The 57,671-nt window shown below is 37.2% G+C and carries 51 protein-coding genes (2 of these 51 running past the window's edge); 33 read left to right on the top strand and 18 right to left on the bottom strand.

The features are described 5' to 3' along the window. Positions 1-321 carry the 3' end of a glycerophosphodiester phosphodiesterase family protein gene (locus AC0L3W_RS11705; RefSeq protein WP_290039484.1) on the top strand. It extends 387 nt beyond the left edge of the window, so 321 of the gene's 708 nt are visible here — the last part of the coding sequence; its start codon lies off the left edge, out of view; its stop codon occupies positions 319-321. Between the two features lie 19 nt (positions 322-340). Continuing rightward, positions 341-1,066, top strand: a complete 726-nt coding sequence (locus AC0L3W_RS11710; protein ID WP_409438818.1) for a DeoR/GlpR family DNA-binding transcription regulator — start codon at positions 341-343, stop codon at positions 1,064-1,066. 20 nt (positions 1,067-1,086) lie between these two features. On the opposite strand, the gene AC0L3W_RS11715 is transcribed toward AC0L3W_RS11710, so the two are convergent. The 5 genes from AC0L3W_RS11715 to AC0L3W_RS11735 all read right to left on the bottom strand — a co-directional run bounded on the left by AC0L3W_RS11715 (position 1,087) and on the right by AC0L3W_RS11735 (position 5,582). Beyond that, positions 1,087-1,695, bottom strand: coding sequence for a MarC family protein (locus AC0L3W_RS11715; protein WP_290039486.1), 609 nt, complete (start codon positions 1,693-1,695; stop codon positions 1,087-1,089). 279 nt (positions 1,696-1,974) lie between these two features. Next, complete coding sequence (locus tag AC0L3W_RS11720; protein ID WP_290039487.1) at positions 1,975-2,472, bottom strand: universal stress protein; 498 nt, start codon at positions 2,470-2,472, stop codon at positions 1,975-1,977. A 57-nt stretch (positions 2,473-2,529) separates the two neighbouring features. Beyond that, positions 2,530-3,873, bottom strand: coding sequence for a TRAP transporter large permease (locus AC0L3W_RS11725; protein WP_290039488.1), 1,344 nt, complete (start codon positions 3,871-3,873; stop codon positions 2,530-2,532). Next, complete coding sequence (locus AC0L3W_RS11730; protein WP_409438817.1) at positions 3,870-4,466, bottom strand: TRAP transporter small permease; 597 nt, start codon at positions 4,464-4,466, stop codon at positions 3,870-3,872. Before AC0L3W_RS11730 ends, AC0L3W_RS11725 begins: the two co-directional genes overlap by 4 nt. Before the next feature lie 114 nt (positions 4,467-4,580). After that, positions 4,581-5,582, bottom strand: coding sequence for a TRAP transporter substrate-binding protein (locus tag AC0L3W_RS11735; protein ID WP_290039490.1), 1,002 nt, complete (start codon positions 5,580-5,582; stop codon positions 4,581-4,583). Positions 5,583-6,297: 715 nt separating this feature from the next. Here AC0L3W_RS11735 and pdxR point away from each other — a divergent pair. The 6 genes from pdxR to AC0L3W_RS11765 all read left to right on the top strand — a co-directional run bounded on the left by pdxR (position 6,298) and on the right by AC0L3W_RS11765 (position 12,787). After that, positions 6,298-7,812 carry a MocR-like pyridoxine biosynthesis transcription factor PdxR gene (pdxR, locus tag AC0L3W_RS11740; RefSeq protein WP_290039491.1) on the top strand — a complete coding sequence of 505 codons (1,515 nt, stop codon included), beginning with the start codon at positions 6,298-6,300 and terminating at the stop codon, positions 7,810-7,812. Positions 7,813-8,268: 456 nt separating this feature from the next. After that, complete coding sequence (locus tag AC0L3W_RS11745; RefSeq protein WP_409438816.1) at positions 8,269-8,979, top strand: siderophore ferric iron reductase; 711 nt, start codon at positions 8,269-8,271, stop codon at positions 8,977-8,979. Positions 8,980-8,989: 10 nt separating this feature from the next. Continuing rightward, positions 8,990-9,817: an ABC transporter ATP-binding protein gene (locus AC0L3W_RS11750; protein WP_290039493.1), complete on the top strand. Its 828-nt coding sequence runs from the start codon at positions 8,990-8,992 to the stop codon at positions 9,815-9,817. Then, positions 9,814-10,812 (top strand): FecCD family ABC transporter permease, encoded by a 999-nt coding sequence (locus AC0L3W_RS11755; protein ID WP_409438815.1) that lies wholly within the window; start codon positions 9,814-9,816, stop codon positions 10,810-10,812. Before AC0L3W_RS11750 ends, AC0L3W_RS11755 begins: the two co-directional genes overlap by 4 nt. Beyond that, positions 10,812-11,846 (top strand): FecCD family ABC transporter permease, encoded by a 1,035-nt coding sequence (locus AC0L3W_RS11760; RefSeq protein WP_409438814.1) that lies wholly within the window; start codon positions 10,812-10,814, stop codon positions 11,844-11,846. Before AC0L3W_RS11755 ends, AC0L3W_RS11760 begins: the two co-directional genes overlap by 1 nt. A 14-nt stretch (positions 11,847-11,860) precedes the next feature. Beyond that, positions 11,861-12,787, top strand: a complete 927-nt coding sequence (locus AC0L3W_RS11765) for an ABC transporter substrate-binding protein (protein ID WP_409438813.1) — start codon at positions 11,861-11,863, stop codon at positions 12,785-12,787. Between the two features lie 58 nt (positions 12,788-12,845). On the opposite strand, the gene AC0L3W_RS11770 is transcribed toward AC0L3W_RS11765, so the two are convergent. Both AC0L3W_RS11770 and kduD read right to left on the bottom strand, forming a co-directional pair. Further along, a complete protein-coding gene (locus AC0L3W_RS11770; RefSeq protein WP_409438812.1) occupies positions 12,846-13,379 on the bottom strand; it encodes a YgjV family protein in 534 nt (177 codons plus the stop codon). 26 nt (positions 13,380-13,405) lie between these two features. Beyond that, positions 13,406-14,167 carry a 2-dehydro-3-deoxy-D-gluconate 5-dehydrogenase KduD gene (gene kduD, locus AC0L3W_RS11775; protein ID WP_290039498.1) on the bottom strand — a complete coding sequence of 254 codons (762 nt, stop codon included), beginning with the start codon at positions 14,165-14,167 and terminating at the stop codon, positions 13,406-13,408. 217 nt (positions 14,168-14,384) lie between these two features. On the opposite strand from kduD, the gene AC0L3W_RS11780 reads away from it, so the two are divergent. Next, positions 14,385-14,714, top strand: a complete 330-nt coding sequence (locus tag AC0L3W_RS11780; RefSeq protein ID WP_290039499.1) for a hypothetical protein — start codon at positions 14,385-14,387, stop codon at positions 14,712-14,714. 55 nt (positions 14,715-14,769) lie between these two features. Here AC0L3W_RS11780 and AC0L3W_RS11785 read toward each other — a convergent pair whose 3' ends face one another. Further along, on the bottom strand, positions 14,770-15,624 hold the full coding sequence (locus AC0L3W_RS11785) for a universal stress protein (protein ID WP_409438811.1): 855 nt from the start codon (positions 15,622-15,624) through the stop codon (positions 14,770-14,772). Positions 15,625-15,777: 153 nt separating this feature from the next. On the opposite strand from AC0L3W_RS11785, the gene AC0L3W_RS11790 reads away from it, so the two are divergent. Beyond that, positions 15,778-16,935 (top strand): cation:proton antiporter, encoded by a 1,158-nt coding sequence (locus tag AC0L3W_RS11790; RefSeq protein WP_409438810.1) that lies wholly within the window; start codon positions 15,778-15,780, stop codon positions 16,933-16,935. Between the two features lie 57 nt (positions 16,936-16,992). On the opposite strand, the gene AC0L3W_RS11795 is transcribed toward AC0L3W_RS11790, so the two are convergent. Continuing rightward, positions 16,993-17,961, bottom strand: a complete 969-nt coding sequence (locus tag AC0L3W_RS11795) for a magnesium transporter CorA family protein (protein WP_290039502.1) — start codon at positions 17,959-17,961, stop codon at positions 16,993-16,995. Between the two features lie 262 nt (positions 17,962-18,223). Here AC0L3W_RS11795 and AC0L3W_RS11800 point away from each other — a divergent pair, with 262 nt between their 5' ends. The 3 genes from AC0L3W_RS11800 to AC0L3W_RS11810 all read left to right on the top strand — a co-directional run bounded on the left by AC0L3W_RS11800 (position 18,224) and on the right by AC0L3W_RS11810 (position 21,470). Next, positions 18,224-19,084 carry a mechanosensitive ion channel family protein gene (locus tag AC0L3W_RS11800; RefSeq protein WP_290039503.1) on the top strand — a complete coding sequence of 287 codons (861 nt, stop codon included), beginning with the start codon at positions 18,224-18,226 and terminating at the stop codon, positions 19,082-19,084. A 104-nt stretch (positions 19,085-19,188) separates the two neighbouring features. After that, the gene (locus AC0L3W_RS11805) at positions 19,189-20,058 is read left to right on the top strand and encodes a mechanosensitive ion channel family protein (RefSeq protein WP_290039504.1); all 870 of its coding nucleotides are present in this window, start codon (positions 19,189-19,191) and stop codon (positions 20,056-20,058) included. 62 nt (positions 20,059-20,120) lie between these two features. Further along, positions 20,121-21,470: a magnesium transporter gene (locus AC0L3W_RS11810; protein ID WP_409438809.1), complete on the top strand. Its 1,350-nt coding sequence runs from the start codon at positions 20,121-20,123 to the stop codon at positions 21,468-21,470. Between the two features lie 235 nt (positions 21,471-21,705). Here AC0L3W_RS11810 and AC0L3W_RS11815 read toward each other — a convergent pair whose 3' ends face one another. Next, the gene (locus tag AC0L3W_RS11815; RefSeq protein ID WP_290039506.1) at positions 21,706-22,554 is read right to left on the bottom strand and encodes a LysR family transcriptional regulator; all 849 of its coding nucleotides are present in this window, start codon (positions 22,552-22,554) and stop codon (positions 21,706-21,708) included. Positions 22,555-22,791: 237 nt separating this feature from the next. Here AC0L3W_RS11815 and rimK point away from each other — a divergent pair, with 237 nt between their 5' ends. The 3 genes from rimK to AC0L3W_RS11830 are packed head-to-tail and all read left to right on the top strand — an operon-like array spanning position 22,792 to position 25,184. Beyond that, on the top strand, positions 22,792-23,697 hold the full coding sequence (rimK, locus tag AC0L3W_RS11820) for a 30S ribosomal protein S6--L-glutamate ligase (RefSeq protein ID WP_290039507.1): 906 nt from the start codon (positions 22,792-22,794) through the stop codon (positions 23,695-23,697). 4 nt (positions 23,698-23,701) lie between these two features. Next, positions 23,702-24,748 (top strand): succinylglutamate desuccinylase/aspartoacylase family protein, encoded by a 1,047-nt coding sequence (locus AC0L3W_RS11825; protein ID WP_290039508.1) that lies wholly within the window; start codon positions 23,702-23,704, stop codon positions 24,746-24,748. 1 nt (position 24,749) lies between these two features. Then, positions 24,750-25,184, top strand: coding sequence for an ATP-dependent zinc protease family protein (locus AC0L3W_RS11830; RefSeq protein WP_290039509.1), 435 nt, complete (start codon positions 24,750-24,752; stop codon positions 25,182-25,184). 48 nt (positions 25,185-25,232) lie between these two features. On the opposite strand, the gene AC0L3W_RS11835 is transcribed toward AC0L3W_RS11830, so the two are convergent. Further along, complete coding sequence (locus AC0L3W_RS11835) at positions 25,233-25,712, bottom strand: cytochrome b562 (protein WP_290039511.1); 480 nt, start codon at positions 25,710-25,712, stop codon at positions 25,233-25,235. Positions 25,713-26,676: 964 nt separating this feature from the next. Here AC0L3W_RS11835 and AC0L3W_RS11840 point away from each other — a divergent pair. From AC0L3W_RS11840 to AC0L3W_RS11850, 3 genes are all read left to right on the top strand, one after another. Continuing rightward, positions 26,677-27,603: a tripartite tricarboxylate transporter substrate binding protein gene (locus AC0L3W_RS11840; RefSeq protein ID WP_290039512.1), complete on the top strand. Its 927-nt coding sequence runs from the start codon at positions 26,677-26,679 to the stop codon at positions 27,601-27,603. Positions 27,604-27,667: 64 nt separating this feature from the next. After that, the gene (locus AC0L3W_RS11845; protein ID WP_290039513.1) at positions 27,668-28,117 is read left to right on the top strand and encodes a tripartite tricarboxylate transporter TctB family protein; all 450 of its coding nucleotides are present in this window, start codon (positions 27,668-27,670) and stop codon (positions 28,115-28,117) included. Positions 28,118-28,126: 9 nt separating this feature from the next. After that, a complete protein-coding gene (locus AC0L3W_RS11850; protein WP_290039514.1) occupies positions 28,127-29,614 on the top strand; it encodes a tripartite tricarboxylate transporter permease in 1,488 nt (495 codons plus the stop codon). Positions 29,615-29,714: 100 nt separating this feature from the next. Here the strand turns inward: AC0L3W_RS11850 and AC0L3W_RS11855 are convergent, their stop codons facing one another. After that, positions 29,715-30,905 carry a potassium/proton antiporter gene (locus tag AC0L3W_RS11855; RefSeq protein WP_290039515.1) on the bottom strand — a complete coding sequence of 397 codons (1,191 nt, stop codon included), beginning with the start codon at positions 30,903-30,905 and terminating at the stop codon, positions 29,715-29,717. Between the two features lie 401 nt (positions 30,906-31,306). Between AC0L3W_RS11855 and AC0L3W_RS11860 the strand changes: the two genes are divergently transcribed. Beyond that, the gene (locus AC0L3W_RS11860) at positions 31,307-32,425 is read left to right on the top strand and encodes an FIST signal transduction protein (RefSeq protein ID WP_290039516.1); all 1,119 of its coding nucleotides are present in this window, start codon (positions 31,307-31,309) and stop codon (positions 32,423-32,425) included. A 15-nt stretch (positions 32,426-32,440) separates the two neighbouring features. Beyond that, positions 32,441-34,258: a putative bifunctional diguanylate cyclase/phosphodiesterase gene (locus tag AC0L3W_RS11865; protein WP_409438808.1), complete on the top strand. Its 1,818-nt coding sequence runs from the start codon at positions 32,441-32,443 to the stop codon at positions 34,256-34,258. Positions 34,259-34,313: 55 nt separating this feature from the next. On the opposite strand, the gene AC0L3W_RS11870 is transcribed toward AC0L3W_RS11865, so the two are convergent. The 4 genes from AC0L3W_RS11870 to AC0L3W_RS11885 form a co-directional block, all read right to left on the bottom strand. After that, positions 34,314-37,373, bottom strand: coding sequence for a chemotaxis protein CheB (locus AC0L3W_RS11870; RefSeq protein ID WP_409438807.1), 3,060 nt, complete (start codon positions 37,371-37,373; stop codon positions 34,314-34,316). Between the two features lie 74 nt (positions 37,374-37,447). After that, complete coding sequence (locus AC0L3W_RS11875; protein WP_409438806.1) at positions 37,448-40,033, bottom strand: EAL domain-containing protein; 2,586 nt, start codon at positions 40,031-40,033, stop codon at positions 37,448-37,450. 79 nt (positions 40,034-40,112) lie between these two features. Then, the gene (locus AC0L3W_RS11880) at positions 40,113-40,532 is read right to left on the bottom strand and encodes a response regulator (protein WP_290039520.1); all 420 of its coding nucleotides are present in this window, start codon (positions 40,530-40,532) and stop codon (positions 40,113-40,115) included. A gap of 29 nt (positions 40,533-40,561) precedes the next feature. Continuing rightward, a complete protein-coding gene (locus tag AC0L3W_RS11885; protein WP_409438805.1) occupies positions 40,562-42,463 on the bottom strand; it encodes a sensor histidine kinase in 1,902 nt (633 codons plus the stop codon). Between the two features lie 476 nt (positions 42,464-42,939). Between AC0L3W_RS11885 and hpxO the strand changes: the two genes are divergently transcribed. Beyond that, entirely contained in the window at positions 42,940-44,094 is a 1,155-nt protein-coding gene (gene hpxO, locus AC0L3W_RS11890) for an FAD-dependent urate hydroxylase HpxO (RefSeq protein WP_409438804.1), read from the top strand. A 246-nt stretch (positions 44,095-44,340) separates the two neighbouring features. Beyond that, positions 44,341-44,970: a TetR family transcriptional regulator C-terminal domain-containing protein gene (locus AC0L3W_RS11895; protein ID WP_409438803.1), complete on the top strand. Its 630-nt coding sequence runs from the start codon at positions 44,341-44,343 to the stop codon at positions 44,968-44,970. 184 nt (positions 44,971-45,154) lie between these two features. Here the strand turns inward: AC0L3W_RS11895 and AC0L3W_RS11900 are convergent, their stop codons facing one another. Then, positions 45,155-46,219, bottom strand: coding sequence for an OmpA family protein (locus tag AC0L3W_RS11900; RefSeq protein WP_290039524.1), 1,065 nt, complete (start codon positions 46,217-46,219; stop codon positions 45,155-45,157). A 633-nt stretch (positions 46,220-46,852) separates the two neighbouring features. After that, entirely contained in the window at positions 46,853-48,373 is a 1,521-nt protein-coding gene (locus tag AC0L3W_RS11905; protein WP_290039525.1) for a carbon-nitrogen hydrolase family protein, read from the bottom strand. Positions 48,374-48,744: 371 nt separating this feature from the next. On the opposite strand from AC0L3W_RS11905, the gene AC0L3W_RS11910 reads away from it, so the two are divergent. From AC0L3W_RS11910 to AC0L3W_RS11955, 10 genes are all read left to right on the top strand, one after another. Continuing rightward, entirely contained in the window at positions 48,745-49,536 is a 792-nt protein-coding gene (locus tag AC0L3W_RS11910; protein ID WP_290039526.1) for a transporter substrate-binding domain-containing protein, read from the top strand. A gap of 13 nt (positions 49,537-49,549) precedes the next feature. Beyond that, positions 49,550-50,218, top strand: a complete 669-nt coding sequence (locus AC0L3W_RS11915) for an amino acid ABC transporter permease (RefSeq protein ID WP_409438802.1) — start codon at positions 49,550-49,552, stop codon at positions 50,216-50,218. A gap of 12 nt (positions 50,219-50,230) precedes the next feature. Continuing rightward, a complete protein-coding gene (locus AC0L3W_RS11920) occupies positions 50,231-50,881 on the top strand; it encodes an amino acid ABC transporter permease (RefSeq protein WP_290039528.1) in 651 nt (216 codons plus the stop codon). Next, the gene (locus AC0L3W_RS11925) at positions 50,868-51,596 is read left to right on the top strand and encodes an amino acid ABC transporter ATP-binding protein (RefSeq protein WP_409438801.1); all 729 of its coding nucleotides are present in this window, start codon (positions 50,868-50,870) and stop codon (positions 51,594-51,596) included. Before AC0L3W_RS11920 ends, AC0L3W_RS11925 begins: the two co-directional genes overlap by 14 nt. A gap of 3 nt (positions 51,597-51,599) precedes the next feature. Continuing rightward, entirely contained in the window at positions 51,600-52,418 is an 819-nt protein-coding gene (locus tag AC0L3W_RS11930; protein WP_409438800.1) for a MurR/RpiR family transcriptional regulator, read from the top strand. Between the two features lie 98 nt (positions 52,419-52,516). Then, positions 52,517-53,515, top strand: coding sequence for a bile acid:sodium symporter family protein (locus AC0L3W_RS11935; protein WP_409438799.1), 999 nt, complete (start codon positions 52,517-52,519; stop codon positions 53,513-53,515). A gap of 12 nt (positions 53,516-53,527) precedes the next feature. Then, positions 53,528-54,724 carry an amidase gene (locus AC0L3W_RS11940; protein ID WP_409438798.1) on the top strand — a complete coding sequence of 399 codons (1,197 nt, stop codon included), beginning with the start codon at positions 53,528-53,530 and terminating at the stop codon, positions 54,722-54,724. Next, positions 54,724-56,301: a gamma-glutamyltransferase family protein gene (locus tag AC0L3W_RS11945; RefSeq protein WP_409438797.1), complete on the top strand. Its 1,578-nt coding sequence runs from the start codon at positions 54,724-54,726 to the stop codon at positions 56,299-56,301. Before AC0L3W_RS11940 ends, AC0L3W_RS11945 begins: the two co-directional genes overlap by 1 nt. Then, positions 56,291-57,523 carry a pyridoxal-phosphate-dependent aminotransferase family protein gene (locus AC0L3W_RS11950; protein ID WP_409438796.1) on the top strand — a complete coding sequence of 411 codons (1,233 nt, stop codon included), beginning with the start codon at positions 56,291-56,293 and terminating at the stop codon, positions 57,521-57,523. The genes AC0L3W_RS11945 and AC0L3W_RS11950 overlap by 11 nt, the downstream gene beginning before the upstream one ends. A gap of 17 nt (positions 57,524-57,540) precedes the next feature. Then, positions 57,541-57,671, top strand: partial view of an allantoate amidohydrolase gene (locus tag AC0L3W_RS11955; protein WP_409438795.1) — the 5' end (the start) only. It continues 1,102 nt past the right edge of the window; 131 of the gene's 1,233 nt are visible here — the first part of the coding sequence; the start codon lies at positions 57,541-57,543; its stop codon lies off the right edge, out of view.

The following is a 57,671-nucleotide window of genomic DNA, read 5'->3' on the forward strand; positions in this document are numbered from 1 at the left end:
GCCAGTAAAGTCACTACTGGACAATTAGTGTTCTCAAGTTTTCAACATCAAGCTTTATTATTATTAAAACGTCTTAAACCAAGTATTCGTCGCTCTCAGTTATGGGAAAAAATTCCTGATAATGCCTTAAAAATGCTAGAAGATATCTATGCCTTCAGTGTCAATTGTGATTACCGTTTTTTAAAAAAAGAACAAGCCATTAAAATCAAACAGGCGGGCTATCAAATACATTGTTATACGATTAATGATCCAGCATTAATTGAGCCACTAAGGCCCTTACATGTGGATAATATTATTACCGACTGGCCGCAACGCTTTTAAGTATGAGGTGAGCATCAAGATGAGTATCGAATTATCAGATAGGCAACGTCATATTTTATCTTTAATAACACAACAAGATTATTGTTCCATTGAACAACTCTCAGCTGACTTTTCAATCACTAAACAAACTGTCAGACGCGATATTAATACCTTATGCGATTTAGGATTAGCACGCCGTCATCATGGTGGAGTGAGCGTTCCTGCCTCCTTAGAAAATAGTAGCTATGTTGCACGTAAAACGTCTTTCACAGATGCCAAACAAAAAATTGCAGCACAAGTTGCACAACAAATCCCTAATGGCAGCACTTTATTCTTAGGGATTGGCACCACGATTTCTGCTATCGCAGAACAACTCGGAGGCCATCAAAAATTACGCGTGATCACGAATAACTTTGAAGCTGCGTCCATCTTATCTCACTATGATCATATTGAAACATGGATTGCTGGAGGTCGTTTACGCAACGGAGATAGGGATATTGTTGGAGAAAGTAGCCATGATTTTTTCCAACAGTTTATTGCAGATATTGGCATTATTAGTTGTGCTGCGATTACTACTTTAGACAGTACAACACATAAACCTGTCGATTGGTGTTTAGAGCATGAACTACAAGAAGCAAAGGTAAGCCAAGCAATCATCAACAACAGCTTGCAAACGTGGTTAGTGGCTCATGGTACCAAATGGCATCGACAGGCAAATACTAAAGTTGCCCCCTTAGATAGCTTTAATCAAGTATTTAAGGGGTGAATAAAGTCACTTAAATTTATTTAAAATGTAGGTAATAAAACACGAGTAGCATCAATGAACATCTGCACCGACATCATTAATAGCAACATGCCCATTAAACGCTCTAAGGCTTTTAAGCCCTTATCTTTTAAAATTTTGTAAAGCTGTGGTGAGCATAACAAGACAAGTACAGCGAACACCCAAGCCAATAATAATGCTGTAAATAGCCCACCGGTATGTTCCGCGTTAGTTTTCGCCAATACCAATAAAGTCGCCAATGCACCGGGGCCGGCAATCATTGGAATAGCAATCGGTACTACCAAAGGCTCATCGCCTTTACTGGTTGCAAATAGGTCACCACCACTAGGGTTAGGAAAAATCATTTTTAAGGCGATCACAAAGAAAATAATACCACCAGCCAAGCTAATTGCAGGCGTTTCTAAATGAAACAGGCTTAAGAATTGCTCTCCAAAAAACAGGAAAATAATCAAAATAACCAAGCCAATCAACATTTCTCGAATAATAATTTTAGAGTGTCTTTTTTTATCTATATTTTTTAGAATACTTAATAACAAAGGCACACTGCCAAATGGATCCAATATAAAGAACAATAAAACAGCCGTTGAAAAGATTGAGAATGTATTTTCCATAAGCAGACACCTTACCTGGTAAAAAGCGAAACAATAATAATAAATAAGTAATCTAATTTTTGCACAAAAAATGGCTTAATTTAAAAGGTAAGCAGGGGTAAATAGTGGATATCTTTACAACACTTACAGCCCCAAATCAGCTATTTTGACAAACAAAAGAGACCCGTTAATGAGTGTGATTGGTATGGGCATTATATTTTTTTAAACGTTGGCGGCAAGGTAGGATTTAAATAAAAAGCCAAGTTAATCAAATAACTTGGCTTTAAGCTAAATTGAAGGTTATCGTTTACGTTCTTTCAGTGGCACCACTAAAACAGGGATACGTGAACGCGCTAGTACATTCCTTGCAACACTACCCAAGAACGTCTCTACAAAACCTTTTTCATGGGTCCCCATTACAATTAAATCCACTTCACGTTCTCGTGAATTTTTTAGAATGGCTTCCATAGGAAAAGATTCAATAATATTAATCGATTTAATTTGCTTTCTCACAGCAAGATCTTCTGGGTCTGTCACTTGCGCCCAAAAGTCCTCCTGTTTTGTCGCCAATTTGGCTTTTGCTTGACGTTTACGAGACCCTAACATTTCAGCGCGTTGTACCGAGTCCATCACATAACTTTCTAAGGCAATTCTCGCATCACTGGAAAGCTTTTCTACTACGTGTAATACATGTATTTCAGCCCCCGTTTTTTTTGCTAAAAATGCAGCATATTTAAAGCACTCATTAGAACCCTGTGATAAGTCGGTACAGTATAGAATTTTATCAAATTGAAACATAATCTATCCCTTTATTGTTAACCTGCTTTAGTTGTCTGAAGCAGGTTATTAAACAATCTAATATCCTAGTAGTCTTGGCATGGTCAACGCGATTTGCGGTATATACGCAATAATAATCACCATGATTGTAGACACAAATGCAAACGGCAATGCTTTCGCAGTTACTTCTTCTAAAGGTGTATCGGAGATACCTGAAGCAACAAATAAGTTCTCACCCAATGGCGGCGTTGAAAAACCAATCGACAAGCTACATACCATCACAATACCAAAGTGCACAGGGTCAATCCCTAGCGTGTAGGCAACAGGCAACAATACCGGCGTTAAAATCATAATCGCCGCAAGCGTTTCCATGAACATCCCCACAAATAACAAGAAAGCAATAATCAATAACCAAATTAAGTATAGGTTATCAGTTAAACTTAACATTGATTCAGCCACAATCCCTGGTATTTGGTTTTCTACTAAGATACGACCAAAGGCGGTAGCAGTAAATAGAATTAATAATACTCGACCTGATAACCAAGTTGTTGTTTCTAAAGAGTGAATAAGATCTTTCATCTTCAACTCTTTATGGATAAATATCCCCACAAAAAGTGTGTAGAAAATAGCAATAATTGCTGATTCAGTCGGAGTAAAGAACCCCGAGTAAATACCGCCTAGAATCACTAATGGTGCTAAGATAGACCAAATGCCTGAACGTGCTGCTTTACCAATTTGCGCAATCGACCAACCTTCGCCGCTACCTTTAAAGCCGTAGCGACGACACTGAATGTAGTTAAGTGTCATTAAACCTACAGACATCACCACTCCTGGTAAGAAGCCAGCAATAAACATTTTTGGAATAGAGATACTTTGGAACTCGCCGTGTTTTGCAATCGCATCTAATGGCACAACTAACCCCAAGGCTGAAATACCAAAGATAACCATTGGAATAGAAGGCGGAATAACAATCCCTAGTCCACCCGATGATGCAGTCACCGCAGAGGCATAGCCTTTATCATAACCACGATTCACCATCGCAGGGATCATTAGCATACCAACTGCGGCTGTCGTCGCTGGACCTGAACCTGAAATAGCACCAAAAAACATACACGCTAAAATAGCAGCAGCAGACATACCACCAGTGACAGGACCTGCAAAGCTTTCAGCTAGAGTCACTAATCGTTTAGATATCCCAGATGCTTCCATCAATGCGCCAGCTAATATAAACGCGGGTAATGCCATTAATGGAAATGACCCCACCGAGTTAAAGGCAATTTGTACAAATTTAATTGGATTTTCATCTAGGTAGAAAAATGATGCCAAAGCAGCAATACCTAATGACACCATCACAGGTGCGCCCAGAATTAATAAGGCTAAGAAGGATCCAAATAGGACCATTACTATGGATGCTTCACTCATAGGTTATTCTCCATCTTCCCTGTGTGTTTTTTGTTTTCTACATCATTAGCTGTAGATTCTTCTTGCATGTCGTGATTCATTAATTCGTTCATCTCTTGCGATTCAGGATCAATTACCTCAACACCTTTAATATATTTTAAGTAGTTAACTTGTAAGATACGGATAGTCATTAACACAAATGCGATTGGTAGAATTAAGTAGATATATTTCATTGGAATACCTAGCGTTTGAGACTTCCAAAACAGATTCATTCTGTTGAAAACAAAGTCATAACTTAGGTAGATAAAATAACTATTAAAACTTACCCACAGTAGATCTGAAGCTAACTCAAAAAAGGTTCGGAGTTTTTGTGGCAGCCATTTGTAGTGAAAAGTAACGCGGTTATGCGCTGACAGTTTTGCTGCATAACTTGCCCCCAGAAAAACGAACCATACAAATAGGTAAACGGATAGCTCCTCACTCCAAGTAATGGAATGGCCAAAAAGTTCGCGGGAGAGAATTTGAGCAAAAAGCAAAGTAACAAAGGTTACCAGTAATGCTCTACATAGATAACTTTCTAAGTTATCGAATATTTTAAAAATTATTTTCATCATTGTGTCCCTGTTCCCTTGAGAGAGAGCAGCACCTTGCTCTTAAAATAGGTTGTTATGCTGTTGTGCCTGCACCAATAAAAAGGGAGTGTTTCCACCCCCTTTTCAAACTATCTTTTAGATTTTCTCACGACCTAATAGGCTCAGTAATTCATTAATTTTATCTTTACCGCCTACTTGCTCGTAAAACTCAGGCCATACACCTGCTTGTGCTTTTTTAACCCACTCTGCTTCATCTTCTAACTGGTCAATTTCCATACCGTATTTAGAAACTAGCTCTTCTTTGATGCTGCCTTCTTTCTCTTTAATCCAAGAAAGGCTGTATTCAGTCGCTTCTTTACCAGCTTCTAAGATTGCTTGCTGCACTTCTTTAGATTGGTCTTGGAAAAGAGACTCAGACATAATTAAAGGCTCAAGAGAAAATAGGTAATGAGTCTCCGTTAGATATTTTTGAATTTCAGCAAATTTCATAGAGTAAATCGCTGCATAAGGTGTTTCTTGGCCATCAACAACTTGTTGTTGTAATGCAGTAAATGTTTCAGACCATGCTACTGGTGTTGGATTCACACCAAATGATTGATAAGTTTTAATAATCAGATCACTTTTTGGTACACGAATGAACAACCCTTTCAAATCATCTAAGTTTTTCACTGGACGTTTTGAGTTAGTTAACATTCTGAAACCTGAGTAGCTCCAAGCAAGGATACGAACATTTGCTTGTTGTAATGTTGTTTCTGTTAAACGCTTTTCAATATCACTGTTAATCACTTTTTCTGCTTGATCAATATCTTCAAATATATATGGAAGAGAAAGTAGACCTACAGAAGGGCTGAATGGTGCTAAGTTGTTAGCTGCGATGATAGACATATCTAAAGTACCTAGTGCCACATCATTGACTGTCGCCTGTTCAGAGCCTAACTGCCCATTAACAAATAACGTAGTGTTAAATTTGTCATTAGTTTTTTCAGCTAAGACTTCAGTGAATTTGATGCCTAATGCTTCTTGAGCACTACCACCACCATCACCAACAGCCATTTTCCATGTTGCTGATAACGCACTGGTTGATAACACTAGACCTGCAGTCAGTGAAAGGGCTTTAATAAGTTTCGTTTTTTGCATTTCCATTACCTCATTTTTTATGATGATTTTTTCGCACTAGATATAAGCGCGAGAATCCTAATTGAATCTAAAAAAGACCTTTTCCAGATCCATATGCAGCATACGAGCTAACATACTTACTTTTATGGCATAACCTGTTATGCCAACATTATCATTATCCAATTGTTACTTATTTAGGTTATATTTATTAATCACAATACAGATTAACAAACAAAAACAAATAATAAAAACAACTAGTTAATAAAATATTTCATCGTAATACGATTATTGTACGAACATGATTCGAGAGTCCCTAAGGGAACAATTGCATAGCTTATTGAGCAACAAAGCAACTCTCTAAAAACATAAAATAGAATATTAATACTAGGTTATTTCCCATTATTTAAAATATAATTAACTTCGTATCTATTTAACTTAAACCTTGCAAACGTTTGTAACCATTTGCTGAACATTCCCATTTTTCTGACGCCACCATGAATCGCTTTTTATTATTTTTGTATGATGTTCATGATCTGCTTTCCTTATTTAAACTACACTTCGACAAAATTAGTTACAGAGCCAATTTTTGAAATTAATGGGCCACAAGTTAAATTTTGACACCATACCGTGATAAATCTTGGCTTAGAAATTGCCTATCTATAAGGTGGTGAGTTGCATTGAAAACCAGTAACATTTTTCACCAAACAATTTGCTCGAATTTTATACAGGTGACGTAATGGTTGATTTTTTAATAAATATTGAATTGCATCAAAATAGTACTTATCAGCAACAGATCCGTGAAAAATTAGTCGAGTTAATTGAACAAGATACCTTTGGTGACAAAGCCTTACCATCGGGTAGAAAGATGGCACAGTTATTAAAGGTATCACGTAATACAGTAGTATTAGTTTATGAAAGCTTGGTCGATGAAGGTTATTTAGTTGCACGGAAACGCAGTGGATTCTTTGTTCATCCTGACCTACTTATGGTGCAACGTCTCACCAATTCGGTGCAAAAAGACCCTGAAGGATTACAACGCACAGCACGTCAACCCGACTGGTCTAAACGAATGTTGAAACAACCCAGTCGATTATCCACATTAAATAAAGATGAAAATTGGTTAAAATACCCTTATCCATTTATTTATGGCCACATCGATGTTAATGAATTTCCACTTTATCAATGGCGAGAATGTTCGCGTATTGCAGAAAGTAAAGGCAAACTCCATGAATGGGTAGAAGGTTATATCGATATGGATGACCCTCAACTGGTCTCACAAATACGCCAACAAATTCTCTCTAAACGTGGTATCACAGCCAAATCAGATGAAATACTGATCACTTTAGGCACACAAAACTCACTGTTTTTATTAACCAACTTATTAGCCGATCAATCAGTCACCTTTGGTGTTGAAAACCCTGGCTATGCGAACTTGCGTCATATCATCTCCCTGTGTGATAGCCCAATGAAAGCACTTGATATTGATAATGCGGGCTTACAGCTGGGTAAACAATTAAAAGGCTGTGATTATGTGTTCACAACCCCAAGTCACCAATACCCAACTACGGTGACTATGAATGTAGAGCGTCGCAAAGGCTTATTAGAGCAGGCCTGTAAAGATGATTTCATCGTGATTGAAGATGACTACGAGAGTGAAGTTAACTTCATTGAACAACCATTACCTGCATTAAAAAGCTTTGACCAAGATGGTCGCGTTATTTATGTAGGCAGTTTATCTAAATCTTTAACACCCGGCATTCGTATTGGCTATTTAGTAGCAGATAGCTCATTAGTTAATGAGTTACGTAAACTACGCGCTTTACATTACCGCCATCCACCCTCTAATAACCAACGTATCGCGGCACTCTTTATCAGCCAAGGTTATTATGATAGCCATGTTAGACGTATGCGTCGTACCTTTGAAAAGCGATGGTTATTAATGGAACAAGGTGTAAAAAAATATCTCAGCACCTGTAAAATACATGCCACCCCTGGTAGTTTTTGCTTTTGGATTGCCTTGCCTATTAATGTCTCTAGCCATGATTTACGAGATAAAGCCGCGCAACATGGAATATTAATAGAATCAGGTGATACGCTATTTATGCAAAAAGATGCCCCTAAGAATTATATTCGGTTAGGTTTTTCTGCCATGAACAGTGATAAAATTTTGCCTGGCTTAGAAATTTTAGGTGGCCTCATCACTGAGTTAAGCCATGGTTTTATCGAACCTTTACAAAAACGTGTTGTGTAAAATGAATTAACTTAAAATAGTATCGCTCTAATAATACCAATTACATTAAATAAGTGTTCTCAATTTTGCGAAGGAAAAATCACTTAGTTTAAAGCGTTAGTTGAGCCTTTCGAAGATTAACTTCGTTAATTAGTATGATTGGTACAATATCCCATATTAAACTAATCACCGCCTTGGTGATTAGTGACAAACTTATTACTCCCCCTATCATCTGATATCACCAATAATATTATGATGTGAATTTCGACACTGTTTGCTTGTCGATTGTTGCAATCAAAAAATAGCTCATATATCATCCAACAAGATAACGATAACTATTATCAAAATGATAATTGCTTTGTCTCTGAGGCATACCTAAACCGTACGTTCAGTTCAATCATCTATACTAATTAATAGGCGTATTTACCCTTAACCATTATGTCTAATCTAGCTAAAAAACCAGATTCACTCACCTCCATGTTTAACTTATGCAAGCAAGTTATCCCCTATTTAGATGGTAAGTTTGAAGATGTAGATTCATCATTGTTAATGACGCTTGAAGATGACCAGTGGCTTAAGGGAAATCATTATGACCAAGCTACTATCCGTGCATTACAAAATGATTTAAAACATCACCTCCCTAATGCAGGTAATGCTTACTACCAAGCTAGAACTTGGCATCTATTATGTTGGCAACCCATCTATATCGCTTTTATCAGTATCTATGGGCTACAAAAATTACCAGATTTTTCCTGTTTTAAACAACAACGTCAGCACAATGCAATTATTGGCTATGTATTCCAAAATAATACAATGTTAGCAGGCGATATAAAGCAATTGATCGTACAAGCAGGATCACAACTTGCCCCTTTGATTGAACATTACCGAATACAGCTTGATCACATTGAGCGCTGTCGTCCAGGTTATGCCCATCGTTTTGTTGCCGATTTAATTTTTGGTAATTTACTGAAAGTAAAAGAATTAATAACAGGTTTTAATGATCAAGATATTTTATTACATGCTCAGCTCTGGGTTGATGCCATGGGCTTGCCCAACAAGTTATTGGATTCGTTAAAACCTCGACATGATAAGACTATCGACTTCATCAGAAGCAGTTGCTGCCTTGCTGATAAGATAAATGAAAACCTCTGTGCAGATTGCCCAAAAGTACATAAAAATAAACAATAAGATTCTAATCATGAGTTTAACCAATCAACAAACTGCTTTACCTATTAGCCTAACCACCCATGACCTAGTTGTGGGCTATTCAATGCCTGTTGTTAAAGGCGTTGATTTAACTATTCAACCAGGAAAAATTAGCATATTAATAGGCTCTAATGGATGTGGAAAATCAACCCTATTAAAATGTTTAGCCCGTGTACTCCCTCCCATTAGTGGTCAAGTATTGTTAAATGGCAAAGCCATTCATCAGCAACCAGCTAAAAAAGTGGCTAAAATGATGGCCTTATTGCCACAAGGGCCAATCGCACCAGAAGGTTTATCGGTTAAAGAGTTAGTCTCACAGGGGCGTTACCCACACCAAAGCTTTTTAAAGCAATGGAGTAAAGAGGATGAGCAAGCGGTTGAACAAGCAATGCAGCAAGCAAATGTTGAAATGCTAGCAGACCGTTCTATTGCTGATTTATCAGGTGGTCAACGACAACGATGTTGGATTGCTATGGTATTAGCACAACAGACAGATATTATTTTATTAGATGAGCCAACCACTTACTTAGACTTAAAAGTACAAGTTGACCTATTAAACTTACTCAGCGACTTAGCCCACCAGCATCAACGTACCCTAGTTATTGTGTTACACGAACTTAATTTAGCCGCCACCTATGCTGACCATTTAATCATGATGAAAGAAGGTAAGGTATATGCACAAGGTACACCTGATCAAGTATTTAATGCTGATAACCTGCAAGCTGTATTTGGATTAACCGCGAAGGTCATGAAAGATCCCGACAGTGATGCTTTACTGTGCATTCCAATGACTCAACAATCTTCTCAGGTAGCATCATGACTCGTTCAAAATGGCTAAGCTGGTCAGGCATAGTGATCATGCTAGGTTTATTATTGTTTGCATTCATCTGGCATTTATCGATTGGTACCAAAATCATCCCCATCGATGAATTGATACAATCTTTTTATGCTTACAACCAAGATAATTTTAATCACCTGATTATTCAAGAGCTACGATTACCTAGAGCATTAATCGCAATCTGTGTTGGTGCTTGTTTAGCGGTTTCTGGTGCATTAATGCAAGGCGTTACACGCAACCCTTTAGCAGATCCAGGACTACTAGGCATGCTCACCGGAGCTGCATTAGGGGTAGTCTATTGGTCGACTTTCGTCAGTAGCGCTTCTTTAGTTTGGCTACCTTTAGTTGCTGCTATAGGTGCTTTAATCAGTGCAATCATTGTATGGAGTATCGCATCACGTGTTACAGGTGGTATTACCCCCTTAAGTTTAATTTTGTCTGGTTCTGCTTTTACCGCTTTTACTGGGGCGTTATTAGCTATACACCATCTGCTAGACCAACACACCTTTGAAGAAATGCGCACTTGGTTGGTAGGCTCATTGCTAGCTAGTAACTTAGCAACCCTCTACTGGTGCTTACCTTGGATTATCATAGGTTTGGTTGCTGCCATTATGCTTGCTCCAAGTGTGACTGCTTTATCTATGGGAGAGGAGGTCGCCACAGGGTTAGGAATTAATATTCCCCGTCGTAAATGGCAGTTATTGACTTGCGTTGTTATCTTAACATCTGTATCCGTTGCCTTAGCTGGGCCTCTCGGTTTTATTGGCTTAGTTATCCCGCATGTGGTCCGGTTCTGGGTTGGTGCAGATTATCGTTGGATTATTCCTTACTGTATTTTACTCGGTGCGGTATACCTATTATTTGTTGATACCCTAGCTCGTTGGTTAATTCAACCACATGAAATAGCGACAGGATTAATCACGATCTTGATTGGTGCACCATTATTTATTTGGTTAGTGAAAGTGAGGGTTCGTTAATGCATTTCACTTTACGCTTATTTAATCAAGCCATCTCATTACGCATTAACGGCTACGCTTTGTTATGCTCAGCCTTTTTATTTTCTCTGCTTTTAGCTACTTTTATATTTGCTACAACACAAGGAAGTTACCCTCTTTCATTACATGATAGCGTGATGAGTTTACTAGGACAGCAACAGTCAGTAATCGATCCACAAACCGACGTTATTATATGGGAGTTTCGTTTACCAAGAAGTTTAGTTGCTATATTGAGTGGTGCCCTATTCGCTTTATCAGGTGCATTATTACAAAATATGACACGTAACCCACTTTCTGACCCAAGCTTAGTTGGGATCAGCCAAGGTGCGGCCTTAGCCGTTGTGACATTGACTATTTTATTCCCTAATTATATTGATGACTGGCGTGAGATTGCTGCCTTTTTAGGGGCTGTCAGCATTACTATTGTTATTCAACTATTGCGAGGTAATGGCCACCCTCTTAAATTCATTTTATTAGGAGTAGGTGTTGCAGCCTTTATCAGCGCTATCATTTCTAGTTTACTCACCTACGGTGACTTGCCCTCTGCAATGGCAGCACTATCCTGGTTAGCTGGCAGTACACATAATAGTAACTGGCACGATGTCAATATGCTATGTATGGCTTTTATCTTGATCATATCTCTAACACTGTACCAAGCGAGAATGATGTCAGTGATCAGCTTAGGTGATGAAGTTGCCATTGGGTTAGGCATTAATCTGAAGGCCATCATGCTCATTCAGCTTACCATTTCCGTGGCAGCAGCTGCAGTTGCAACAGCTGTCGTAGGACCATTAGGATTTATTGGGTTGTTAGCACCGCATTTAGCTCGCAAATTAGTACGTTGCGGTCCTGTAAATCATCTATTTTTAACTGCATTAGTTGGCGCTATTTTAGTGTTAGCTGCGGATATTATTGGTAAAAATTTATTTGCACCAACACAACTGGCTGCAGGGTCAGTCACCGCATTAATTGGCGCGCCTTTATTCGCTTACTTATTAATGACGAAAAAAACATAATCTAAGGAATTGTTATGAAATGGATAGTAGGATTAATCGCTTTATGTCTCAGCATCAATGCTTTGGCTTTTTCTGTCACATTAACACATCAATATGGCACATTAACCATTGATAAAAAGCCATTAAAAGTCGTTTCTGTAGGGCAAGTTGACCATGATGATATTTTATCTTTTGGCGTTAAGCCGATCGCAATACGTGATTGGTATGGTAACCAACCTTACGGTGTGTGGCCATGGGCACAATCAGCACTAGGTAATGCTAAACCTGTGCTACTTGATCCTAGGATAATAGATTACGAAACAATAGCAGCGCTAAAACCCGACCTCATCATAGGCGTGTCTGCCGCTTTAGATGAAAAGGAGTACCAAAAGCTAAATTCAATTGCACCGACACTCGCAGGTCCTAGTGATTATGAAAAATGGACCATTCCTTGGGATGTTCGACATTTAATGATTGGAAAAGCACTAGGCTTTGAAGCCGTGGCTAAACAACATGTCACCTCATTACAGCAAAAACTACAAGAAGTTAAATCACAACATCCCGAATTTGAGGGAAAAACGGCAGCTGTTGCTTTTTATTATAATAAACAGCCCGGTGCTTATGCCAGCAAAGATCTTCGCTCTCAATTCTTAATGAGTTTAGGCTTTATTATCCCTGAAGAAATTGACCAAATTGCTGGTGATGCTTTTTATGCTTCATTCAGTGAAGAGCGATTAGATCTTTTAAATAATGATATTGTTGTTTGGCTAGCCTCAGAGGAAGCGGTCGAAAGTGCTAGCACAGCTATCTTCCGAGAACGTATGCCTTTCTATAAAGACCATAAAGAATACTTTACAGGCGATCTTGTGGGAGGAGCTTTCTCTTTCTTCAGCTATTTATCAATCCAATATTTAATAGATGAGATGGTACCGGAATTGGCTAAAGTAACTGCTTCAGATTAATGGTTAATGGTTAATGGTTAATGGTTAATGGTTAAAAATAGGGTATGAGCTGTGTCACTTAATGCCCTATCACACTTTCTTCAACTTTAGCCATTTGTCGGTTATCCCTTACTAAACGTATAATGGTACTTAGATTTACCGTTATTAATGTTGCCTCTAATAATGTACCTCCAATAGACCCAACTAAAATATTATTAATTAACCAACATACGGCCCCAATTAAAAAGGCAATGCGCATTTTAATCCCTTTTAAAACAAACACAGCATAAGTACCAATACTCATGCCTAGCATAGGCCATAGATCCCAAATGCTGTCAGCAAAATAGATAGCACTACTAAGCCCTATTACAATAAACAATAAAGCGACAACAAGAGAAGAAACGTAAATAGCTGTTACAGTTCTAAACGCAGATAATAAAGCACTTAATGCAGAAACAATCGAGCCTAATAACAAATAATGTACAAGGTGATTTAAGTTAAACACCACCATCATAATTTTTAACTTTTTATCGTCCTTTTGGAAAAATGTACACACTCCAAGTAAAAAGCTCAGAAAGCCTAATAACTGTGCGAAAAATAACTGGTCGTTCATAAATTGAGTACTCTCATTAAAGTCAGTTAACGCGCTAACCAACCACCATCCACCGCGATCGTGTAACCATGCATATAACTAGCAGCTTCTGACGCTAGAAAAACACAGGGTCCAGCAACATCAACGGGTTTTCCCCAACGTTGTGCAGGGATCCGCGCTAAAATAGCTTCATTTCGTTCCAAATCTTCTCTTAATGCAGTCGTATTATTGGTTTCCATGTAACCCGGAGCAATGCTATTTACATTAATATTATGCGCAGCCCACTCATTAGCCATTGCACGAGTCAATCCCATTAACGCACTTTTAGAAGCGGTATAAGACGGTACTCTAATGCCTCCTTGAAAAGATAACATGGAAGCAATATTAATAATTTTTCCGCCATCACCTTGCTTAATAAACTGTTTTGCCACCATTTGAGACATAAAAAATGCAGTTTTAGCATTTACATCCATAACGTCATCCCAATCTTTTTCAGTAAAATCGATGGCATCCTCTCGACGAATGATGCCCGCGTTATTGACTAAAATATCAATGCGCCCATATTCTTTGATGGTTTGTTCAATAAGAGAAGGAATTTGTGCCTGCTTTAGCAGATCTGCCCTAAGGTCAAGAAAACGATGACCATTAGCTTGCATTTTTTTCATCGTTTCAGAGGGAGCGCTGCGATTAACACCAACAATATGGGATCCAGCTTCGGCGAGAGCGAGCGCTATCGCCTGACCCAATCCGGTGTTACAACCGGTTACTAGCGCAACTTTCCCTGTTAATTTAAAGGAATCAAGAATCATTGTAAGCCCCTTAACATTCGCACAGATAAATATAAATATCGTCAACAGATTCAGTTAAGCAATACCATGATTGCTTTGAACGGTGAAAAAGATGAGAAACGATATAATTACTATATGATGCATTAACGTTAACACCAACTAGTCCTCATCACACTAATTAAGTGTTTCCAAAAAAGATTAAACAACCCACTTTTATCCCAAGCTATCAGGTTAGATCATGAATAAATCATTAAAAGCAGCGTTACTCTCAGCACTTATATATCCCGGTGTCGGCCATCTTTCTTTAAAGCGCTATATTTCTGCACTAGTGTTTATCATTGGATTTTCAATTCCCATGATATTACTATTCAAGAAAATAATGGAAAAGGCTAACCAAGTTGTCGCCCAAATTGAACATGGCCAAATAGGTATGGATGTATCGTCCCTTTCAAATGCGCTAAACACTTCAGCAGCAGGAAGTATGCAAATGTTAGATGTCTATTCTTATCTTATGTTGGCAGTGTGGCTCATTGCACTGCTGGATATTTACCGAGTGAGGAATCATTAACAAAGGAGGTGACACCAAAGCAATCTTTGTATTCTTTGGTGTCATTGACTGGTCGTTATTTTTTCAATAATAATAGATCACAAGGCAACTCATTTAAGAGTGCCGTTGTAGTACTACCAACCCAGAGTTGCTCTAACTTGTTACGAGTCACTAACCCCATCACTAAAATATGACAGCTATTTTTATTAATATATGTCGCTAATACCTCTTCAGGCACACCCTCTAATAAAACACACTGGTTTGTAGCAATTCGGTGCTTTTTAGCAAAATCCATCAAACCTTGTTTATGTTGGGATAGCACCTTACTTTTATACTGGCTTAGTACCGAAGTCACATAATAACAATGTGCTACCATCCAACTTGCTTTTAACGACTTAGCCCAACGTTCAGCCAATGCAACAATATTCGCATCAAGTGCACCCAAGCGAGCATGCTCGTGAAGTGGATCAACGGCAGCCACAATACTTAAGGGTTGATGCCAAGCCTGCTTACTTAATAATAGTAACGGCGCGTTAATCGCGGTGAGACGTTGAAAAATAGAGTGTCGCTGGGCGACTGCATTATCTTCGATAACCACTAAACTCTGTGGGTCATTCGCTATCTCTGCATTTAAAACCGATAGATAATCGGTGGATTTATTGATGCTAACCTCCACATCAATAGCATTCATCGCGAAGAATTTAACTAATTGTGCTTTTTTTAACTCAATTTTTGCCATTATTTCATCAGATAATATTTCTTTCTCTGCAAATAAATGCCAATATCCGCGCCCCTTTAATTGTGCACTTGCATCAATGATGATTTTCAGTGTTTTTTGGTTGGGCAGGATCAGATGAACCATCTTATCCAATGACTTAGTTTGGTAAAAAAAGCGACTGTCGATAAACCAAATAAATTGTTCTTTTATCATTTATAAATTCACATGAATTAGGGGTTAATCGAGTATATTGTACTATTCTCACCATTACAATTTGCGCGTTATACAATGCCTAAAACAACTAATTAGCTTTAATATAGTTAATTAAAATATAGGCATAACGCCTAACATGACTAAAGAGTTGTTATGCACTTAGATCCTTTTATGCCACAAATGGTTAGTATCATTTTTATAGTGTTGGCTTTAGGTTTTATCCTAAAGTTATTTCACCAACCACATGTTGTTGCTTACTTGATAGTGGGCATTATTATTGGTCCATGGGGACTTTCATTAATTACCGACACCGAGAACATTGCTCGCTTAGGCGCTGCTGGTGTGGTATTTCTATTGTTTTTTGTTGGTATGGAAACCGACCCCAAAAAGTTAGTAGAAAACTGGAAACTGGCGATTTTTGGTACCCTTTTTCAAATTATTCTTAGCGTAACCTTTGTTTGGGTTTTAGGATTATTTTTCCACTGGGGTATCGAACGTATTATTCTTATTGGCTTTGTAATCAGTTTGAGTAGCACCGCTATTGTGATCAAGCTATTACAAGATACCAACACCTTAGACTCCAAAGTCGGACAAGGTGCATTAGCAATTCTATTAGCTCAAGACCTAGCAATTATTCCAATGCTAATCATTATTGGTTTATACCAGACCGATGCTGTTGAGAGTGCTCATGTAGGCAGACAAGTTATCGGCTCTATCGCTGCAGCCGCTTTATTGGCCTTTATTATTATCAAAAAAGAGGTACATATTCCACTGTCTAAGTGGTTAAAGCATGACCATGAGTTACAGTTGTTTGCAGGGTTAGGTATTTGCTTTGGTTTATCCATGTTAACCGCGTGGTTTGAACTTTCTACTGCGTTAGGAGCATTCCTTGGTGGTATGTTGATCGGAGCAGCAAAAGAAACGCAATGGGTGCATCATAACTTAAATTCTTTAAAGGTCTTGTTTGTCGCGCTATTCTTTATCTCTGTAGGCATGATGTTGGACTTGGATTTCTTAATATCCAACTGGTTACAGGTGGCCTCTTTAGTAATTGCAGCATTGTTAATTAATACTTTTATTAATGCGGGTATTTTGAAGATGTCTGACTTTTCATGGAAAGAAAGTATCTATACAGGTGCGCTGTTATCGCAAATTGGTGAGTTTAGCTTTGTATTAGCAGCCGTTGGAAAACAATCTAATATAATCAATGCTTACGGTTACCAATTAGCGATCTGTGTTATTGCATTATCGCTATTGATTAGCCCGCTGTGGTTAACTTCGTGTAAAAAAATAATCGGTTATAAAGTGTAAAACAAGATAAAAGATGCCCTAAATACAAGGCATCTATTATCAATTAACGATGGTTGTTTATAACCATCGTTTCTTCTTAAAGAGTAGAACTAAACTAATAGAAATAAAGCTCATAAAACCGAGTAGATAGAAATAACCATTAGCTACTTTCAACTCTGGAATATATTCAAAATTCATCCCATATAAACCGGCTAAAAAACCCAATGGAATAAAGATAGCCGTGATAACCGTTAATACTCGCATCGTGGCATTCAATTGGTGTGAAGTTACTGATAAATAGCCATTCACTAAGTCGCTGCAAATATCGTAATGCATTTGCGATAAGCTTAATAAACGCTCGATACGTTCATGGACATCAGTAACAGTATGCAAATCAGCTTGATTGATAATTGGCGTCTCATCAGTCACTAATATTTTTAATTCGCTACCAATATTACTATGATAATTAAAAGTACGTTTTAGCTTAGTTAACCGCGATTGATACAGGGTGATCTCTTGCATCATTTTATCGTCGCCACCGAGTTGAAACTTATCCTCAATAGACTCTAACTTTTCTTCAAATTCAAATAGTTTTTGCAGATAAATACCACAGCTATAATGGAAAATACGCAATGCTAAAGTGATAGGGCTTTTTGATAAATACTTCTTCCCTTCTTCGCTAAATAACTTGTCGATAGACATCGATGTTTTACGATGAGAAGTGATCACTATATTAGTGCCAACGAACATACTTATTTGTAAATGCTCAAAGACTAAATCATCACCTGGGTGATAAATACCTCGATACAGCATGAAGATATAGTTATCAAACAATTCAATTTTAGGTGGATGACGATCTCGTTGCGCATCGCTGATCGCCAAGGAATGACAACCTAACTCTTTCAACAAACTTTTTTCTTGAGCCTGATCGTGACCGTCAAAATCTATCCAGATTTGATAACTTGGATTTTGTTGCCATAACTCAATTAAAGACTGATCGCCATAAGTACACGATTTATCTGATTTTAATAACATACATCTGATCATAATATTTCTCTTTCTAGATGATTTAATACTAACAAAGTTGAGGTTAAGCTAGGTTTTACTTTTAGTCACCTTTTATTATTCAGCTAACCTCAATACAAACTGACTGTATTAGCAATCCGTTATTTTCCACTAGAAAAGCGATGTCTCTTGCAGGAGTAAAAAAATAAGCCAATATTTTAATACAATATCAATACCTTAAGTTTGAAATGAACTAAACTAGCGAGACTTGTTGTGAACAATACCAAGCCTAGAGGAGCACTTAATGGACTTATCACAAATTAACAATATTTTATCCTACAAGCTAATCACCGTATCTGGTCAAGCGATTACTGTGACACATCTGTTGTTGATCCCTGTGGTGATCTTAATCGGTATCGTTTTAACGCGTTGGATTGCTAAATTAATTACCAAGCGCCTTATTTCTAAAAAAGTCGATCCCAATGTGATTCACCTGTTAATGCGTGTTTTCTATATCATTGCCATGGCTATTTTATTAGTTACGACTTTAGAGCTGATTAATGTGCCAATTACTGCTTTTGCCTTTCTCTCTGGCGCGATTGCTATTGGCGTTGGTTTTGGGGCTCAGAATATTATTAACAATTTCATTAGTGGTTGGATATTAATGTGGGAGCGCCCTATTCGCATCGGAGACTTTTTGGAGGTTGAAGATGCTAAAGGTGTAGTAGAGGAGATCAATACCCGTTCAACCCGTATTAAACGCGTTGATGGCGTTCATTTACTGATCCCTAATAGTAAACTATTAGAAAATACCGTGGTCAATTGGACATTAATTGATAGTTTAGTGAGATCCTCGGTAAAAGTCGGTGTTGCCTATGGCTCACCAGCTAGAAAAGTTGCAGACCTTATTGCCCAAGCAACGACAGAACAAACTAAAATAGTAGAGCATCCAGCGCCCGTAGTGACCTTCGAAGACTTTGGTGATAATGCCTTAATGTTTGAAGTGACCTTTTGGTTGGACTCTAGCGCGGAAGGTGGTTTACGGGTAATGCGTAGCAATATTCGATTCCGCTTAGAGGAATTATTTGAAGAGCACAATATTTGTGTTGCTTATCCGCAACGTGATTTACATATTGATGGTTCATTAACGATCAACAAACAATAAGTAAAAGCGAGTACTCATTAAATTAATGATTAATTAATGAGATTAAAGTAAGTTATTGTTAAAATTAATAAAATAGAAAGTTATTAACACAGGTAATACTAATTATGTTTGAAAAACTACAGTCAATAGATCTCTCAAGCAACACTTTTTTTCAAGCGTTAATGAATAATAATACGGTACTCACTATCATCTTAATTTTAGTGTTAGTAACCTGTAAAATTTACCTTTTAAAAGTAGTAGAAAAAAAAGGTAAAAATAATAAACGTTTAAAAATCAATATTGTAAATAATACTATTACAATACTCATCTTCATTGGTATTTTTAATATCTGGGCTGAAGAGTTTCATAAATTTGCTATCTCCATTGCCGCTTTTGTGGTTGCCATCGTGATCGCGACCAGAGAATTTATTCAATGCTTTATTGGTTTTTTATATATTGTATCGAGCCGCCCTTTTCGAATTGGCGACTGGATACAAGTAGGTGATTATTACGGTGAAGTACACTCTATTGATTGGGCAAAATTAACCCTCTTAGAGGTCAATAGTGATTCTTACGAGTACACTGGTAAAACCTTATATGTGCCTAACAGCAAATTAATCACTTCTTCCATTAAAAACTTAAACTTTTTAAAACGTTACGCGATGCACCATTTCACAATTACCAGAGACGGCAGTGTTAATCCTTTTGTGTTTTTAGATATTTTATACGAAAAAGCACATGGTTATTGCGCCGATTTTAATGATGTTGCTATACGTTATAACCAACTCATTGAAAACCGTTTGGATGTTCATATAGCAGGCCCTGAACCGCACATCCAAGTCGCAACTTCAGATATTGGTGATACACAACTTATTTTCACTATTTTTTGCCCTACTGAACGCGCACTCGAGATAGAACAATCATTGACAGCTGACTTCATGAAATTGTGGTTTGAACAGCAACAAATGAATAATAAAAGCGATCATTCAAATTAAGTGATAGCAGCAAACAATGCTGTTTTATACTGCCCACGATAACCTCAATAATAACAGGAGGCATGATGTCATTAGATTTATTACCTGATTATATCGATAAAATTAATCATCATTTTGAAGCCGAAGAAGATATACAGTCGCTGGTAACAGAGATCTACGAGCAACTGTCTGATGAGCAAATTGCCATTTTATTAGAGTCATTTCCACTTAAATTAAGACTTAATTTATGGGAAGCGCTGAGCGATGAAGCACAGCAAAATATCTTTATCGTCATGAAACATGAGTCTAGAGAACTTTTACTCAATACTTTAGAAGATGAGCAATGTTTTCCATTGTTAACCAAGTTAGACGCGGTACATCTATTAGAACTTTCTGAAAGTTTAAATGACCGGTTTATTGACTACGCTGTTAGCAACATGAACGCTAAACAACGTAGTTTATATAAAAAATCATGTGATTATGCGCTAGATGAAGTGGGTCACTGGCAAAACTTTACAGAGATTCAAATACCACAACGTTTAAAACTGTCGGCTGTCAAAAAAGTATGTAGTAAAAAATTACCGACCTTTACTGAAGTAATATATATAGTCGATGATAATGCAGTATTGGTAGGAGAAATTGCACTCAATGCTATCTTCAAAGCACAAAGCGACCAAGAATATCAGGACGCCATTGAGAAGAATATTGAGTACATATTAAGCAATGAGAATATTGCGGACGCTTCTGAAAAACTCATTGATTTAGACCGTTCAGCTTTACCTGTAATCGATGAAAACCGGTGTTTAACAGGTCGTTTGGATTTACCAACAGCTTACCGTTATAAAGAACAAATATTAGAAGCACAATTAAATCAATCTGGTGGTCTAGTTGAAGAGGAAGACCTATTTAGCAACGTATGGCAAAGCTCAAAGAATCGAGCTGTATGGTTAGGTATTAACTTAGTCACTGCCTTTTTAGCATCATGGTTTATTGGCTTATTTGAAGCCACTATTCAGCAGGTGGTTGCTTTAGCTGTATTAATGCCAGTGGTGGCTTCTATGGGAGGAATTTCTGGGAGTCAAACCATCACCCTAATTATTCGCGGTTTAGCTTTAGGGCAAATTAATGATGCCAATAAGAAAAGCATCATAGCAAAAGAGCTGAAAGTAGGCGCTATAAATGGCATATTATGGGCCTTTGTGATCGGTGCTATTACCTTTGTCTGGTTCGATAACCCATTACTATCGTTAACTATTTTTATCTCTATTTTGGGTAATATCGTAATTGCGTCTTTATCTGGTGTGTGGGTACCTTGGATATTGAATAAATTCAATATTGACCCTGCCTTATCAGGTTCAGTGGTATTAACAACCGTCACCGATATTTTTGGATTTATTGTTTTCTTAGGTTTGGGAAGTCTTTTATTACTCTAATTTTCTTTAGGGGCATACTTCATAGTGCCCTTTCTTTTTAGTCTTTATCATTTAACCTCAGCCATGATTAAAAAATTAAAATCAAATGGTTAGATAACTCATTAGACAGTGCTGTAATTTTGCGTAATTAAGGAGAATGATTGAGGAAATAACGGGTTATTGAAAAGTAATTTAACGCATAAATCCATATAAATAGCAGTGTTGCTCCACTTTTCTTATCCAGTATTGGGATTATTTACGTTCTCACATGTGGGAATAGTTGTAAAACTTGCTCTATCATTTCTATTTTTTGATTATTCGCCAAGTAATTGGCATAAATATCACGACGAAATACTGGCGCATCATCAACTAAAAATAGTTGATTACTCTTTAAGTATTCAAAAGTAATTTGTCTTGGTAAGTAAGCAGAACCACCGGCATCTAAAATAAAGTTTAAAGCAATTCTCGGTTGACTCATAAAATGTTTCGCTTCTGGTGTATCTGGAAACTCGCGCAAATACTGTGCCGCAATTGATTCTCCATAGTCCACCATAATAAAGTCCTGTAATTGCACTTGGTTATATACATAATCAGGATTAGTTGTAACTAAGTGCAGTGGTACAGTTGCTACTTTTTCAGAAATAATCTCACCGACAAAAGTTGGCTCAAACAAGAAACCAATATCCACCACTCTATTCAACAAACTCTTACGTAACTCCGGTGCATTGTAAGTGTTAGTTAATAAGCTCACCTCATCAATATTTAAATGAATTTTTTGTAGCCAGTTCTGTAACACAATATCCCAAATAGTACTTTTTGCCCCTACTACTAACTGCATTGAATGTTGTGCGCTGATACCCACGTCTTGCTTGGTTTTTTGCCACATCAAAATCAATTCATTTGCATGCTTAATGAGTCTATGACCTTCCGGTGTTAACTTTAAATTTCTATTACTTCTGTCAAATAATAGTACCCCTAAATCATCTTCTAATAACTTAATTCGAGCACTAACAGCAGATTGAGTGATAAATAGATTTTCTGATGCGATACGAAAATGTAATGAGCGACTAACTTCTAAAAATGTTTTTAATAACTCTATTTTCATACACTCACCACTAATCAAAATTTTTAATCAAAGACCACAAAACAATTAATTTTATTATATAGCGTTTTGTTTATACACTCCACGCACTTAATCTGAGTGACCATTAAATACACTAAAAATAGTCAATATGGCTAGTATGCAGTTATCTGCAAGAGTTCCTATTTTGCTCAGATTTATAACCTTTTATGCGAACACTATCGCAACATAATCTGTGAAATATCACATAGGAATTAACTCATGAAAATTGCCATCTTATCTAGAAATCCAAACTTATACTCTACTCGTCGTTTAAAAGAAGCTGGTGAAGCACAAGGCCATCAAGTTGATATCATCGACACATTACATTGTTACATGGATATTACTAGTAGCCGCCCTACGGTACGCTATCATGGTGAAGAGCTACCGCAATACGATGCTATTATCCCACGTATTGGTGCATCGGTGACTTTCTATGGAACCGCTGTTGCTCGCCAATTTGAGATGATGGGCACTTTTAATATTAATGAATCAGTGGCAATCAGCCGCTCTCGTGACAAATTACGTTCAATGCAATTATTATCGCGAAAAGGTATCGGCATGCCACGTACAGGCTTTGCTAATAAACCAGATAATATTAAAGACTTAATTAAAAACGTTGGTGGCGCGCCAGTGGTAATTAAACTGCTTGAAGGCACACAGGGAATAGGTGTTGTATTAGCAGATACAGCTAAAGCAGCAGAAAGTATTATCGAAGCATTTATGGGACTAAAAGCGAATATTTTAGTCCAAGAGTTTATTAAAGAAGCTGGCGGTGCAGACATTCGTTGTTTGGTAATAGGCGGACGCGTTGTAGCGGCAATGAAACGCCAAGGGGCAGAGGGTGAATTCCGCTCTAATTTACATCGTGGTGGCTCAGCAGTGGTGGTCAAACTATCCAAAGAAGAACGTGAGACAGCCGTTAATGCCGCTAAGATAATGGGTCTGAATTTCTGTGGTGTTGACCTATTACGTTCAGAAAACGGACCAATGGTAATGGAGGTTAACTCTTCTCCTGGTTTAGAAGGTATTGAAAAAGCAACGGGCATGAACATCGCGGGCATGGTTTTCGATTTTCTTGAAAAAAGCCCAAAAACAACAACCAATAAAACACGTGGTCGAGGTTAATTAGATGAAAACATTACGCATTGGCGAGTTTGATATTTTACCGGGTACACAATGTAAAATTGAATTACCCGTTGCCAAGTTATATACAGATGCTGAAGTATCATTGCCTGTACAAATTATCCGTGGAGCTAAAGATGGCCCCACTATTTTTATTAGTGCAGCTGTACATGGTGATGAGTTAAACGGTATTGAAATTATTCGTCGTTTAATTAATAAACCTAATTTTAAAATAATCCGCGGCACTGTAATTGCAGTGCCTATGGTGAATGTTTATGGTGTTGTGAATCAAAGCCGTTATATGCCAGATCGACGCGATTTAAATCGCTGCTTTCCAGGGTCAGCAAAGGGCTCATTAGCGGCGCGTGTCGCACACATATTTTTAACACAAATAGTGCAACATTGTGACTATGGAATTGATTTACATACGGGGGCAATCCACCGCTCTAACTTGCCACAAATCCGTGGTGACATGAACGACCCTGAAACTAAAACATTAGCACAAATATTTGCATGCCCAGTGGTATTACACTCTAATGTAGTAGATGGTTCATTACGTGAATCTGCTGTGGACAATGGTACTAAAGTACTTTTATACGAAGCAGGTGAAGCATTGCGCTTTGATGATTTCTCAATTAATGCCGGTATTAAAGGCATCGAGAATGTGTTGCGCCACCTAAAAATGATGCGTCAAATAACCTCAAAACGTAAGTTAAAAGAACCTTATATTGCCAATAGCAGCGGCTGGTTACGTGCCAATGCCAGTGGTGTTGTTAAACATTTAGTTGAACTAGGTGACCGCGTAACAAGTGGCGATAAACTAGCAGAAATCGGCAGCCCTTATGGTGAAATTTTAGGGGTCGTTAAAGCAACTCGCTCTGGTATTTTAATTGGCCAACAAAATATACCACTAGTGCAAGAAGGTGAAGCTATGTTCCATATTGCATACTTTAAAGAAGACGATGAAGCAGTATTTGAGCACATTGAATCAGTACAAGATTTCTTGCGCCCTGAAGATGATTTAAATCGTACCAGTGCAACAGGAAATAAATAACATGCAATCTAAAGATAAAATGATTATTGGTCGCCTTGAATCAATAGATTTACCTGAACTAGGTATTAAAGAGATGCAAGTGCGTGTTGATACTGGAGCAAAGACCTCATCATTACATGTTGATAATATTGTCAAGTATATGGACAAGGGACAACCTTGGGTAAAATTTGATATTCACCCTGATATTCATAATGTCAAAAGGTTGATTTCTTGTAGCGCTTTAATTAGTGACATTCGCAAGATTAAGTCATCCAACGGTACTTCAGAGGAACGTTATGTCATTGAAACACCGATGACCTTAGGCAGTGAAACATGGCCGATTGAAATAACCTTAACTGACCGTGCTGATATGAACTATCTAATGCTATTCGGACGTGAGGCGATTGGTAAGCGATTACTGGTTGATCCTTCGAAAGTATTTTTAGCCAACCGTTAAAGTTTTAGCTTAACGCAGTATTATTGTACTGCGTTAATCAATCTACCGCTAATTTTTACAGTTTTGGCGGAAAGATTTATGCCCTTGTTTTTTCTGTTGATTCACTATTTCTAACAATGAGCTGATCTCAGCAGGGTCTGAACTTGCTTTGATCTTTTTAAAGGTATGAGTCATTTCACTTATTTGCTGTTGGTATTGCTTATACTGCTGTTTTTGCAGTTCGGTCAATTCATTAGATGATTCACCATGTTCACCATCCATATTTTCAATGACCACTGGCATTAATGCTTCAGCTTTGCCACTTAACATAATCAATTCATTAATATGATCTTGCATTTCTGCTTTATTATCAGCCTTGAAACCTTTGTTGTAAGCTCTTAACTCGCTTTTAATATACTTCATCGTATCGCCCAATACGGTTTCTTTAATGCCACAATGTTCGGCATGTGCAAACACTAAACTAGCAGGTTGAGTAAAAAATAATGCACCTAATAAAGTAAAAGCTAATTTGCTTTTGATCATACTCATCGTAATATCCTTTTAAAATGGAGAGGGGTAAATAAGGAATATACTCGGCTTACAAAAATAACACTACATTCAGTGTTATTTAACCTCAATTTTAGAAAGTGAAAGCGGGAGGATTTAATGCAAAAGTCTGCAAAAATAGCAATATTGCATCGTTTTACTTACCCATAACTGAGGCTATTTAAAATAATAGCCCAAGCCTGTTGCAGCAAAGAATCTATTATCAACGAAATCACTTCTATCCAAATAATGCTACAGGATAAATAGATGAAATAGGGTTAATTATGTCGATTTATATATACAACATTAGCGTTCAACTAACACCCAAACCACTCCCTTTCATAGGTTTATAATATTACAAAATAAATATTCATCGAATATCGTCCCAAATATGGAATAACCAATTAAATGAATATAACTATTTCTCCACACATTTAATAATCACGCCAAGAACTCAGGCCCCAAAACCTTAACCATCCCTTTTAAAATCAATGTAAAAAGCTATTTATTATTTTAAATATAAAAAATAAAACACCTAAAAATAGATAAATAACAGCTTAGTTATCTTAAAAAATTCATTAAACCTTCTATTTCATTAATAGAAAAAAGAAGAAATTAATAAGAGAAAAATCACATTAAGTCATACTTATAAAACAATAAACCAATAAAGAAACAGATAAATTTAGTTGTAAAAAAAACCAAAAATCAATGAAAGATCTCATTTCCTGACAAAGAACGCATTTTGTCGATCACTTTCGTGACCTATGCAATGCTAAAAAAATAATCTTCCTTTACTCTTCGATTACAAAGTTTTAACAAATAAAGTTTGTTTTATTGAATTTCCTGAATCAGCTTTTGATTCATTTTTACAGGTAAAAACATAAAACTGTTTTATTAAAGATTCAAACAAACGTCAGAAATAGTGATTAAGAAAGAAGCCATTTTTATCCATAAAAGGAATGAAACGATGAGAAAACTACTTAAAACAGCACTGATCAGCGCAGGATTAATTATGTCAGCAAGTACATTTGCAGCTGATTATCCAGCTAAAAATATACGACTAATTGTGCCATTTGGCGCAGGTGGTGGCACAGATGCGGTGGGCCGTACTTTAGCAAACAGTGCCAAAGATATTTTAGGTACCAGTATTTCGGTAATGAACAGAACTGGCGGCGCAGGTGCGGTAGGAATGAGCTTTGGCGCGCAGCAAAGACCTGATGGGTATACGTTAACAGTGGTAACTCGTGAGATTGCTTCATTACCACAAATGGGATTAATGCAGCATACAGCTGATGATTTTAAGTTAATTCGTATGGTTAACTTAGATCCTGCAGTTATTTTAGTGCCTGCTGACAGCCCATTTAATACGGTCAACGATTTAGTCGCAGAAGCAAAGAAAACACCTGGAAAAGTTAAATTCGCATCGACTGCCGCTCCTAACTTTTACTTAATGGCCTTAGAGCAAAACCAAGATATCAAATTAAATGCTGTACCTTATAACGGTTCGGCAGAAGCTATTCCTTCAGTACTAGGTCACCATACGCAAGTAACTATGGTGACACCTGGTGAAGCAATTGCTCAACTTCGTTCTGGTCAATTAAAAGCATTAGGTGTGATGTCAGAAGAACGCATCTCTTACATTCCAGATGTACCAACATTAAAAGAACAAGGTTTAGATGTTACAACCGGTACATGGCGCGGTATTGGCGCACCTAAAGGCACACCTGATGAGATTATTGAAATTCTAGGTAACGCTTTTGATCAAGCAATGGCCTCTGAACAATTTAAAGAGTTCATGGCAAAAGGTGCAATGACTATTCACCCATTAAAAGCACAAGAGTTCACTGACTTTGTTAAAGAAGATACCAAAGTATTAAGTCAGTTTATTAAATAATAACAGGCGCTAAATAGGGTTAAGGTCAGCCTTAACCCATCTTTCAATCAATAAAATGGGAGGTATGATGCTCAATCGCCATCTAGTACTACCAAGCTTCGTGATTATCTTAAGCTTAGTCATATTGGGCTTTATCACTCAATTTCCAGAGCCTCTATATCAAGCTTCTCCGGTGGGTGCTGGTTTTTTTCCTACTGTAATTGTCGTGATTCAAATCTTAATATGCTGTGTGTTGATTATTCAGCATCAACGAAAGAAACAGGTCGAGCAGGAGCAGCCACTTTTATCTAGCCACTCTATTTTTGGTTTTACCTTATTAGTAGGCTATGCAGCTTTAATTACTTTGGTGGGTTATTTACCAGCGAGCCTAATTGGTTTTACTTACTACTTAATTTATTACCGCGTTAAAAAACCGATCTATTATGTGGTTGCTTGGGTGTTTGTTTTAGCGATCTACTTTTTATTTTCAGACGTGTTTATTATCTCCCTGCCTGAAGGCTTACTCTTTTTCTAGGTTATTATTATGATGGAATATTTACTCAGTGGGTTTGCCTCTGCCTTTAGTATGGAGGTTTTCCCGGTATTAGTATTAGGTGTTTTAGGTGGGGTAATTTTAGGGGCGCTCCCTGGATTAACAGCTACCATGGGCGTTGCAATATTATTACCTTTTACCTTTTCAATGATGCCAACCCCCGCATTAGTAATGTTAATTGGGGTTTATATTGGTGGCATTTATGGTGGTTCAATTGCCGCTATATTATTAAAAACGCCTGGTACACCAGCATCTGCTGCAACCGTACTAGATGGTCATACAATGGCTATTAAAGGACTTGCAGCAAAGGCATTAAGTATTGCAGCTGTTGCATCGTTTATTGGTGGTTTAATCAGTACTGTTGTATTGATTGGTGTCGCCCCAATGCTAGCAGACTTTGCTTTACGCTTTAATGCGCCAGAATACTTTGCATTAGCCTTATTTGGATTAACGATTATTGCTAGTGTATCAGCTAAAAATATAATGAAAGGCTTATTAGCCGGTACTATAGGCTTATTAATCTCTATGGTCGGATTAGATCCAATCAGCAGTGTTCCTCGTTTCACTTTTGGCGTGTTAGATCTATACAGCGGCATTAACATTATCCCTGTGTTAATTGGTTTATTCGCCATTGCCGAAGGGTTAAATCAACTAGAAAAAATCGCCAGTGATAAACAGGATATCCCGCCAAAGTTTAGTTACAATTTTTTAAGCTTCTCTGACTTTAAAAAGATTTTACCAACCAGTATTAAAAGTGCATTGATTGGTACCTCTATTGGCTCTGTTCCCGGTGCTGGTGCCGATATTTCTGCCTTTGCTTGTTATAACGAAGCCAAGCGAGTTGCTAAAAACCCCGAAGAGTTTGGAAATGGTTCTATGCACGGTTTAGCTGCAGCTGAATCAGGTAATAATGGGGTAACAGGCGGTTCATTAGTGCCCTTGCTTACTTTAGGTGTTCCAGGTGATGCCGTTTCAGCAGTATTATTAGGCGCATTAATCGTGCAAGGTTTAACACCAGGGCCTCTTTTATTCACACAAAACCCAGAAATTGTTTACGGGATTTTTAGCTCCATGATTGTGGCTAATATAGTGATGTTAATTATTGGTTTTTTAGGAATACGCTTTTTTTGCAGGATTATAGAAGTGCCTAAAATAATGATGATTCCTATTATTATCTTCCTTTCAGTAATTGGTGCTTATGCTATTAATAATTCAATGTTTGATGTGGGTATTGCGATTACGTTTGGTTTATTAGGCTTTATTTTAAATAAACTCGACATTCCCTCTTCACCTATTTTATTGGCGATCATTCTGGGGCCGATGGCAGAAACAAACTTAAGAAAATCATTGATCTTGTATGAAGGAAGTTGGTCATTTATATACGATAGACCGATTGCATTAGCCTTTATTTTATTTGCTATCTTCTCTGTTTATTCCACTGTAAAACTGAAAAAACGCGAATTAAAAAAACAGAAATAAAGCGTTAATAGAGTAGCTAAACAAGCAATATTATTATCTTGTTTAGCTACTATTAACGCTAAATGTTAAAAACAGAAATGAGGTGATATTTAAGAGGTTCTTATTTTTCTATATTAAGCTGTAACTTTTTAGCTAAAGGCTCAATGGCAGCCCCCTGCAAAAATACAGAAATTAAAACAATAAAGAAAACCATATCAACCATAATTAAAGATGATTCTACGCCAGCTGCCGCTGGGATTAATGCAAATACAATTGGCGTTGCACCTTTCAAACCAATTGAGGAAATAAACAAACGTTTTCTCCAAGTTGTTTTGGGGAAGAACAGATAACATATTTGCACTGCTAACGGTCGAGCAATCAAAATTAATAGTAGAGCAGGTATAATCGATTGATATAAAACATCAAATAATTGATTTGGAAAAATCTGTAATCCAAGTGCAATAAACATTAGTGCTTGCGCTAACCAAGATAAGCTATTAAAAAAATGTTTACTTATTTCCCTGCCTCGCTTTAAACCATTACCAATTATTACCCCAACCACATAAGAGGCGAGTAATATATTGCCGCCAGCCAGTTCACTACCATAAGTAGCTAAAACAAAACTCACTAAAACAAACACTGGGATGAGGCCGTACTCTTCCAGCTTGATATGATTCAACAGCCATATACATAAGCGTCCAACACAAAATGCAATAAACAAAGCACTAAAGATTTGCGTGACCAACTCTAAGCTAACATCACTTACAGATACCGCAGTTTCTGGTGTTAATGCCATTCCTGTTAATAAAACAACTAGAATTAATGCAATCGGGTCATTAGTAGCAGATTCAAACTCTAATACTGTATCCGTTTTCTCTTTTAGTTTTAATTTTTTAGATTGTAGTATAGAAAATACCGCTGCAGCATCAGTAGAGGAGACAATGGCAGCAAATAAAAGACACAAAATAAAGGAGAAGTCTAATAACCACCATAGAATAAGCGAAAAGAATAATGTAGTTAATAGCACACCCAAGGTAGATAAAACGCTTCCTTCACGGTAAGCAACTCGTACACTTCTTTTGGAGGTGTTTAGCCCCCCAACAAATACAATAATATTAAGCGCAATACTACCGACTATTGATGTTAATGCGAAATTATCGTAAACAAAATCAAACTCACCATTACCAAATAATAACCCTACTCCCATAAAGATAAGCAAAGAAGGGATACCAAAGGTACGCGATGGATGGTGTAGGAGAATACCAATACCAATTAAGGCAGCAATACAGATCAGTATAAGTTGGTATGACATTAGCTATTTATTTTCCTTCTGTAGTAGTCATTATTATTAGGCTGTAGGATCAAAAGAAACAGTCGAATGCTGTATCTTATTTATTAAATGATAGTTTAATTGTACTGGATAATAGAATTAAAAGAATCCAATTATTATATCTTTACTGAAGATTAATCTTCAGGCTACATACGACTTTATAAAAACATAAAAGTTTAAAGCCCACCTAAAATACGTACCAACTGGCTAGATACAAATCAACTTAGTGAAGGAAATAGAGTCTAACTAATCACAAAGTGGGATATTGATTATAAAACACTTAGGTGTATTAAAAAAAATAGGCTATATTTTTATTTCACATAAATATTACCAAGTCATTTTAGCACCCCATATTAAATACTGTTAAATAAGGAGTAAGCGTTATGACAGAGGCTTCTATTGTTCGATTTACGAACAGTTCCTCTATAGATGAATTAAACATAGCTATTAATATTGTTTGCCAAGAAAACATCCAAGGCCTGTTGTTATTGACCTGTGTCGATAACAATTACCTTGAACCACAGATCAATAAAATACTATCTGATTGTCAGTTACCGATCGGTGGAGGTATGTTTCCTAAGATTATATATCACGGAAAAAATTACTCACAGGGTGCGATTATTGTTGGTTTAAGAATTAAGCCAGAAATCATTAATTACCCTATGTATAACAGTGATGAACGTGATATTGACCAGTACATTCAAAGCAATAGCTTAGTTATTCAACATCATAAAAGCTTTCTTATCCTTTCCGATGCATTATGCAATGCCAGTGAAGATTTTGTTGACCACTTTTATAATTATATGGGCTCAGGCGTGACTGTCATTGGTGGAGGTGCAGGCTCTTTAGATTTTTTACCGCGGCCTGTCATTTATACAAATCAAGGAGTTAAAGGTTATATCACACAAGTTATTGCACTACCTTGCTCATTAATAAATAGCATCGGTCATGGTTGGGAAATTGCTGATGGCCCATACTTAGTTACTTCCGCAGATGGGCATTATGTCCACTCGTTAAATTACCAATCAACTTTTTCATTATATAAAAAGGTGGTTCAGCAACAAGTTGCTGTGCCTCTATCAGACAACTTTTTTGTCGAATACGCAAAAAGTTTTCCGCTAGGGATGGCCTCTTTAGATGGAGAAATTTTAGTAAGGGATCCGATACAAACCAATGCTTCATATTTAGAATGTGTTGGTAATGTATTAGTTAATTCAATGGTTTATTTACTAAAAAGTGATAAACACAAAATGTTAGCTTCTACTCAAAAGGTAGCTAATGAAATTGCTCTAGATAAACAAGAAAACAAGACATTACTATTGTTTAACTGCATCAGCAGGGATTCATTTCTTGGAACAGATATCAACGAGGAATTAAGTATCATACAAAACACCCTGCCAGAAACGCCATTAATTGGTGCCATGGCATTAGGTGAAATTGCAAATACGGATAACGGATCTATTCGATTACTTAACAAGACTACGGTACTTGGCGCATTTTAAGGATTTAACTGCTAAATGAATACAGCGATGCACATTATGTCGATTCAGCACCAATTAGTATTAGCCATTGGTGAAGAAACTGATTTAAAGAAAATGTTATACACATTCTTACACCTTGCTGGGCAATGTTTGAATACCACTAATAACCATATTTTCATCATGCAAGATAAGCAAGGCACGCCTGTATACCAACTAAATAACGACGCTTCTATTCAACATTTTTTAAGTTTCCCCAGTAGAAAAGAGGGAATCAACACTAATCAATCATCGCAGTTAATGAATTTAGTCACTGATTTTTTCGAAAAAAATATTGACTCAGAAGTTACCCAATTCAACTCATCATTTTATTATTTGTTTAAACTAGGTGAATTTGGAGTCTTTATTATTGAGCGAAGAAATGCCCTTAGTAAAGAGATTCAAAGCGCCTTACCGCAAGTTATTAATAAACTCACTAATAGTTGTATCGCCTCTATCAATTACCACACTATGGTATTTGAAATTAAAATGCGTAAAGAGGTGGAGGCGCAAATTCGTTATCAAGCTACCCATGATGATTTAACTGGTTTATATAACAGAATGGAAGTACAACGTTGCTTAACTAAAGCTATCCAAGCAACCACAGTAGAAAAAAAGACAGGTTATGTGCTATCCATTAATTTAATGAATTTCAAAAGTATTAATGATGCAATTGGTTATCATGTTGGCGATAAAGTATTACGACAAGTAGCGGATAGAATTAAAAACTCTACGGACAAAGAGACCACTATTGCGATCTTTAATGGTCATGAATTTATTTTAATTATTGACCATTTACCAGCAAACAAGATGAAAGCACAACTTATCATTGGCGATATTATCGCTGAAATCATCCATACCATTGAACACCCTTTTGAGCTGGCAGAAGGGAACTTCTCTTTATCTTGTTTTATTGGTTATGAACGATTTACCGATAACAGTAAAACAGCTCAAGATATTATTAAAAATGCCAGCATCGCGATGTATGAAGCATTTAAAAAGTCCAAAGATAAAGCCCTCGCTTATAAATTAATTATGTCAGAACAACTTAACCAACATATACGTTATACCAAGGAGATTAAACAAGCCTTAATCAATAATGACTTTGAATTACATTACCAGCCACAATTCGATCATCTATATAACATGATAGGTGCAGAGGCATTGTTAAGATGGAATCATCCAACACGAGGTTATGAGTCGCCCGCAGTTTACATCCCTATTGCTGAAGAAAGTGATTTAATTATTGAAATAGGCAACTATGTATTAGAGCAAGCATGCCGAGATATAAAACGTTTAAGACAACGTGTTTTACCTACTTATTTCGAACAAATCTCCATCAATGTGAGCGCTAAACAACTTGCTAAACGAGACTTTGTAAACAACGTAATCGCCATGGTTAACAAATATCAAATCCCCGCTTCTTCGTTAAAAATAGAAATAACAGAAAGTATTATGATGGGGAATTTAGAGCGGTCTATTGATGGTTTAAATACCCTGTTAAAATTTGGCGTAACCTGTGCGATTGATGATTTTGGAACCGGTTATTCTTCGCTAGCCTACCTAAAACGTCTACCTGCTAGTTTACTTAAAATAGATCGCTCTTTTGTCACAGACATTCATTTAGATCAAAGTAATAAAGCTATCATTAGTATGATTATCCAACTTGCGAAAAGCGTTAATATGGAGGTTATTGCAGAGGGTGTCGAAACTGAAAAAGAAGTGAATTGTTTGATTGAATTAGGCTGTTATAAATTTCAAGGTTACTACTTTAGCCGCCCTATCACTTTTAACAAGTTACTCGAATACAGACATTAATAAAAAGCGATTAAGTTCCCCCCTAATCGCTTTATGATTTCACAATAGTTGAACGTTAACGATCAGAAATTTCAAACCTTTGTACAATGTCTTTAATCTCTTGACGCTCTAGCACATAATCAATACTACGCACCAATAAAGGCTTAGATAGTTCGTCTTTACTAATCACATCAATGACTTCATTTGAAAGAAAGGATTTATCCATTACCGATTCTTTTTGACCTGATAATAAAATAATAGGTGTATCTATATTCTTGATCTTCATTGCTTTCACAAAATCTTCTGCAGTGTTTGGACCTAACTGATAGTCCAATAAACATACATCTACATTCATACGCCCTGCTAACTCTATGGCTTCTTCTAGGGTTTTAGCTTCTACAATGGTATAAGAGCGCTCTTCAGACGCTTTGAAGTATCTTTGCACTCGTAAACGATCCACTGCATCATCATCCACTACCATCACTGTCACATGTTGATTAACTTCAATACGATGATGTAAGCGTTTCGAGCGATTAATTAACAGCGCTTTAAATTGCTCCTGTGCTTGCACCAACGCATTTTCCACAAACTTTAGCCTAGATATGTTAGTAATCGTAATAAGCACACCATGTTGTGCTGATGCGCTCATATCATCACTAACCGCATAAGGCGCCATTCGTATTAAAGCAGTTTGTCCCGCTTTAGTGAGTATATCCTGCTCTACCACTTCTCCTTTAGTACTAACATTACCAATTTGAGTTAAGAAGTCGCTGTAATCTAACTCATGAGAAATATGATGAATTGGACGACCTATATCCGACGTTCGTAAATTAATGTAGTTAGTTGAATGTGGCGTGTATTTACGAATAGTTAAATTTTCATCAAGGAAAATAATACCTAAATCCGTAGAATTGATGACGTTATCTAAGTCCATATTCGCTTCTGTTAATTGCGATATTTTCTCTTGGTATTCACTGTTAACCGTATATAACTCTTCATTGACCGACTGTAGTTCTTCATTGGTACTTTGCAGCTCTTCGTTAGAAGACATTAGCTCCTCATTCCCAGATTGCAGCTCTTCGTTGGTTGTTTCCAACTCTTCGATAGTCACTTGTAGATGCTCTTGTTTTTTAACCAGCTCTTGCTCCAAGTCATGAATGCGCTGTAAAGACTGCTCTCCACCATCAAAGGTGATTGATTTAGGTGACTTTCTAATAACATCACCTTGTTCGTGCACGATAAATTGTAAAATATACGAACGAGGAGAACTTTGATGATCACTTTGCTTGACCATAAACACAGCCAGGTCAATGAAGCTTGGCACACCATTTAAAGTACAAGCAACATCGCTATAAAAGACATCTTCTTGATTCTTTTCACTGCGGTATAATGCGGTAGAGACCGCAATAGCAAGATCGTCACAAATCATATCTTTGATATTTAGACTAACTTTCCCTCGCCCTAAACCTTTGGTATAAGGGGTCATATCACCATAAACATGGACAGCATCAAAACGCTCATTTAATACAACACAATCCGGAGCATAGTGATCAATTAAACGCTCCATCACCATATTATATTTATTATTACTCACCATTCTTGAAGAGTGTATATTGGTAGAGGAGTTGGCCGATATCACTGATGTGGCTACATTATGTTTCAATGATGCAGGTTCTTTTGCAGGTAAACGCGCCGCACTCACTTTTTGGAAAATACGCGTTCGCTCATCAACCGTATCAAAGTGAACAGCCATATCGCCTAACGATTCAGAATTGCCTAAAAATAAATATCCATATTGCTGTAGAGCAAAATAGAATGATAAAAACACTTTCTGTTGTGCATTTTGCTGGAAATAAATTAACGTATTTCTACAGCTAAGCAGGTTAATATTTGAAAATGGAGGATCTTCAATCATATTATGTTGGGCAAATATAACCATCTTACGTAGCTTAGCAGATACAACATAAGCATTGCCCGTAGGTTCAAAATAACGATTTAATCGACTCTTAGAGATATCTTGTACTATTTCAGCAGCGTAAACACCTGTGCTAGCTTCTGCTATCGCATCTTCATCCACATCCGTTGCAAAAATTTTAACTTGACGATCAATTTTATACTTCTCTTTTGCTTCATCAAACAAGATAGCAATAGAATAAGCCTCTTCACCTGACGAACAACCGGCTATCCATACACGAATAGGGTCTTTACCATTCCCCGAAGTTAATACCTTATGTACTGCCACTGATGTTAATTTATCAAAGGCTTCATCATCACGGAAAAAGTGCGTTACATTGATCAACAACTCTTTACTTAAAATAGACACTTCTCTTGGAGAGTCAGTCAATAATCGTAAATAAGCATCTAGTGTTTTTAACTGGTTAATCCCCAGGCGACGCTCGATACGGCGAGATACTGTAGAGGGTTTATATTGCGCAAAGTTAATTGAAGATTGCTTTTTTAATATATCGAAAATGTCTTCTAATACCTTACTGTCAGCATCAGAGGCAGTAAAAGAACTCACAGGCGCATCACCTTTAATCGATGGGTGGTTAATAAAATCTACTAGGCTTTTACCCATTTCGCTTGGTAACAATACCATATCGGCCAACCCCGTTTGATAGGCATTGGTTGGCATTCCATCAAATTTTGCAGAGTCAGTTTTTTGTACAACGACTAGTCCACCGGCTTCTTTCATAGCGCGAATACCACGAGTTCCATCAGTACCTGTACCGGATAAGATAATTCCAATCCCTTTATGTTGCTGATCTTCAGCTAAAGATCGTAAAAATACATCAATAGATAAACACGGTAACCGGTCTGGCATCTGATCTGATAATAGAAGTTTACCTTCAGTTATCAACATATTCTTACGAGGTGGCATCAGATAAATAGCATTGGCTTCGATATCAATACTATCGGAAACTTCGTAAATAGGCATATCCGTGTATTTTTTTAACAATTCAGACATCATACTTTTATAGTCAGGCGAAAGGTGCTGTACAACAATATACGTGGCACCTGTATCAGATGGGAGATGACCAAAGAACTCCTGTAGCGCTTCTAAACCACCAGCTGAAGTACCGATACCCACGACATGTGAAGGTGTTTTATGTTGTGTATTTTTAGATCTAATCACATGCATCTCGCTATCTATAATAGTATAGTTAAGTTATATAACTTATTGTTAAAATTAAGAGTTAATATTAATTTTTAATGTTTCGATACTTTGTATTGTTTTAATAATTCACAAGCATTACTTTGTGCTAAAGGTTTATGAAAATAGTAGCCTTGATGACACAAGCAACCTTGCGCAATTAACCAATCTTTGGTTTCAATATCCTCGACGCCTTCTGCGACTAAACCTAATTCAAGCATTTTACCTAGGCCTATAATCGCTAAAACTATTTTTTCAGCTTCATTGTCTCGAAGAATATCCATTACAAAGCTTTTATCTATTTTGATGTAATTTAATGGCATTTGACGTAATAAACCCAAAGACGAGTAACCCGTCCCAAAATCATCAAGGGCAATTAAAAAACCAGCTTCTTTTAGCTTTCTTAAATTCTCTCCAGCAATCGTAGGGTCTTGTATAAAAGCAGTTTCTGTTACTTCCAATGTAAACCAGCTTGGATCTATTTTTTCTTTTTTAAACAATGCAATAACTGAGTCAGAAAATTCAACAAGGTGGAGTTGTTTAACAGATAAATTCAGGCTTATTTTTTGTGGGTGAACCAATAAATCTTGTTCTATCCACGATTTAACTTGCACAATAACCTGGTAAAATAACCATTCAGAGAAAGCTTGAATTAGCCCATTCTCTTCCATTGCCAAAATAAAAATATCAGGACTGATTATCCCTAACTCGGCATTTGACCAACGAGCTAACACTTCAAAGCCCATAATGTTTTTTGTCTGGGCTTGCATTAAAGGTTGTAATACAAAAGAAAATCCAGATTGTGTTAAGTTATTCAAGTCTGTAGTCAAATAATTTAATAACGATAAATCCTTCTCAAAACCAGCTTCATAAAAACAAAATTGGTTTCGCCCTGCATCTTTTGCTTCATATAATGCTAAATCAGCCTTTCTTAGAATATCGCTGGGTTGCACATTATGCTCTGTCGCAATGGCCACCCCAACACTGCAAGAGAGAACCATAGACTTACCTTCGATCTTGAAAGGTAAGTTGACTGCACTCACTATTTTATTAGCAATAGGAGCAATAACACTTTCTGTCATCAGGTCAGTGAAAATAATAGCAAATTCATCTCCCCCTAAACGTGCAATGGAATCCTCATCTCGAACCACCGACTTTAAACGTTTAGCTACCTCTTGAATGACTAAATCACCTACATGGTGCCCCAATGTATCGTTAATATTTTTAAATCGATCTAAGTCTAAAAACATTAACGCACTAATACCGTGACGTGGGACTCGAGCCAGGGCAAATGTTAATCTATCTGTAAAAAAGGCGCGATTAGATAGCCCAGTTAAGTGATCATAATTAGCCATTTTCTGTAGTTTTTTTGAGTGGGTTCGCTCTGCCGATATATCCATCATAGTAAAAATGAAACCAGTCACCTCAAAGCGATCATTAAACAACCCAACAACATTAATAGACACCCATAAATTACGTTCTACTAGCGATACCAATTCAATTTCGCCTTTATAATTATTAGAGTGAGAAATCGATCGTATAATCTCTAATTGGAGTTCGTTAGCGTTAAGGTTATTAATAGATGAAAGCCAGCCTTGTTCTAATGATTGCTCCTCATTTTGTCCAGTATATTTAGCCCAAGTTTGATTGGAGTATGAACAATTAAAGTTTTTATCTGTTTGCAAAATAGCCATGGGAACAACACTAGTTAAGGCATTGAACCTTTGCACACTGGCATTATAAATTTCTTGATTAATGCTCACTTCCGTTTTTTCATTGATCATTAATCCAAAACAGTGACTATTTAAATAATTTACATCAAAGAGATGAATATCAACATGAATGGACTGATGTTCATTTAAAACCAATTTTACATTTGACCACTGTTGTTTTTCTAAGTGGCCTAAGAAAAAGAATTTAGTGATAACAGTTAATAAACGAAAAGCAATACTTGGTAATGTTCTATTAACTAACTTTTCAATAGACGGCCAACCGCGTTCTAGATTTGAGTTAAAAAGGCTTTGAGCTGCAAGGTTGGATTTTAATACTTTAAACTCATCATTAAAAATAAACGCTGGGTGAAAGGTATTTGTTAATAAAGATTCTAAGATAAGCTTGCTTTGGTTATCAGATGAAGTATTGAGTTTATTTTCAACAAGCCCAGATGGAGATAGCGTTAAGCGTTTTTTTTGATTTTTTAAAAGTGTAATAGTCGCTAATAGAAATGGATTTACATCAATTAATTTTTGGGAATGAAAAGACAACGCTATATTCACTAACACGATAATAGCGTAAATATTTTCACTTTCACCGATTGGGATATAACGTAAATTATCAATGTACTTATTACTCAATAACCCATCATCAACTTGATCTACTGCCTTATCGTAGAAATAAGGAGTTACCATACAATCTTTATCCATAAAGTAATCAGTTAAGTCTTTGGTTAGCTGGTTTTTAATGGGCTCAAACAGCATATCAGGTGCAATCACAACCCGAGATTCTAGATTAACATTATGTGTATTCAATTCATCATCAACTAAAAAACCTAGGGCATAATCTGATTGATTAATCCTAGCTAATTTTTCTACACAATGTTCCAAAATGTCATTATTGGATTTTGTAATTTGCTGTAATTTCAAAAAAACCTCTTCCTAGTTGAGTATTTTTTTATTATTCGAGATAAAACGCTGTCATTTATAAAAACAATGTTCCCCATCATTATTTGGGCAACATCACTACTCGCCAATAACAATCTAATAATTTAATGACTTTATCAAAACCAGCCTTCACATCAGATTTAACAATATAACCAGCTATATTCTCATTGTAAGCAGCTACCACATCTTGATCCGCAGAAGATGTGGTCAAGACAAAAATAATAGAGTCTTTTAACCTATCATCTTGACGGATATGTTTTAAAAACTCTACCCCCCCCATAATCGGCATATTTAAATCTAATAGTATAATGTAGGGGCGAACTAAAGCAGCTGGCTCTCTTAAAATTGCTAATGCATCCACTCCATTTTTTGCTCGAGTAATAGGGTTAGCTAATTTTAATTTTTTAAAGCCTCTCTCTACCGCTTTAGCATCAATGTCATCATCTTCTACCAACAAAATGCTTACTTCACTATATTCCATACATGCTCACTTTATATTTAAATCAAAAATTATTTATCTGAAACGTTTTTAGGCCAAGTGAAATAAAAAGTGCAGCCTTCACCCTCACTAGACTCAATTTCTACCCGTCCGTTGTAATGCTCAACTATTTTTTTAATTAACGCTAACCCCATGCCACTTCCTTCCGTTTCATCTCGTGGTTTGAGTGTTTTGAACATTTTAAAAATTTCTTCTTGGTATTTAACAGAGATACCAGGCCCATCATCTGTAACACTAAACTGGTAAAAATCACCTTCATCCGCACAATTAACACTAATCGAGCCCAACTCTTTATGATGATGCTTAATCGCATTATTCAATAGGTTACGTATTACTTGCTCAAAAGGAGCTCTAAACGTAGAGAAGATAGGTAACTCCCCCTCAATATTTAAAGAAAAACTATTCAAAGGTGAAACTAATACAAATAGGTCATTTACTAATACATTACTATCAATTTCAGAGATACTATCTGACCGATGATTAACTTGAGAATACTCTAGTAAGTCATTTAACAGACTTTCTAAGCGCCCGATCCGATTTCTCATCATTTTAAGGTGATCTGGGATCTCTTCTAAGTTCCCCTCTTCAATGTCCTCGATTACCCAAGTGGCTAACTGGTCGATGCCTCGTAATGGAGCTTTTAGATCATGTGATGCCACATAAGCAAATTCATCTAACTCTTTATTTGATCTAGCTAACTCTTCTGCATATGTTTGCGTATTAAGCTTTGCTTGTTCAGCCTCTTTCATTAATCGAGAAAGTAAAACTCGTTGTTTTTCCAAAATATTTACATTTTCTTTAAGTTGCGAATTTTTATCCGCTAAAGACTGAGTACGTTGTGTTACTTTTTTCTCTAAACTACTATTTTGACTTTTTAGTTCTTCACTCAGGAGAGTAATACTTCTTGCTCGCTCAATGGAAACAAGCAATGCGTAGATAGCAATACCAAGTAATAGACTAATCGTAATACCTCCAGCTAAAACCCACTTAATAACAGGAGGAGACTCAAGACTTTCTATCAATTGTTGATTTAATGAAACATGCAACTGCCATTGACGTTCAGGTACCTTTAAATCATAGCTAAAAAAGTGAGAAGTTGTATCCATTCCATATAACAAGTCCACATGGTTAACATCAACATCTAGCAAAGTGAGCTCAAGCCCTTTTATATCTGCATATTTTTTAGCGCTTTCCATCAAAACATCGATTTTAAAAACACCCGTCACATACCCGCGCAATGCACTTATGCGTTGTTCGATAGTGTCGGTTGCTAAACCTTTGTTATAAACAGGTGCAATAATTAATGCCCCAATCAAACTTCCCGCTTCTCGTACTAAATTGATTTTACCGGTAGTCGACATCATGCCACTATTTCTAGCAAACTCTAATGAATTACGACGAACCTCATTACTGCTTAAATCGTAACCCAATGCTTTTTTGTTTGATTGAATTGAACTGAAATAAGTTACTGGGGTATATTCATCTTTATCAGGACTGACAATTAACTGACCATTCTCGTCTCGTTGCACAATATTAAAGCCAGGATATTCAGCTCTTAATCGCGCTAGATATTCACTTTTTTGTTCTGATTTAATTAAAGGAACCCAACTTAGAGCTTGAATGTAATTACGACTTTTTATATCTAAAATTTCCATGTAACGATTAAATTCAAGTTGTGATATTCCACCTTTACCCACACTATAAAATGCTTGTAAACCACGCAAATCATTAAGGGATTTATCGATAGAGTCTTGAAGGTAGTATGAAACTTGCTTTGCAGTGTTCTCTATTTTTAAAGCGCTTTCTGACTTTAATTGACTAGCTACTTTCAAAGAAACTGAATAAGTACTTAAGATACCGAATACACTTATAACGACAGAAACCGCAAGTGACTTAATAGATATTTTTTTCAATGAAAAATCCTTTAAAAAGTAGGAGTACATGTAAAAATTCAAGGTGAACTTAATAGCAAAACATTATGGAGATTTTAGTTTATTAGAAAATGAGCTCATATTGACTAATCAATAAAAAGTATAGCACTAAAAACAGTTACCTATTTTAAAGTACAACCGAAACTTCCCCTTTTATTTATATCTTCCTTTTTATTCGATCTTGATACCATAATTTAACTCTCCTACATCAACCTAACGCACAAATATAGAGCGAATCGCACTATCATGTAGCAAAAATGACTAGATTAAATACCCAACAAAAAACTAACCATATGGTAAGTAAATGGTTTTAGCCTTTTCTTAGGTTGGCACGTTGGTTGCACTACCTTCAATACAGCAATGTATTAGCAACCAATAAATGCATAGAGAAATAACAAGATATCGCTAATACCAATAGACCGAAATTGAATAACAACGCATTAAGAAAGGGAAATATCATGAAGGCATTAATAATAGGCGCAGGTATTGGCGGTATTTCAGCAGCAGTATCACTCAAGCAGCAAGGCATTGAATGCGAAGTATTTGAAGCAGTAAAAGAGATAAAACCAGTCGGAGCAGCCATTTCGGTTTGGTGCAACGGAGTGAAATGTATGAATCACCTCGGCATGGGGCATATTATGGATAAACTAGGTGGTCCGATGCTCAATATGGCCTATCAAGATGGTAAAACCGCAGCAATAATGACACAGTTTAGTCTAGTTCCGTTAATTGAAGAAGTTGGGGAGCGACCATGTCCTGTGTCACGTGCAGATTTACAATCAATGATGATTGATCATTGGGGTAAAGAGAAAATTCAATTTGATAAACGTATTGAACGTGTAAAGCAAGATGAGCAAGGTGTGACGGCCTATTTCACCGATGGTAGTCGCGCACAAGGTGACTTTATGATTGCAGCTGATGGTGCTAACTCTGTAGCGCGATCATTTGTCCTCGGTCATTCTGTCGAAAAACGTTATGCAGGTTATGTAAACTGGAACGGTTTAATTGATGTTGATACATCAATAGCACCAGCAGATCAGTGGACAACCTTCGTTGCCGACGGGAAACGCATCTCCCTAATGCCTATTTCGGATAACCGTTTCTATTTCTTTTTTGATGTACCACTACCATTAGGTTTAGCCGAAGATCGAAGTACCGTAAAAGACGATCTTAGCGGATACTTCTCAGACTGGGCTGAGCCAGTACAAAAACTTATTCAAGCCATTGACCCATCTACGACTAATCGCATTGAGATTCACGATGCTGAACCATTCACTACCTATGTTGATCGACGTATTGCTCTATTAGGGGACTCTGCTCACCCTACGACACCAGATATTGGTCAAGGAGGTTGTTCTGCAATGGAGGATGCTGTTGTACTCGGTCAAGCTTTTACAGAAACAAAAGATATCCACACTGCGCTGTTAGATTATCAATCTAAACGTAATCAACGTGCGAAAGATCTAGTACTCAAAGCGCGTAAACGCTGCGATGTAACACATGGTGTTGATATGGAAGTGACTCAAGCGTGGTACCAAGATCTTAAAAAAGAGACTGGTGAAAATATAATGGCAGGTTTAAAAGAGACGATCATCAGTGGCCCTTTGGGCTAAAAAATCGATCCCGCATTACGATTTAATATTAAATTTCATCATTTAACCAATAAGTATGCTGATATTGACTAACAGGTATTCAAGAACCTGTTTTTCAGCATACCCACCCTTACCTAATGCAAACTAATAAAGCCTTTATCGGCGATTAATTTCAGTTAGATATAGTGACTATAAGCAACTATAAAACCCGTGTATTATCGTCTTATCATTTATATTTATAAAATCGATTCACCTATAGGGAAAACAATGAGGAAAAGCAATAAAGGCAGAATAAGAGCCGAAAAGACACAAATAATATTACAAGCAGCTGAAACTGAATTTGTTAAACATGGTTACAAAGGTACGAGCATTCAGGCAATTTCAGACGCAGCAGGATTGCCTAAAGCTAATCTATTATATTATTTCCCTAGCAAAGAAAAATTGTACGACGCACTACTAAAAAACATTATATCTATTTGGAACCAAGCCTTTACCGAGATTACCGAAGAAGATGATCCAGCCAAAACACTTGAGCAGTATATACACAGCAAAGTGGAACAAGCGATTCATTATCCTAATGCATCAAAAATATTTGCAGCTGAAATCATCCAAGGAGCTCCCAACCTAAACGAGTACCTACGTACAGAAACTCGCACTTGGTTAAAAGACAGCTGCAAAATAATAGACAGCTGGATTGCACAGGGAAAGATGAAAAAAGTAGATCCTGAAAAGCTAATCTTTTTAATTTGGTCCAGCACACAACATTATGCCACTTACCAAGCTGAGTTATTACTCATTACAGACAGGCCAGAATATCTACAAAAAGATATTACCCAAATTAGTACATTTTTATGCGAGATGGTGCTATCGGGTTGTGGCCTAACAGCGAGTAAATAAACAACAGTATGAAGTAGGCTCACTTGTAGAGAGCAAAACGATACAGCACCGTTATATACGTAATCACCTTGGGCAAGACTCTGAAAAAATATAAATAGTGAGAATAAAAAATAAGAGCCATTTTATAATAGGCAAAAAAAAACCCTCTAATCGCTTAGAGGGTTTAAATAGTTACTCAGTAAAATTAACGTTCTACAGCAACTTTACGCGTTTCATTGATGTTGATTTCAATGCGACGGTTCATTTTATGTGCTTCAGCAGTGTTACTTGAATCGATCAAGTTTGTTTCACCGTGACCAACAGGTGTTACACGTGAAGAATCAATACCGTATTCAGATGTTAATAAGTTAGCAACTGCAGCGGCACGTTTTTCAGATAACTGTTGGTTGTAGCTTGCTTTACCTAATACTGAAGTGTAACCATCAACTGTAATGTCTACGTGTGGGTACTGTTTAAGGAAAGCAGCAACGTCTGATAATTCAGAGTAGTACTCTGGTTTTACAACAGCTTTGTTGTTATCAAAGTTAACAGCTAAACGGTAAGAAAGTCTTTCTTGCTCAAATACAGTACAACCTACTTCATCTACTTTATCTGTAGTTGGTGTAGCAGGACATTGGTCAACACCATCAGCAACACCGTCTTTATCTGTATCAACAACTACTGGTGCAACATACGGTGCTGGCTCTGGTTTAACAGCCACTACTTTATCGTTAGTGCTGAAGAAGTAAACTAAACCAACTTGTGCAATTGCATCAGTTTGCTTATCTTCAAATTGGTAGTTTGCTTTACCTTCTAAGTAACCAGCGAACTGGTCAGTGAAGTATTGACGGTAACCTAGACCTGCATTAACAGCAGCTTCTGTGTCTGTATTAAAATCAAATGCGTTAACACCACCAAGTACGTAAATGTTTTGCTCTGTTGGGAAGTACAATGCATCTAAGTTGTATTTGTTAATACCTTGAATGTTATCGCCTTCATGAAGTTCTGCAGCGAAACGAGTGTAAGATAAACGAAGCTCTACAGGTGCAGATAGACGGTAACCTAACTCAACACCAATACCACCTGAACGTGTAAATTGATTGTCTGAAGGGTCTAGACGGTCATTATCGGCTTTCATGTATGCACCATGAATACCACCGTAGTAATTACCTACTAAAGTGTCAGCGTCTGGTTGTTCTGCAGCATTAACAGCGTTGAATTGAGTAAGTAAAAGCGTGCTAACAAGAAGAGAGGTTTTATGTTTCATCATTTCTATATCCATTTGATTAGTTAATTGTCCGATAAAGCATTTAAATATTTAATTAAATGTGATTATAAGCACAACAAAAAAATAAAAAATTTAGCAAAAAATATCATGTTAAAAATTTGTTTGCAAATTAAATATCTGGGAAGGCTAAATAAATAACACTTCTCAAAGGTCCTTTAAAACTGTTCTATATACCCAGTTATTTTACAAGAGCAGGTAAAGAAATACTCCTTTATAAAATAAAAAATATATTAATAAAACAAACCAACAATAACCAATAAGAGGTAAAAATAGTTACTCGTTTTTGCCTTAAAATAGCATAACAAACAAAAACATAGCTCTCTGACCAAGCAGCGTTTCATAAGAACAATCTATTATAAAAGTAAAGTATTTAAAGTCATAACACTTTATATAATATTTGAACTACTTTGAGCAGTATAAGCCGCCCCAAAAGAATACGTACCAACCATGTATTTAGATCACTATTATTTACACAATTAATATAAATATGATTTACTTCTATAATACATATCAAAACAATGGTTTATCATCATCGTTTGATATGTATATTCATAAACATATCAACAGCCCCTTTCATTTTTCAGACTGTTTTTGCATTTATACTCATCTAAATAATTAATATTTTTCTAATTTAAATAGGTCGGTACGCCTATCTTTCAAGTTTTTGACACTACCAAATTGATGGAGTTCCCTTAATAAATAAAGATCTACATCTGCAATTAAAATCATTTCTGTATTTGGCGTTGCTTCGGCCTTGATACCATTAGCAGGAAAAGCAAAGTCACAAGGCGTAAAGACAGCTGATTGGGCATACTGAATATCCATATTATGAACTTTAGGTAAGTTCCCGACACCACCAGCAATAGCGACATAACATTCATTTTCAATAGCACGGGCTTGTGAGCAAGCTCTAACGCGAGAATAACCATTTTGTGTATCAGTTAAAAAAGGCACAAACAGAATATCCATTCCTTCATCAGCTAAAATACGACTTAATTCAGGAAACTCTGAGTCATAACACACTAATATACCAATTTTGCCACAGTCGGTATCAAAGGCTTTCAAGTGGTGCCCGCCTTCCATTCCCCACACTTTCGTTTCATCAGGAGTAACATGCAGTTTTTCGAAACGCTCTTTGGTGCCATCTCGACGACATAAATACCCAACATTATAAAGCCGATCATCTACTATCTCAGGCATACTGCCAGTGATAATATTAATATTGTAGCTAATCGCTAAATCAGTAAATTTTTGTACAATAGTGTCTGTATATTTAGCTAACTCACGAATTGCTTGCGGTTCACTAATATGGTTATTCTCAGCCATTAACGGAGCATTAAAAAATTCAGGGAAAAGTGCAAAGTCAGAATGATAACTTGCAACGGCGTCAACAAAATATTCAGCTTGCTCCATTAATTCATCAAAATCTTTGTAAGGACGCATTTGCCATTGAATTAACCCAAGACGGACTAATTTTTTAGTTGGAATAGTTTGTTTATTCGGTTTTTCATAATAAATATTGCTCCACTTCAACAATACTGCGTAATCATTCGAGCCTTTATCACCTTCCAAGTAACCTTTAATAATTCTGGCAGGGTAAAAGTCATTAGATATCTGAAAATTTAATACAGGATCATGTATCTCTTTACGTTTTACTTTATCTATATATTCCTTTGGCGATATTTGCTCTGAATATTTATGATAATTAGGTATTCGACCACCAAAAGTAATGCCTTTCAGATTTGCTCTTTCACAGAGCTCTTTTCGATAATCATATAAACGTCTGCCGAGTCTCAATCCTCTAAACTCAGGTTTAATAAAAACATCCACACCATATAAAGTATCACCATAACTGCGATGAGTATTGAAGGTATCGTTACCAGTGATTTCGTTATATGTATGGCTATCATCGAAAGCGGCATAATCCACTTTAATAGACAGTGCACACCCAGCAATCTGTTCATTAACTTTAATAACCACTTGTCCTTCAGGAAACTTATCAATTAAAAATTTAATTTGATGCTCTTCTCGGTAGGGATCATCTAATGTGGTATAAGCCTCAATCATAATCTGTTTCAACTCTTGATAATCATCAAGGCTCAATAATGACAATTCAATATTTTCTATATTTTGCATGGTAAGACCTACTTGAATATAAATACTTGATTCGAATTTGCTCAACTAACATATACAGAGCATTTTTTGTAACCTAAATCGACTGATAAACTTCAATATACTATTGAAATACATTAATAAAAACACCTTTATACACTCCATTGAAACTCAGCACTGACGTTTAAATAAACAAATAGAATTGCCCTCAAATAGTGCAACGATCGCACCAGATTAATATAAATTGATAACAATATTTTTTATTTAACTCACGTAAAGAAACTAAGTTAATGTTTTAAAAGATCTTTTAAAAATACAAACTAAATGGCACAATCGTTGCACAATTACACCGAATAGTTTCAATCGTTTCATTTTATAAAACATGGAGATAAAAGATGAAATTTTTAAAGGTTCTATCAAGTGTGGTTTTATCAACAACGTTGCTTTTTTCTGCTCAATCAGTGCAAGCAGATAAATTAGCAGACATTAAACAAGCATCGGTGCTAAAAGTTGCAGTACCTCAAGACTTTCCGCCTTTTGGATCTGTTGGAACGGATTTACAACCTCAAGGTTACGATATTGATATGGCCAAATATTTAGCCAAAGAACTGGGTGTTAAGTTAGAGCTCATTCCAGTAACTAGTGCAAACCGTATCCCTTATCTACAAACAGGCAAAGTGGATTTAGTTATCTCAAGCATGGGGAAAAACCCAGCTCGAGAAAAAGTAGTAGACTTTAGTGAAGCCTATGCACCATTTTTCCTAGGGGTATTTGGAACAGAGTCAGAAGATGTAACCGATGCTGCAGGTTTAGCGGATAAAACAGTGGGTGTAACACGCGGGTCTGTTGAAGATTTAGAATTAAGTAAACTAGTCCCTGATAGTACTACAATTAAACGTTTTGAAGATAACAACAGTACATTATCAGCATTTTTATCTGGCCAAGTTAGCTTAATTGCCACGGGTAACTTAGTCGTGACTGAAATTGCAACTCGCTACCCAGATAAAGCGCCTGAGACTAAGTTCTTGCTTCATAACTCACCATGTTATGTAGGTGTAATGAAAGGTGAGAATGAGCTATTGACTGAAGTTAATCGATTAATTCAAGCCGCAAAACAAAATGATGTCTTAGAAGACTTATCGCAAAAGTGGTTAAAAGCACCTTTCCCTGCAGATTTAAAGTCATAGGTTATACATAATTATGAGCTACCAACTTGATTTTCCAAGTTTAGTTCCTTTCCTGCCGCAATTTGCGGCAGGGTTATGGACAACAATAGAATTAACTGTGATTTCCACTTTAGGTGGATTGCTACTCGGAACTGTATGTGCTCAAGGTCGTATCAGTAAAGATGCTTGGTTAAGAACCATCTGTTCTTGTTATGTAGAGGTCATCCGAAATACCCCCTTTATCGTACAACTATTTTTTATCTTTTTTGGGCTACCCGCTTTAGGTTTTAAATTATCTGCTTGGGAAGCTGGCGTGATTGCCATGGTGATTAATCTAGGGGCTTATAGTACAGAAATAATTAGAGCCGGTATTGATGCAGCTCCGAAAGGGCAATGGGAGGCAGGACAGACATTAGGATTAACTCGACGTCAGGTTTTTTGGCATATTATTTTACCGCCAGCTTATCAACGAGTTTACCCAGCAATTGCCAGTCAATGCATCATCGTTATGCTAGGTTCTTCGGTCGTATCTCAAATTTCCGTAGAAGAGTTAACCTTCTCAGCAAACTTTATCCAGTCTCGAACTTTTTTAAGCTTTGAGTCTTATATAGTGGCTGCATTAGTTTATCTATTACTAGCTATTTTAATGCGTCAAGCTTTTGCATTAGTAAAACGCTGTACTTTCAAAAACCCATCTTTATAGGAGGACTCTAAAATGATGCAATTTACAGATTGGGATATTTTAAGAAACCTTCTTTTAGCTGCTCGTTGGACAATTTTATTATCATTATTGGCTTTTATAGGTGGAGGTCTATTCGGCTTACTGTTAACAATATTACGAAGTATGCGTAATACGCTTATTACCCGCTTAATCCAAGGTTACGTTGAAGTTTTTCAAGGTATACCTCTATTGATGCAATTATTTTTAACCTTCTTTGGATTCTCTTTAATTGGATTTGAAGTTGATGCTTGGACAGCTGCCGTAATTTCGCTGACGCTTTTTAGTAGTGCATTTTTCCATGACATTTGGCGAGGTTGTATCGAAGCTCTGCCAAAAGGTCAATGGGAAGCATGCCGTACATTAGGATTGAGCTACTTACAAACTATGCGTTATGTCATTGTTCCTCAAGCAATGCGTATGTCGATAGCACCTACGGTTGGTTTTTCCGTACAAATTGTAAAAGGAACGGCCCTAGCCTCTGTCATTGGTTTTGTAGAGTTAACTAAAGCAGGCACTATGATCAACAACGCTGTTTTTCAGCCATTTAAAGTCTTTGCTTTTGTGGCACTTTTATATTTTTTAATCTGTTTTCCACTGTCTTTATTAGCTCGTTATTTGGAGAAAAAAAATCATGTCGCTCGTTAGTCTAGATAAAGTTCATAAATATTATGGTGATAACCATGTTTTAAAAGGTGTAGACCTTAAAATAGAAGCGGGTGAAGTCGTCTCTATCATAGGAAGAAGTGGATCAGGTAAGAGCACCCTTCTTCGTTGTATGAATGGCTTAGAGCAATATCAAAAAGGTGGGGTAATCGTTGATAACCAATCTGTCGAAGATGATGAATATAAACTGCGCTTATTAAGCCGAAGTGTCGGAATGGTTTTTCAAAGCTTTAACCTATTTCCGCATATGACTGTTGGTCAAAATGTAATGCTTGCAACCAAGTTAGTATTAAAAAAATCTCCTTCAGAAAGTAAAAAGCTAGCTGAAGAGTTACTAGAAAAAGTCGGTTTATCAGATAAATTCTCCACTTACCCAGGTAACTTATCTGGTGGGCAACAGCAACGAGTAGCCATCGCGCGATCTTTAGCTATGTCTCCTAAAGTTTTATTATGTGATGAAATTACATCTGCTTTAGATCCTGAATTGGTTGGAGAAGTATTAAAAGTATTGGAGCAATTAAAAGCAGAAGGTATGACACTCATTTTAGTCACACATGAAATGAATTTTGCTCGTGATGTAGGTGATCGAGTCGTATTCATGAATCAAGGCAAAGTATGGGAAACAGGTGCCAGTGATGAAATTTTCGCAAACCCACAAACGGAAGAACTAAAAAGCTTTCTTGCAGCTGTAAGGTAATCAATGACAAACAACAACCACTCTCTCACAGATCGTATTAATCGCCATTACGCGGAGTTAACACCAAATAGTCGTCGTTTAGCCGATTATTTGTTACTTAATCCAGAAAAAGTATTGATCATGTCTACGAATGAGATAGCAGAATCTTGCGCGGTCTCAAAAACCAGTGTTAGTCGTTTCATACGTCGCCTCGGTTATGCTGATCATTTGTCGTTACGTAATGAACTGTTAGAAGTACGAGAAAGTGGTGAGCCCGTTTTGACCGCAGTTCAAGAAGGCTGCGACTTTCATCAAGATATTCAAGGGTTACAACAATTAAAAAAGCAGTTAGAGAGTACTTCTTTACAACCTATTACCAAACAGCTGGCAAACGCACCACGCATCAAAATTATTGGTTATCGAAATAGCTATCCGTTAGCGATGCATTTTCGCCAACAACTAATGCAATGCAGAGGCCATGTAGAACTGTTACCAGTCCCTGGGCAAACCATAGGTGAAGACTTAGCTTCTATTGATGAAGATGACTTTGTAGTGGTAATAGGTATCCGTCGCCGTGTAAAGAAATTCGCTAAATTATTAGAACAATTGCAACACAATAAAGTATTACTGATCACTGATCAGTCAGGCCAAAAGTATGCCGGTAATGCAACGCATCTTTTAGTGTGCCACATGAATAATGAAACTCCCTTAGATAGCTATGCGGTTCCAAGCAGCTTAATCGCTCATCTAGTCAACAATACTTACCAACTTCTAAAAGGAAACGCTACTAAAGTAAGCAGTAAAATAAGTGCAAATTACTCCAAACTCGATGAATTAGAGTAATGATACTAACGAGAGTAGATAAGAGGCTTCGCTACAAGTCCTTTCATCATAGTAGTTGGTGTTATTAACATGATAAAAACAAGGTCGTTAAAATTAATATGAATATTATAAGTAAGCTTAAAAAAGAATGGTTTTTAGTTGGAATGGTGATTGCAATAGCGCTCGCAACCGTTACTGCCGAACTCGGCAAAAGCGGAGGTATCATCCATCTTGATAAATTAACAGGGATCGGTGTTGCTATCGTCTTCTTTTTACATGGTTTAGGGTTATCTCCTGCCGCGATTAAAGCAGGTATTAGTAACTGGCGTATGCACATCTACATTCAGGTAGCGACCTTCGTTGCTTACCCTTTATTGTGGGTGATTTTCGGAGATCTATTCTTAGCTTATATGCCAGCTGCACTGGCTTTTGGTTTTTGTTATCTCTTTGTTTTACCAAGCACAATATCTTCTTCGGTAGCAATGACAAGTGTAGGTAAAGGTAATGTCCCTGGTGCTATTTTTAATGCATCATTATCAAGTATATTAGGTATCTTTATCACACCATTGTTAATTCAATTATTCATGGGGTTTGAAGGTGTTGAATTAGATTTAATGGCTTCTATTATTTCCATCTCAAAATTATTACTTCTGCCTATGATTTTAGGCCAGTTAGCACGCCCTCTATTATTAAAATTTGCAGAAAAACATAAAGCAGTTGTTAATAAAGTCGATAAATATGTGATTTTATTAATTGTATATAACGCTTTCTGTGACTCAATCGTCAATGGTATTTGGAGCTCATTTTCATTAGAAATGCTGATCACCTCATTTGTATTATGTGTAGTGATTTTATTGATCATGGTTCACCTTATTCAATGGGGAGCTCGCCGCAGCAAGTTTGCATTAGCAGATGAAGTTGCAGCGGTCTTTTGTGGAACCAAAAAAACCTTGGCGGCTGGCATTCCAATGGCGACGGTTATTTTTGGAAGCGACCCTAAACTGGGCATGATCTTATTACCTATAATGCTATATCACCCAATTCAAATTTTTTACTGTGCAATATTGGCCAGTCGTTATGCAGCACAAGCCGAGCCAGTAACTAATACATCGATTTAGAAGGAGCGGGATATGAGTAACAACACAACAAAAGATAACAGTGTTTATTGCCTACAAGGTCCTGAAAAACTGTCTGCAACAGGCTCCGGTTTATTGAATAATAAAAGCTTTGTCTTTAAAGATTTGTTCGATGTTACAGGGTTTGTTACTGGAGCAGGTAATCCAGCTTGGTTAAATAGCCATGAGCCTGCCAACAAAACGTCTCCTTTGATTGATAAGTTATTATCAAAAGGCGCAAATTGTGTTGGTCGCGTTCAGACCGATGAACTTGCCTATAGCTTAAATGGGCAAAATATTCATTACGGGACTCCGATCAACCCGATTGCACCAAGTTGTCTACCAGGAGGATCATCGAGTGGCAGTGCGGTGGCAGTAGCCAGAAAAGAAGCTGACTTCTCAATTGGTACTGATACCGGTGGCTCTGTACGTGTCCCAGCAAGTTATTGTGGTTTATTTGGGTTACGTCCAACATTGGGGAAACTAGATTTAAGCAATGCATTTACCTTATCTACAAGCTTTGACACCGCTGGTATCTTCAGCCGAGATTTAACACTGTTAAAAGCAGTATTTAAAACACTATCTGAAGATAACACAAGTGGAGAAGCCACTGCTCAGATTTACCTTGATGACACCTTAGCGAAGTCATTAAGCGAAGCGCGTTTGAATAGTTTGCAAGCATGGTGTAAAGCATCATCGATCAAACTACTCGGTTGTAATTTATTAGGCGAGTTGGCGATGACTTTAGATGATCTCAGCCTTTTATTCCGAACGATTCAAGGCTATGAAATTATTCAAGAGCATGACCAATGGTTGGCTAAATATGGCGAGACTTTAGATCCTTCGATCCTATTAAGAGTCGATTGGGCACGAACCATCACCAGCGCAAAGTATGATCAAGCAAAAACTCAGCAACGAGACTTTACCAATAAAGTGACTGTTCACTTAGAGCAACTTAATGGCTTATTTGTATTACCAACAACGCCTTCAGGTGCTCCTTCATTAACGCTCACTGGTGAAAAACTGGCAGATTACCGTTCACAACTGATGGGCTTAACCAGTATTGCAGGCTTAAGCGGTTTACCACAATTGCATTTACCAATGGCAGATTTAGATGAAGGCCCTTGCGGTTTCTCATTGATGGGTTTAGCTAATAGCGAAGCAGATTTGATTGCAACTGGCTTAGCACTTACCGAAGAGGAGGTTAACTAATGGCTTATCAAACTTCCTTTACCGCTCCACATCATAAAGCAGCCGCTGCAGGCCAAGCAATTCTCGATGCTGGCGGTACAGCCAGCGAAGCGATGGTCGCTGCGGCCGCAATGGTTTCTGTACAATATCCACATATGAACAGCATTGGTGGAGATGGCTTTTGGTTAATCAGTAAAACAGGCCAACACCCTGTGGCGATTGATGCCTGTGGTGCTGCTGCGCTCGATATCGACCTACAAAGCTATCGTCAACAAGCAGATGAATTACCAGAAAGTGGTGGTTCAGCGGCATTAACCATGGCAGGCACTATTTCAGGCTGGCAAGCCGCATTAGAGATTGACGGTGGTAGTTTACCGCTGAGCAAATTACTACAACCAGCAATCGATGCTGCACAACAAGGAATTGAAGTAACACAAAGCCTAGTTGATGCCAGTGAAAAAACACTAAATCGATTACAACAACTAGAGGCTTTTTCTGCGGTTTACTTAAAACAAGGTAAAACCCTTAAGGTTGGGGATATCATTACTAACCAACCTTTAGCCGATACTTTTACACGGTTAGCCGAGGCCGGACTGGATGATTTTTACCGCGGGCAATTAGCAGAACAAATGGCAGCTGAATTAGCATTAGCAGGCAGCCCAATTACGTTAGCGGATTTCAACCAACATCAAGCAAAAGTAACCACGCCATTAAGCGTTGAAATATCCAAAGGCCATTTATATAACTTAGATGCACCAACACAAGGGTTAGCCTCTTTATTGATTTTAGCTATTTATGATCGTTTAGCTGATCAAGTTAACACTGAAGTCGAGCATATTCATCTGCTTGTGGAAGCCACGAAACAAGCCTTTATTATCCGCGACCAACAAATTACCGATCCAGACTGCTTAACCCAACCGCTCCAAGAGTGGTTAAATGATTCAGTGATTCAGGAATGCGTTAATAATATTTCTCTAGAAAAAGCATTAGCTTGGCCACACATGGCAAAGCCTGGTGATACGGTTTGGATGGGTGCTTGTGACCAATACGGTACCATGGTGAGTTTCATACAAAGTATTTACTGGGAATTTGGTTCAGGTGTTGTATTACCTAGCTCAGGTATTACTTGGAACATTCGAGGTAAAAGTTTCACACTGGACGCTAGCCACCATAACGTATTAGCGCCCGGTAAAAAGCCTTTTCACACATTAAATCCAGCTTATGCAGAGCTAAGTGATGGCAGACGTATTGTCTATGGTTCAATGGGTGGTGAAGGCCAACCACAAACCCAAGCCTGCCTATTTAGTCGTTACCTTTATCAAGGTACCAGCTTATCTAGCTCAGTGGCTAAACCGCGTTGGTTATTAGGCCGCACTTGGGGCGACAGTACTAATAATCTACGTTTAGAGAACCAACTTTACAAACAATACGGTGCAACACTAAAAGCCTTAGGGCACGACGTAACAGCCGTCGCAGATAACAATGAATTAATGGGGCACGCTGGTGCCATTATGCTCAACAAACACGGTGAAGCACAGGCAACTAGTGACCCGCGTAGTGATGGGCAAAGCTTACTTGGAGAAAATAATGACAACTAACACTTTATTTGAAACGCTAAACCCACCTGTACGTTTATTAATGGGGCCAGGTCCAATCAACGCATATCCACGCGTGCATCAAGCGATTTCATCAGCATTAATTGGTCAATATGATCCCGTAATGACAGGTTATATGAACCAAGTGCAATCCTTATATCGAGACGTGTTTGAAACACACAACAAACAGACTATGTTAGTCGATGGTACTGCACGTGCAGGCATCGAAGCGGTATTAGTGTCAGTACTTAAACCTGGCGATAAAGTACTGATCCCGGTAATGGGGCGCTTTGGTCACCTCTTGTGTGAAATTGCGCAACGTGTTGGTGCCGTGGTTAAAACCATTGATATCGAGTGGGGTGAAGTTTGCCCGCCAGAATTAGTAGAAAAAGCGATTAAAGAGTTTGGCCCAAAAATGTTAGCGACGGTACAAGGTGATACTTCAACCACCATGAACCAACCATTAGCAGAAATCGGTGAGATTTGTGAACGTTATGATGTGCTGTTCTATTGTGATGCAACCGCTTCAATCGCAGGTAATGAACTGAAAATAGATGAGTGGAAATTAGATGCAGTATCTGCAGGATTACAAAAATGTTTGGGTGGGCCATCTGGTAGCGCACCTATCACGCTAAGTGACCAATGCGCAGAAGTGATCACGCGTCGTAAGCATATTGAAGCAGGTATTCGAGCAGATCATCATACCGCTGGCAGTGATGCGATTATTCAATCTAACTATTTCGACCTGGCCATGATAATGGACTACTGGGGTCCTGAGCGTTTAAATCATCATACCGAAGCGACGAGCATGTTATATGCCGCACGTGAATGTGCACGTATCTTCCTAGAAGAAGGTAGTGAAAATGTAGTTGCACGTCATAAGCAAGCAGGTGATGCAATGGCTAAAGGTTTACAAGCAATGGGATTAACCTTGTTTGGTAACCAAAATTATAAAATGAATAACGTAGTGGGTGTTTACATTCCTGAAGGATTAGATGGCGATAAAGTACGTCAAGAGTTACTTCTGTGTTTTGGTATTGAAATCGGCACTTCATTTGGCCCCTTACATGGAAAAATTTGGCGTATAGGTACTATGGGCTTCAACGCAAGACAAGAGTGTGTACTTACTACACTTGCAGCATTAGAGTCAGTGTTACTAAAACATAAAGTAAAAATAAATCCAGGTCAGGCAGTGACCACTGCTATGCAACACTTTAGCGTCTAACGGTAGTAGGAGCATTTATGTCAATAAACAATACTCAGCAAAGTGCAGCAAAAATAATGCAATGGGCAGATAAATTAGCCAGTTTTAGTGCGATGCCAGACGGTTTATTAAGGGCTTATTTAACACCAGAGCATAAGTTAGCGCATCA

Source organism: Psychromonas sp. KJ10-5 (assembly GCF_055808325.1).

Coding starts and splice junctions, on each gene's coding strand:
- AC0L3W_RS11710 (WP_409438818.1), top strand. CDS start 341: ATGAGTATCGAATTATCAGATAGGCAACGTCATATTTTATCTTTAATA.
- AC0L3W_RS11715 (WP_290039486.1), bottom strand. CDS start 1,695: ATGGAAAATACATTCTCAATCTTTTCAACGGCTGTTTTATTGTTCTTT.
- AC0L3W_RS11720 (WP_290039487.1), bottom strand. CDS start 2,472: ATGTTTCAATTTGATAAAATTCTATACTGTACCGACTTATCACAGGGT.
- AC0L3W_RS11725 (WP_290039488.1), bottom strand. CDS start 3,873: ATGAGTGAAGCATCCATAGTAATGGTCCTATTTGGATCCTTCTTAGCC.
- AC0L3W_RS11730 (WP_409438817.1), bottom strand. CDS start 4,466: ATGATGAAAATAATTTTTAAAATATTCGATAACTTAGAAAGTTATCTA.
- AC0L3W_RS11735 (WP_290039490.1), bottom strand. CDS start 5,582: ATGCAAAAAACGAAACTTATTAAAGCCCTTTCACTGACTGCAGGTCTA.
- pdxR (WP_290039491.1), top strand. CDS start 6,298: ATGGTTGATTTTTTAATAAATATTGAATTGCATCAAAATAGTACTTAT.
- AC0L3W_RS11745 (WP_409438816.1), top strand. CDS start 8,269: ATGTTTAACTTATGCAAGCAAGTTATCCCCTATTTAGATGGTAAGTTT.
- AC0L3W_RS11750 (WP_290039493.1), top strand. CDS start 8,990: ATGAGTTTAACCAATCAACAAACTGCTTTACCTATTAGCCTAACCACC.
- AC0L3W_RS11755 (WP_409438815.1), top strand. CDS start 9,814: ATGACTCGTTCAAAATGGCTAAGCTGGTCAGGCATAGTGATCATGCTA.
- AC0L3W_RS11760 (WP_409438814.1), top strand. CDS start 10,812: ATGCATTTCACTTTACGCTTATTTAATCAAGCCATCTCATTACGCATT.
- AC0L3W_RS11765 (WP_409438813.1), top strand. CDS start 11,861: ATGAAATGGATAGTAGGATTAATCGCTTTATGTCTCAGCATCAATGCT.
- AC0L3W_RS11770 (WP_409438812.1), bottom strand. CDS start 13,379: ATGAACGACCAGTTATTTTTCGCACAGTTATTAGGCTTTCTGAGCTTT.
- kduD (WP_290039498.1), bottom strand. CDS start 14,167: ATGATTCTTGATTCCTTTAAATTAACAGGGAAAGTTGCGCTAGTAACC.
- AC0L3W_RS11780 (WP_290039499.1), top strand. CDS start 14,385: ATGAATAAATCATTAAAAGCAGCGTTACTCTCAGCACTTATATATCCC.
- AC0L3W_RS11785 (WP_409438811.1), bottom strand. CDS start 15,624: ATGATAAAAGAACAATTTATTTGGTTTATCGACAGTCGCTTTTTTTAC.
- AC0L3W_RS11790 (WP_409438810.1), top strand. CDS start 15,778: ATGCACTTAGATCCTTTTATGCCACAAATGGTTAGTATCATTTTTATA.
- AC0L3W_RS11795 (WP_290039502.1), bottom strand. CDS start 17,961: ATGATCAGATGTATGTTATTAAAATCAGATAAATCGTGTACTTATGGC.
- AC0L3W_RS11800 (WP_290039503.1), top strand. CDS start 18,224: ATGGACTTATCACAAATTAACAATATTTTATCCTACAAGCTAATCACC.
- AC0L3W_RS11805 (WP_290039504.1), top strand. CDS start 19,189: ATGTTTGAAAAACTACAGTCAATAGATCTCTCAAGCAACACTTTTTTT.
- AC0L3W_RS11810 (WP_409438809.1), top strand. CDS start 20,121: ATGATGTCATTAGATTTATTACCTGATTATATCGATAAAATTAATCAT.
- AC0L3W_RS11815 (WP_290039506.1), bottom strand. CDS start 22,554: ATGAAAATAGAGTTATTAAAAACATTTTTAGAAGTTAGTCGCTCATTA.
- rimK (WP_290039507.1), top strand. CDS start 22,792: ATGAAAATTGCCATCTTATCTAGAAATCCAAACTTATACTCTACTCGT.
- AC0L3W_RS11825 (WP_290039508.1), top strand. CDS start 23,702: ATGAAAACATTACGCATTGGCGAGTTTGATATTTTACCGGGTACACAA.
- AC0L3W_RS11830 (WP_290039509.1), top strand. CDS start 24,750: ATGCAATCTAAAGATAAAATGATTATTGGTCGCCTTGAATCAATAGAT.
- AC0L3W_RS11835 (WP_290039511.1), bottom strand. CDS start 25,712: ATGAGTATGATCAAAAGCAAATTAGCTTTTACTTTATTAGGTGCATTA.
- AC0L3W_RS11840 (WP_290039512.1), top strand. CDS start 26,677: ATGAGAAAACTACTTAAAACAGCACTGATCAGCGCAGGATTAATTATG.
- AC0L3W_RS11845 (WP_290039513.1), top strand. CDS start 27,668: ATGATGCTCAATCGCCATCTAGTACTACCAAGCTTCGTGATTATCTTA.
- AC0L3W_RS11850 (WP_290039514.1), top strand. CDS start 28,127: ATGATGGAATATTTACTCAGTGGGTTTGCCTCTGCCTTTAGTATGGAG.
- AC0L3W_RS11855 (WP_290039515.1), bottom strand. CDS start 30,905: ATGTCATACCAACTTATACTGATCTGTATTGCTGCCTTAATTGGTATT.
- AC0L3W_RS11860 (WP_290039516.1), top strand. CDS start 31,307: ATGACAGAGGCTTCTATTGTTCGATTTACGAACAGTTCCTCTATAGAT.
- AC0L3W_RS11865 (WP_409438808.1), top strand. CDS start 32,441: ATGAATACAGCGATGCACATTATGTCGATTCAGCACCAATTAGTATTA.
- AC0L3W_RS11880 (WP_290039520.1), bottom strand. CDS start 40,532: ATGGAATATAGTGAAGTAAGCATTTTGTTGGTAGAAGATGATGACATT.
- hpxO (WP_409438804.1), top strand. CDS start 42,940: ATGAAGGCATTAATAATAGGCGCAGGTATTGGCGGTATTTCAGCAGCA.
- AC0L3W_RS11895 (WP_409438803.1), top strand. CDS start 44,341: ATGAGGAAAAGCAATAAAGGCAGAATAAGAGCCGAAAAGACACAAATA.
- AC0L3W_RS11900 (WP_290039524.1), bottom strand. CDS start 46,219: ATGATGAAACATAAAACCTCTCTTCTTGTTAGCACGCTTTTACTTACT.
- AC0L3W_RS11905 (WP_290039525.1), bottom strand. CDS start 48,373: ATGCAAAATATAGAAAATATTGAATTGTCATTATTGAGCCTTGATGAT.
- AC0L3W_RS11910 (WP_290039526.1), top strand. CDS start 48,745: ATGAAATTTTTAAAGGTTCTATCAAGTGTGGTTTTATCAACAACGTTG.
- AC0L3W_RS11915 (WP_409438802.1), top strand. CDS start 49,550: ATGAGCTACCAACTTGATTTTCCAAGTTTAGTTCCTTTCCTGCCGCAA.
- AC0L3W_RS11920 (WP_290039528.1), top strand. CDS start 50,231: ATGATGCAATTTACAGATTGGGATATTTTAAGAAACCTTCTTTTAGCT.
- AC0L3W_RS11925 (WP_409438801.1), top strand. CDS start 50,868: ATGTCGCTCGTTAGTCTAGATAAAGTTCATAAATATTATGGTGATAAC.
- AC0L3W_RS11930 (WP_409438800.1), top strand. CDS start 51,600: ATGACAAACAACAACCACTCTCTCACAGATCGTATTAATCGCCATTAC.
- AC0L3W_RS11935 (WP_409438799.1), top strand. CDS start 52,517: ATGAATATTATAAGTAAGCTTAAAAAAGAATGGTTTTTAGTTGGAATG.
- AC0L3W_RS11940 (WP_409438798.1), top strand. CDS start 53,528: ATGAGTAACAACACAACAAAAGATAACAGTGTTTATTGCCTACAAGGT.
- AC0L3W_RS11945 (WP_409438797.1), top strand. CDS start 54,724: ATGGCTTATCAAACTTCCTTTACCGCTCCACATCATAAAGCAGCCGCT.
- AC0L3W_RS11950 (WP_409438796.1), top strand. CDS start 56,291: ATGACAACTAACACTTTATTTGAAACGCTAAACCCACCTGTACGTTTA.